This is a genomic window from Delftia sp. UME58 (genome assembly GCF_014170385.1).
GTDB classification, from domain to species: Bacteria; Pseudomonadota; Gammaproteobacteria; order Burkholderiales; family Burkholderiaceae_C; genus Comamonas; species Comamonas acidovorans.
Window position 1 is genome coordinate 1 of sequence record NZ_LZZV01000038.1, and the last position, 54,573, is coordinate 54,573.

The following is a 54,573-nucleotide window of genomic DNA, read 5'->3' on the forward strand; positions in this document are numbered from 1 at the left end:
GACGGAGGGGAAGCCTGGGGGCCTTGATCTGGCGCGGCGGAGGAGGCAGGGGTATTCAAACGGGAATCCACCATGGTCAGAAGTTGAAGCCCAGGCGCAGGTGCAGGCGCAGCTGTTTTTCCTGGGCGCCCCAGGCGATGTCGGCCTGCACGGGTCCCACGGGGCTGCGCCAGCGCAGGCCGGTGCCCACGCCCACGCGCATGTACATGGAGTCGGGCGCATCGCCCACGGTGCCGGCGTCCAGGAAGACGGCGTGCTCCCAGTCCTGCGTGTTGCCCTTGATGACGATGGGCCGCTGCCACTCGATGCTGCCCACGGCCATGTAGCGCCCGCCGATGACCTTGCCGCTGTCGGTGCGCGCACCGATGCTCTGGTAGCCGTAGCCGCGCACGGTGTTGTCGCCGCCCGTGATGAACAGCTGGGTGACGGGCAGGTCGGCATCCTTGCGTGCCAGCAAGGCACCGCCCGAGGCGCGCAGCGCAAGGCGGCTGCGGCGCTTGGTCTCGGGATCGACCTCGCCGATGGGAATCAGGCTGAGCCAGCGGCCCGAGACGCGGCCGAACGGCGTGCGCTGGGGCGTGAGCGTGGTGCCCGCGCCGACTTCCCAGGCAAAGCCGAAGCCCGAGGAGGGCGCCAGCGTGCTGTCGAAGTAGCGGCCCGTCCAGCCGTAGTTGGCCGTGACCGACGAGCTGGACGGGGGCGCGCCCTCGCCCTGGGTCTTGGCGTAGTCGTACTGCAGGTAGTAGTTGCGGTCGATGTGGTCTTCGGACTTGGTGCGGCCGGCGCGCAGCTGCAGGCTGTTGACATCGAAGTCGCCCGAGGGCGCGCGCTCGGCCTTGGCCGTGGTGAACCAGCGCCACAGGGTTTCATCGGGCAGGGCGGTCCACTGCGTGGAGATCAGCGGGTTCTTGCGGTCGAAGCGCATGCGCGTGACGGCACGCCAGCCCAGCCAGGGCAGGCGGTTGTGGATGTGGTCCACGCTCAGGCGCGGGCCGGTGTCGGTGCTCATGCCCACGCCGAAGACCCATTTCTGCATCTGGGCCTCGCGCACCTGGGCGATGACGGGCGTGGTGACCTGGGCGCCCTTGCGCTTGAGGGCCTCCTCATCCTCGGCGGCGCTTTCTCCCTGCTGGGGCACGTTGGCCAGCGTGAGGAAGACGGAGTCGTAGTAGCCGCTGCTGGCCAGGCGCAGCTGGGCATCGACCAGGGCGGTCTGGTCGTATTCCTCGCCCTCGGGCAGGCGTGCGATGCGGGCCGTGCCCACGGGGTCGTAGCGCTGGGCGCCTTCGATGCGCAGCGGGCCGAAGGTATAGGCCGGGCCGGGCGCATAGGCCACGCTGACATCGGCCTCATGCGTGTCGGCGTCGATGTCGGCCAGGCTGGAGTCGATGCGCGCCAGCGGGTAGCGGCGCGACTGCAGCGTGCGCAGGCCCTGGCTCTTGGCCTGGCTCCAGTTGGACTGGCTGAAGCGCTGGCCGGGCTGCAGCGGCCAGTCCTCTTCGATGGTGGCGCGCTGGGAGGCGCCATCGGGATCATCGGCATTGACGCCCGCAAAGCGCACCTGGCTGCGCGCAATGGTGGCGGGCTCGCCCGGGTCCACCTTGACGGTGACCTGCAGCGGGGCCTCTTCGGATTCGGGCGTTTCCTTGATCTCCACCGTGACCGTGGGGCTGAAGTAGCCCAGCGTGCCGATCAGGTCGCGCACGTTGGCGTCGGTGGCGCCCAGCAGCCGCGTGAGTTCGCGCCGCTGCAGATCGCTCTGGTAGCGGTAGCGGCGCAGTTCGAGGTGCTTTTCCAGCAGCTCGCGCACTTCCTTGGGCGCATCGACGACGAGCGAGAAGGCCGGGTCGCCGGTCGCTGCAATCAGCGAAGGGTCCGTGTCCTTGTCATCATTCTTGGACGGCAGGAGGCTGCAGCCACCGAGCATCAGGGCTGCACTCAACAGAAACAAAAACGCCGGCCCTCGGGCCGGCGCTGTCGCGGGGGGGAGCTTGGGCATCGGCCTATTTTGACAGCAGGCGCATGGCGTCTTCCAGACCTTTGAGTGTCAAAGGGTACATGCGGTTGCCAGTGAGCTGCTGGATGATGCTGATGCTCTGGCGGTACTGCCAGACGCCGGGCGGCTCGGGGTTGATCCAGGCAAAGCGCGGGAAGGCATGCGTCAGGCGCTGCAGCCATTCGGCGCCGGGCTCCTCGTTCATGTACTCCACGCTGCCGCCGGGCTGCAGGATCTCGTAGGGGCTCATGGTGGCGTCGCCCACGAAGATCAGCTTGTAGTCCTTGTTGTACTTGCGGATGATGTCCCAGGTCGGGAACTTCTCGGCGAAGCGGCGGCGGTTGTTCTTCCACATGAAGTCGTAGACGCAGTTGTGGAAGTAGTAGAACTCCAGGTGCTTGAACTCGCTCTTGACGGCGGAGAACAACTCTTCCACGCGCTGCACATGCTCGTCCATGGTGCCGCCCACATCCATGAGCAGCAGCACCTTCACGTTGTTGTGGCGCTCCGGGATCATCTTGATGTCCAGGTAGCCCGCGTTGGCGGCCGTGCTGCGGATGGTGTCGGGCAGGTCCAGCTCCAGCTCGCCGCCTTCGCGGGCGAACTTGCGCAGCCGGCGCAGCGCGACCTTGATGTTGCGCGTGCCCAGCTCCTGCGTGTCGTCGTAGTCGCGGTAGGCGCGCTGCTCCCAGACCTTGACGGCGCTCTTGTTGCGGCCCGGCCCGCCGATGCGCACGCCGGCCGGGTTGTAGCCGCCGTGGCCGAAGGGGCTGGTGCCGCCCGTGCCTATCCATTTGTTGCCGCCTTCGTGCCGCTCCTTCTGCTCTTCGAGCCGCTTCTTGAGCGTCTCCATCAGCTCGTCCCAGCCCATGGCCTCGATGGCGGCCTTTTCCTCGGGCGAGAGCTCGCGCTCCAGCAGCTTCTTCAGCCAGTCCTGGGGGATTTCGCGCGTGAGGTCGGCCACCATCTCCACGCCCTTGAAGTAGGCGGCAAAGGCGCGGTCGTACTTGTCGTAGTGCTTCTCGTCCTTGACCAGCACGGTGCGGCCCAGGTGGTAGAAGTCGTCCAGGCTCCAGGCGTCGTCGCTCCTGGGGCCGACCACGCCGGCCTGCAGCGCCTCCAGCAGGGTCAGGAACTCCTTGACCGAGACGGGCAGCTTGGCCGCGCGCATGGTGTAGAAGAAGTCGATCAGCATGGCATCTCCCGAGGGCCCGGCGTACGCGCCCTCATGTGCGCGCCACGGCCGTGTTGCCGTCCGAATGGCGCTGCAACTGGTCCAGCAACTGGGCGCGCGACTCGGGCCATTCGCCGCTGCGCAGGCTGTACATCACGGTGTCGCGGATGGAGCCGTCGCGGCGCAGCGCGTGGCCGCGGATCACGCCGTCCTTCTTGGCCCCCAGGCGCTCGATGGCGCGCTGGCTGGCGAAGTTGAAGCAGTCCGTGCGCCAGCCCACCACATGGCAGGACAGCGTGTCGAACGCATGGCCCATGAGCATGAGCTTGGCCGAGGTGTTGACATGGGTGCGCTGCACGCTGCGCGCGTACCAGGTGTAGCCGATCTCCACCCGGCGCACCTCGGGCAGGATGTCGTGGTAGCTGCTGGTGCCCAGCACCTTGCCGCTGTCGTCGTCCAGCACGGCAAAGGCGAAACGCTTGCCCAGGCTGCGCTGCTCCAGGGCGGCTTCGATATAGGCACGCACGTCAGCGGGCTCGGGCGCCGAGGTCACGCGAATGCGCCACAGCTGGCCGTCCTGCACGGCCTCGCGCAGCCCGGCTTCATGGGCGAGGGCCAGGGGCTCCAGCCGCACGCCGTTGAAGCGCATGACCACGGGTCGCACAAAGCCCTGGTGCGCCACCGCGCCGGCCACGGGAATGGTCGTCACCTGGCCGGTGAGGGCCGGCACGCCCGTGTCGTTGGTGTGTTCGGGATGGGGCATGGGCGCAGGCCTCAGCGGTTGCGCTGGTTCATGAAGACCAGCTTCTCGAACAGGCTCACATCCTGCTCGTTCTTGAGCAGGGCGCCCACCAGCGGCGGCACGGCGACCTTGCCCTCGGCGGTCTGCAGCGACTCCACGGGAATGTCCTCGGCCACCAGCAGCTTGAGCCAGTCGATCAGCTCGCTGGTGGAGGGCTTCTTCTTGAGGCCGGGCAGGTTGCGCACGTCGTAGAACACCTTCATCGCGGCGGCCAGCAGCTCGCCCTGCAGCTTGGGGAAGTGCACGGCCACGATCTGGCGCATGGTGTCGGCGTCGGGGAACTTGATGTAGTGGAAGAAGCAGCGGCGCAGGAAGGCGTCGGGCAGCTCCTTTTCGTTGTTGGAGGTGATGAACACCAGCGGCCGGTGCTTGGCGCGGATCATCTCGCGCGTCTCGTAGCAGTAGAACTCCATGCGGTCGATCTCGCGCAGCAGGTCGTTCGGGAATTCGATGTCGGCCTTGTCGATCTCGTCGATCAGCAGGGCCACGGGCCGGTCGGCCGTGAAGGCCTGCCACAGCACGCCCTTGATGATGTAGTTGTGGATGTCCTTGACGCGCTCGCCGCCGTCGATGTCGGACAGCTGCGAGTCGCGCAGGCGGCTGACGGCGTCGTATTCGTACAGGCCCTGCTGTGCCTTGGTGGTGGACTTGATGTGCCACTGCAGCAGCGGCATGTCCAGCGCGGCGGCCACTTCCTCGGCCAGCATGGTCTTGCCCGTGCCGGGCTCCCCCTTGACCAGCAGCGGGCGCTGCAAGGTGGCTGCGGCATTCACCGCGAGCATCAAATCCTGGGTGGCGACGTAGTTCTCGGAACCTTGAAATTTCATGGGCGGTATCAGCGTAAGTATTGATGGGGACGCTTGACGGTGACTGCCATAATCGTTCGCGCTACCCGCTCAGCAGTAGGCATCCGTCAGAACTCTTGAAGGATTGTGCGCGCAAAATGATAAAAACTTTGACCACGGTATTGGCGCTGACTGTCGCATCTGTGACCCCTGTGGCACAGGCCCAGCAAAGCAAAGGTGACGCAAAGGCAGGGGAGGGGAAGATCGCCATGTGCATTGGCTGCCATGGCATCCAGGGCTACCAGGCCAGCTTCCCCGAGGTGTACAAGGTCCCCAAGATTTCAGGACAGGGCGCACCCTACATCGTGGCCGCGCTGCAGGCCTACCAGAAGGGCGAGCGCAAGCATCCCACCATGCGCGGCATCGCCGATCCGCTGACCGAGCAGGACATGGCCGACGTGGCCGCCTACTATGCCGAGCATGGCGTGGCCAAGGCCGCCGACGCCAAGGTCCGCGAGCCCAGCACCCAGGTCGCCGCGCTGCTGCAAAAGGGGGCCTGCGTCTCCTGCCACGGCCAGGGTTTTTCCAAGCCCATCGACCCCAGCTACCCGAAGGTGGCGGGCCAGTATGCGGACTATCTGTACTCCGCCCTGAAGTCCTACAAGACCGAAGGCAACCCCCACATCGGCCGCAGCAACGGCGTGATGGCCGGCATTGCCAAGCAGTTCACCAACAGCGAACTCAAGGCGCTGGCCAACTACATCGGCAGCCTGGATGGCGAGCTGCAGACCCTGCCCCAGCCGCATTTCCGCCTGGGCCAGAAATCGCAGTGAATCGCGCGTTGCCCTATACCCCATAGCAAAAGCCCGCAATCGCGGGCTTTGTCTTGAGGGTGATGCACAGAGGTGCTATGCGCCGCCCGTGGCCTTGGCGCCGTCGCTGGTGGCGCGGCGCTGCACGGCGGCAATGTAGGCCTCGCCATCCGGGGGGCGGCCCGAACGCTGGCTTTCCCAGAGCATCTGCCCCAGGCATTCCATGGTGGCGTGGTGGGCGTCGTGCAGCGAGTCCAGGCGGCGGCTGAGCAGCTCCACGGCCTGGCGTATGCCGCGCGGCTGATCGATGCTGCACTGCTCGCTGATGGACAGGTGCATGGACAGGTGCAAAAACGGATTGGTCACGCCGGGCGTGGCGTCGTAGTCGCGCAGCAGGGCGGCGTCCACGTCGGCGAGGTCATCGAAATACTCGGGATGCTCGGCAATCCAGAGGCTGGCCAGCGTCTCTATGGCCTCCATCGGCGCGCCGTTCAGCATCTTGGTGCGCACGCCGCAGAAAAAGCGCCGCACATCGGCTTGGGTGGGGTTGAACATGGTGGCGCGCAGCGTAGCACGCAGCCCTTTTGGGCGGGCACGCAAGGACTTTGCCGAGGGCCCGCCCCAAGAACGGGATCAGATCACTTCAAAGACCTTGCCGGTCTGCGCCCCCTCGATGCTGCGCTGGTAGGCCAGGGCCACGCGCGCTGCGGGCACGGTCTCGAAGCCGGGGAAGAGCGACCCATAGGCCTGGGCCGATTCGGTCAGCAGCGTGGGGCTCACGGCATTGATGCGCAGGCCGCGCTGCAATTCGACCGCAGCGCCGGTGACGAAGCCGTGGAGGGCCGCATTCACCGTCGATGCATTGGCGCCGTGGCGGATGGGCTCGGTGGCGGCGACGCCGCTGGTCAGCGTGATGGAGCCGCCGTCGCGCAGCCAGCGCTGTCCCAGCAGGGCCAGCCGCACCTGGCCCAGCAGCTTGTCCTGCAGGCCGGAGTTGAACTGCTCGGCCGTCATCTCGGACAGCGGGCCGAAGTGCAGCTTGCCGGCCGTGCTGACGATGGCGTCCACCTGGCCGGCGGCTTCGAACATTTTCTGCAGCGTCTCGGGCTGCGTGAAGTCGGCGCGCAGGTCGCCGCTGTTGCGGCCCACGGTGACGATCTCATGGCGCGGGGCCAGCAGGGCGTGGACGGCGCGGCCGATGGTGCCGGTGGCACCGATGAGCAGGATCTTCATGCGGTTTCTTTCAGAAGAAGTGAACAGGCCTGCAGTGTTTTGCAAATTGCCTATGCCATAAAGTAGCCAAATCTTTTTGTACTACTAAGCATTGGTTAGCAATCCATGGACAAGCTGCGCAATATGGAGGTCTTCATGGCCGTGGTCGAGGACGGCAGCTTTGCCCAGGCCGCGCGGCGCCTGGACATCTCGGCCGTGATGGTGGGCAAGCATGTGCAGCAACTGGAAGCCCACCTGGGCGCGCGCCTGCTGCAGCGCACCACGCGGCGCCACAGCCTGACCGAGGTGGGTCGCAGCTTCTACGAGGACAGCCGCCAGGTCTTCGAGCAGTTGCGCTGGGCCGAGTCTGCCGTGGAGCGCAGCCGCAGTGCCCCGCAGGGCCTGCTGCGCATCAGCGCGCCGACCACGCTGGGCAACCATGTGATCGCGCCGCTGGTGGCCGACTACCAGCTGGCCAATCCGCTGGTGCGCGTGGACCTGCAACTGAGCGACGGCATGGCCGACCTGGTGGGCGAGAACATCGACGTGGCCGTGCGCATCGGCCCCGTGGGAGGCGAAGGCCTGGTGGCGCGGCCGCTGCAGCCCTATCGCATGGTGATCGCGGCGGCGCCCTCGTACCTGCGGCGGCGCGGGCATCCGCGTGGCGTGGACGATCTGGCGCGCCATGACTGCCTGAGCTACGCGGTCTGGCAGCGCCGCTCGGAATGGATTCTGCGCGGCGACGGCTCGGGTTCGGTGCAGTGGCCCGAAGACGCCCGCCTGCGCTGCAACAGCGGCGACGGGCTGCGCCATGCGGCGCTGCGCGGCCTGGGCCTGATCCTGCAGCCCGAGGTGCTGCTGGCCGCCGACATGGCCGCGGGCCGGCTGGTGCCCGTGCTGCAGGACTGCGTGCCACTGCCGCGCCCGGTGCACCTGGTCTATCTGCCGGACCGCCGCCAGCTGCCCAAGCTGGCGCAGTTCGTGGACCACATGGTGCGGGCGCTGGGCGCGGCCTGAGGCCCGGTTTTCAGGGGCCGGGCGGCGGCGGGGCTTCCTGCGGCGCCTGGTCCTTCTCCTGCTGCGCCTGGGCCTCCTGCCGCTCCTTGGCCATCTGCTCGACCAGTTGCTGGCGGCCCTGCTTGGCCACGGCAATGAGCTGGGCCTGGTCCTTGTGGTGAGGGTACATGCGCTCGATCAGCTCCAGGTTGTGCTCCCGAAAGCGCGTGGTGGTGCGCTGGGCCTCGGCAGGGCTGTGGCCCGCAAGTTCCAGCACGGTGCGGGCCGAGACCAGGCTGGACTCGAAGACTTCGCGCTCGACATGGTGCACGCCCAGGTCGCGCAACTGGTACCAGTGCGCCATGTCGCGCGCGCGGGCCACGATCTCCAGATGCGGAAAGCGCTTGCGCACGCGGGCGGCGATCTTCAGCGACTGCTCGGAAGAGTCCACGGCAATGACCAGCACCCGCGCCTTGTCCGCGCCGGCAATGCGCAGCAGGTCCATGCGCGTGGCATCGCCGAAGAACACGCGGTAGCCGAAGGTGTGGGCCACCTCCAGCATCTCCACGCTGTGGTCGAGGATGGTGGCCGGCACGCCCTGGGTCAGCAGCACGCGTGCCACGATCTGGCCGTAGCGGCCAAAGCCCGCAATGATGATTTGCGCGTCCTGCGGCTCCGAGATCTCATGGGGCCTGGCAGTCTGGCCCGCGCCGTCGACCTGGCAATCCTTCATGTCGGCAAAGCGCTTGAGCAGCAGCTTGTCCAGCAGCACCAGCACCAGCGGGCCGACCAGCATGGACAGCGCCACGGCGGCCACCAGCATGGACGAGATGCTGTGATGGAACACCTTGTACTGCGCCGCCGTCTGGAACACCACGAAGGCGAACTCCCCGCCCTGGGCCAGCAGCAGGGTGAACACCGGGCGCTCGCGCCAGGGCAGCTTCAGCACGCGGGCCAGGGTGTAGAGCACGGCACCCTTGAGCGCCAGAAAGCCCAGCACCATGGCCGCCATGGCCCAGGGCGCGCGCAGCAGCACGCCGAAGTCGATGCTCATGCCCACGGCCATGAAGAACAGGCCCAGCAGCAGGCCCTTGAAGGGCTCGATGTTGGTCTCCAGCTCGCTGCGGTACTCGCTGTCGGCCAGCAGCACGCCGGCCAGGAAGGCGCCCAGCGCCATGGACAGGCCCACCTGCACCATCAGCATGGCAATGCCCACCACCAGCAGCAGCGAGGTGGCCGTGAAGATCTCGGGCGTGCGGCTGCGCGCGATCCAGCGCAGCAGGGGGCGCAGCAGCAGGCGGCCGCCCACCACCACGGCGGCGATGGTGCCCACGGTCTTGAGCACCTGCAGCCACAGGTGGCTGTCGGTGTGCGTGGCATTGGCGGCCTTGACCGCGCCCAGGATGGGGATCAGCGCCAGGATGGGAATGGCGGCCACGTCCTGGAACAGCAGGATGGAGAAGCCGGCCTGGCCGCTGGGCGTGCGCATGAGGTTGCGCTCGGCCATGACCTGCAGGCAGATGGCCGTGGACGACAGGGCCAGGCCCATGCCCGCGATCAGGCTCACGCGCCAGGAAAAGCCGAAGGCCCAGGCCGCCAGGAACAGCACGCCCGTGCAGGCCAGCATCTGCGCCAGCCCCCATCCCAGGATGGGCCGGCGCAGCTCCCACAGGCGGCTGGGCTGCAGCTCCAGCCCGATCACGAAGAGCATCAGCACCACGCCGAACTCGGCAAAGTGAAGAATGTCATCCACATTGCTGACAAGCGACAGTCCCCAGGGGCCCATGGCAATACCGGCACCCAGGTAGCCAATGATGGCGCCCAGGCCCAGGGCACGCGCAATGGGCACGGCCAGCACGGCGGCGGTGAGATAGAGAAAGCCGTAGGTCAGCCAGATGGGGGCGCTGTGTTCCATGGGAGCTTGGGATCTTGGAGTTGGTGTTTACCCTGGGGTAATTGATTGTGTCACTCTCACAGCCGGGTCAGCTTCCTGACAGGGTTGAAAAATGCCCCCACGCTCCCCTTGCTGCGCAAGGTCCGCTGCCCCCCGAGGAGGCCGTTTTCATCTTGGGGCGGCCCGGCGATGAAAAATGGCCCCCACGCTCCCCTTGCTGCGCAAGGTCCGCTGGCCCCCGAGGGGGCCGTTTTCATCTTGGGGCGGCCCGGCGATGAAAAATGGCCCCCACGCTCCCCTTGCTGCGCAAGGTCCGCTGCCCCCCCGAGGGGCCGTTTCATCTTGGGGCGGCCCGGCGATGAAAAATGCCACCGAATGCTTCATCGCCCCATCCGGCTTTGCAGCGGCAGCGCGCCACATCGGCTGCGCAGTTTTAAGATGCCGGCCTGCTCCGTATTTTTAAGGTGTTTGGCATGGATTGGCATACTTGGATCGCCTACTTTGTGGCCTGCTGGATCATTGCGGTCTCCCCGGGCTCGGGCGCCGTGCTGTCCATGAGCCATGGCCTGTCGTATGGCGTGCGCAAGAGCAGCGCCACCATCTTCGGGCTGCAGCTGGGGCTGCTGACCATCTTGCTGATCGCCGGTGCGGGCGTGGGCTCGCTGCTGCTGGCCTCCGAGTGGGCGTTCAACGCCGTCAAGATCGTCGGCGCCTGCTATCTGATCTACCTGGGCATCAGCCAATGGCGCTCGGGTGCGGCTCCGCTGGCCACGCAGGAATCCATGCCCGAGCTCAGCGTGCGCCGCCGCGTGCTCACGGGCTTCCTGACCAATGCCACCAACCCCAAGGGCATCATCTTCATGGTGGCCGTGCTGCCCCAGTTCATGACCACCAGCCGCCCGCTGTGGCTGCAGTTGCTGATCCTGGCCGCCACCATGCTGGCCGTGGACACCATGGTCATGCACGGCTATGCGGCCAGCGCCAGCGCGTTGCGCGGCTTCATGCGCAGCGCGCGTGCCGTGCGCAGCCAGAACCGGGTCTTCGGCGCGCTGCTGATGGCCGTGGGCACGGGGCTGTTCTTCGTGCAGCGCGCCTCGCGCTGAGGCCCGCCCTGGGCTAACCCTAGGCTGTCGCGCGCCCGACACGGAGCGCGCGGCACCGGCCCCTACCATTTGGGGCATGAAAACCTTCCATTCCTATTCCGAAGTGCGTGCCTGCGTGGGGCAGGAAGTCGCCGTCAGCGACTGGATCACCATCACCCAGCAGCAGGTGCAGCTGTTCGCCGATGCCACGGGCGACCAGCAGTGGATCCATGTGGACCCCGAGCGTGCGTCCAAAGGCCCCTTCGGCGCGCCGATTGCGCATGGCTTTCTGACGCTGTCGCTGATTCCCCAGTTCTTTCAAAGCTGCTTTCACATCGAAGGCGCACAAATGGGCGTGAACTACGGCCTCAACCGCGTGCGCTTCACCTCCCCCGTGCCCGTGGGCAGCCGCCTGCGCGCTCGCCTGACGCTGCAGGCCGCCGAGCCCATCGAGCCCGGTGGCCTGCAGATGACCTGGCTGGTGACCGTGGAGCGCGAAGGCGCCGACAAGCCGGCCTGCGTGGCCGAGTCCGTGGCCCGCAACTATGGGGCTGCGCCCTGAATGAAAAAAGCCCGCAGGCGGCACCTGCGGGCTGGCTGCGTGGTGGCAGCGGTTGCTGGGGGATCGTCCGGCCGAGCGTATGGCTTCAGGCGCCGAAGTTCAGTTGGCCGGCGCGCTCTGCGGCGGCGGCTTCGCGGCGCACGTCATCGCGATTCACGCTGGTGGCAGCGGTGTTCTGGATGGGCAGGTAGCCTTCGGCGACGGAGGGCATGGTGCCATTGGCCTGGGCGGCCTTGAGGTCGGCAATGACCTGGGCGCGTGTCAGCGTGCCCTGGGTCTTCACTTCGGGCGGGTAGCTGCTGTTGTCGGCGTAGTCGAAGCCGGCGGCCTGGGCGGCGATGGCGGAGATGGAGAGGGCGGCCAGGACGGCAAAACGGCGGGTGTTCTTCATGATTCAAGTCCTTTGTTTTGTTTCTGGGACAGGGCGTTCTTTGCGGAAATCGCTTGGTAACGTAGAGCCCATGACTCAAATGTAGGGCGGCTTGGAATCAGGAAAAACCCTTGGATTGGCAATGCGCTTTTTCAGCCGTTGAAACAATCGGCCGGGAACTTTCTGCCCGGTCCGGCTGATCGCTCAGGCCGCGCCGGATGCTCCCTCGGACAGTGCGGCGCCGGCAAACTGCTGCTGGCGCCAGGCTTCAAACACCGTCACGGCCACGGCATTGGACAGGTTCAGGCTGCGCTGCTGCGGCAGCATGGGCAGGCGCAGGCGCTGCCGCGGCGGGAACTGCTCGCGCACTTCGGGGGGCAGGCCCTTGCTTTCGGAGCCGAACACCAGCCAGTCGCCGGGCTGGAAGCCGATGGCGTGGGCGGGGCTGCTGCTGTGCGTGGTCATGGCGAACATGCGCTGGCGGTCCGGCTGGCAGTCCTGCAGGAAGGCCTGCCAGTCGGCATGGCGGCGCACGGGCGCGTACTCGTGGTAGTCCAGCCCGGCGCGGCGCATCAGGCGGTCTTCCATGGAAAAGCCCAGCGGCTCGATCAGGTGCAGGCTGCAGCCGGTGTTGGCGGCCAGACGGATCACATTGCCGGTGTTGGGCGGAATCTCCGGCGCGACGAGAACGATATGGAACATGGCCCGTATTGTCTCGCGCCGGCATATGCCCCCGGGCCCCGAACCCCCTCGGTCAGGGCGTGCGCGCCAGCACCAGGGCGCTGACCTCGGCCGCGCCTGCACGCCGCAGGCAGGTGGCCAATGCATGCAGGCTGGCGCCCGTGGTCATCACATCGTCGATCAGCAGGACCTTGCGGCCGCGCACATGGGGCAGTTGCGCTGGCGGCACCGCAAAGACCGTGCGCAGCTGGCGCAGGCGCAGGGTGCGCGGCAGGTCATGCTGGGCCTGTGCCGTGTGGGCGCGCTGCACGGCCTGGTGCCGCAGCTTGCCTCGGGTGGACGGGGTGGACAGCGCACGGGCCAGCACCAGGGCCTGGTGAAAGCCGCGTTCGCGCAGGCGCTGGGCAGACAGGGGCATGGGCAGCAGCAGATCGCATTGCGCCAGATGTTCGCGGGCACCGGGCTGCTCCAGCAGCAGGGCGGCCAGGCTGCGTGCCAGGCCGGTGTCTCCCCGGAATTTGAAGTCGCCGATCACCGTGTGCCAGGGATAGGCGTAGTCCAGCGCGGCAAGGCAGTGCGTCAGTGGCGGGGGCTTGACCAGGCAGGCGCCGCAGACCTGCTGGCCGCCGCTGGCGTCGTGGCCCGCTGGCAGCGGCATGGCACAAAGCCCGCAGCGCGCCAGCGGCCTGGCCCAGCGCAAGCGGCAGTCCTGGCACAGGCGCTGGGCAGGCCAGCGGCGGCAGATGGCGCACTGGCTGGGCAGGCCGGCGTGCCAGTGCGAAAGCCATGACGCAGGCAGGTTGGGCATGGAGTCAATATACTCGCGCCGCGTCCGCCACCCCTTTGCTCCGGGGCCGGGCGCCTGTCTTTCGAGGAGCCCGGATTCCCCGCCCAGCCATGTCCCACGAATTGCCCCCCACCATCGATCCGGCCGCCGCATTGCGCTGGCAGCAGGCCGCGCCTGTGGCCTCGCCGTGGCTGCATGAGGAGGTGGCGCGCCGCATGCAGGAGCGGCTGGACTGGATCGTCAAGCCGCCCCGGCGCTGGTGCCACTGGCAGCCCGTGCGCGGCGGCCTGCAGGCCCATGCGCTGCTGCGCCAGCGCTATGCGCAGTCCGAATGCCTGGTCTACGAAGCCTCGCCCGCGCACGAGGCCGCGGCCCGCGAGCAGCTGGGCGCGCGCTGGTGGCAGCCCGCGCGCTGGACCGGGGGCGCAACGCAGTTTGGCGAGCCCGAGCCTGCCGGCGTGGACATGCTGTGGGCCAACATGGCCCTGCACCAGCAGGCCGACCCGCAGGCGCTGATCACGCGCTGGCACCAGGCGCTGTCCGTGGACGGCTATGTGATGTTCTCCTGCCTGGGGCCCGATACGCTACGCGAGCTGCACGCCATCTACGCCCAGCTGGGCTGGCCGCCCGCCGGCCAGGCCTTCACCGACATGCATGACTGGGGCGACATGCTGGTGCACGCAGGCTTCAGCGAGCCGGTGATGGACATGGAGCACATCACGCTGACCTTTGCCACGCCCGAGCGGCTGCTGCAGGAGCTGCGCGAGCTGGGCCGCAACTTCCATCCGCAGCGCTTTGCCGCGCTGCGCGGCCGCCGCTGGCAGCAGCGCCTGCACGATGCCCTGCGCGAGCGCCTGGCCGGCCCCGACGGGCAGCTGGCGCTGACCTTCGAGATCGTCTACGGCCATGCCTACAAGCCGCAGCCGCGCGTGCGCCTGGAGTCCAGCAGCGCCGTATCGCTGGAGGACATGCGCAGCATGCTGCGCCAGCCGCGCAACACGGGTTTGCGATAGCCCCAATGTCGCTTTCCGGTCATTGATCGAAAACAAAAACGTCTACACTTTTCCCGAGCTGACAGAGACAACAGCTTTTCCCTGGGCTCGCTTTCCCGGGCCGGGAAAAGACCAGCGGTCCGCAGGCCGAAAGGGGAGACGATTTGGTGTTTCGTTTTGCCACGGGAACGAGAACGGGCCGACCCATCCAGGAGCGGCCTGCCCACGAGTTTGATCATCACCGGCTGCAGCAGTGCCTGCTCCTCTGGGAGCGGGCACTGGTCTTTCTGTCCCTGCTATCCCCCCTTCTGCGTCGCATGCCGGGCCGCATGCTTCCCCTTTTCCAATCCGCCCCCGGTCTGCATGGCACACATGCACGGAATGGCCGGCGTGCGCGCATTCTTCCGTCCACCTTGCTGCTGTCCCCCGAATTCATGCGCCTGCAGGCGCAGGCGGGGATGGCTGCACGCCCGAATCCCGGTCCCGCGTCCGAGCTGCCGCTGATGCCGGCTGGCACGCTATTGGTGATTGCGCGCAGGCACATCTGCGGCGCTTTCATGCATGCTCGGACAGTTGAGGCCGGGAGTTGCCCTTTGGGCAGGCGTTGAACGGTCTGGCTGCGCGGCCCCCACGCCGGCGCAGCGGAGCGAGTGGATAACCCGAGGCTTAGATGTAAGTGAAAACTATGAAAAGCATTTCCACCAGGCTGGTTCTCTGGGGCTTGATGAGTGTGGCAGGGGGAGGCTCCCTTGCGCATGCGACGACAGATCTGCCAGGCGGCCCGGCCGTCAATCAGCTCAACCTTCATCCGGCGGTCACGCGCATCGCGCATGAGCAGCATTACCTGCACTGGATGATGCTGATCATCTGCACGGTGATCTTCATCGGCGTGTTCGCCGTGATGTTCTATTCGATCTGGAAGCACCGCAAATCGCGCGGCGCCAAGGCGGCGAACTTCCACGAATCGGCCACGGTCGAGGTGGTCTGGACCGTCGTGCCCTTCATCATCGTCGTGCTCATGGCGCTGCCGGCCACCAAGGTGCTGGTGGCGCAGAAGGACACCACCAACGCCGATGTCACCATCAAGGCCACGGGCTACCAGTGGAAATGGGGCTACGACTACATCAACGGCGAAGGCGAGGGCCTGAGCTTCATCTCCACGCTGGACAGCAGCCACCGCGCGCTGTCCGACAGCGGCGATGTCTCCAAGGCGCCCAACGACTACCTGCTCAAGGTGGACAACCCGCTGGTCGTGCCCGTGGACCGCAAGGTGCGCATCATCACCACGGCCAACGACGTGATCCACTCCTTCATGGTGCCGTCCTTCGGCATCAAGCAGGATGCGATCCCGGGCTTTGTGCGCGACACCTGGTTCCGTGCCGAGAAGACCGGAGACTACTACGGCCAGTGCGCCGAGTTGTGTGGCAAGGAGCATGCCTACATGCCCATCCACGTGAAGGTGCTGTCGAGCGACGGCTACAAGGCCTGGGTGGATGAGCAAAAGAAGATCGCCGCAGCCAAGAAGGACGACCCCAGCAAGGTCTGGAGCCTGCCCGACCTGATGGCACGCGGCGAGAAGGTCTATGCCGCCAACTGCGCGGCCTGCCACCAGGCCAACGGCAAGGGCGCCGGTCCCATCAAGCCGCTGGACGGCAGCCCCATCGTCCTGGGCCCCACGGCCGAGATGATGCATGTGGTGCTGGAAGGCCGTGCCAACGGCGCCATGCCCGCCTGGAAACAGCTGAGCGATACCGAGCTGGCCGCCGTGGTCACCTTTGCCAAGAACCACTGGTCCAACAAGACCGGCCAGCTGGTGCAGCCGGCCGAGTTCGTGGCCGCCCGCACCGGCAAGTTCCCTGCGCAGTGAGCACGCAAGACAGATGAGCGATTGGAGATAACAGCATGAGCGCCGTACTTCCCCCCATCCACAGCCCTGCGGGCGAGGGCCACGAACATGCGCATGAGCACGAGCATGGACACGGGCATGACGACCATCACCACCACGCCACGCCCACGGGCTGGCGGCGCTGGATGTTCGCCACCAACCACAAGGACATCGGCACGCTGTATCTGCTGTTCTCGTTCACCATGCTGATGGTGGGCGGGGTGCTGGCGCTGCTGATCCGCGCCGAGCTGTTCCAGCCCGGGCTGCAGATCGTCAACCCCGAGCTGTTCAACCAGCTGACCACCATGCACGGCCTGATCATGGTGTTCGGCGCCATCATGCCGGCCTTCGTGGGCTTTGCGAACTGGATGCTGCCGCTGCAGATCGGTGCCTCCGACATGGCCTTCGCGCGCATGAACAACTTCAGCTTCTGGCTGCTGATTCCGGCCGGCCTGATGCTGGTGGGCTCGTTCTTCATGCCAGGCGGCGCCCCCGCCGCAGGCTGGACGCTGTATGCGCCGCTGACGCTGCAGATGGGCCCGTCCATGGACACCTCCATCCTGGCCATGCACATCATGGGCGCCAGCTCCATCATGGGCGCCATCAACATCATCGTCACCGTGCTCAACATGCGCGCGCCCGGCATGACGCTGATGAAGATGCCCATGTTCGCCTGGACCTGGCTGATCACCGCCTACCTGCTGATCGCCGTCATGCCCGTGCTGGCCGGCGCCATCACCATGACGCTGACGGACCGCCATTTCGGCACCAGCTTCTTCAATCCCGCAGGCGGCGGCGACCCGGTGATGTACCAGCACATCTTCTGGTTCTTCGGCCACCCCGAGGTCTACATCATGATCTTGCCGGCCTTCGGCATCATCAGCCAGATCGTGCCGGCCTTCAGCCGCAAGAAGCTGTTCGGCTATGCATCCATGGTGTATGCGACCTCGTCCATCGCCATCCTGTCCTTCATCGTGTGGGCGCACCACATGTTCACCACCGGCATGCCCGTGACCGGCCAGCTGTTCTTCATGTACGCCACCATGCTGATCTCCGTGCCCACGGCCGTGAAGATCTTCAACTGGGTGGCCACCATGTGGCGCGGCTCCATGACCTTCGAGACGCCCATGCTGTTCTCGGTGGGCTTCATCTTCGTGTTCACCATGGGCGGCTTCACGGGCCTGATCCTGTCGATGGCGCCCATCGACATCCAGCTGCAGGACACCTATTACGTGGTGGCCCACTTCCACTACGTGCTGGTGGCCGGATCGCTGTTCTCCATGTTCGCGGCCTACTACTACTGGGCGCCCAAGTGGACCGGCGTGATGTATTCGGAGACGCGCGGCCAGATCCACTTCTGGGGCTCGCTGATCTTCTTCAACGTCACCTTCTTCCCCATGCACTTCCTGGGCCTGGCCGGCATGCCGCGCCGCTATGCCGACTACCCCATGCAGTTCGCCGACTTCAACATGGTGGCCTCGCTGGGCGCGCTGGGCTTCGGCCTGATGCAGGTGTACTTCTTCCTCTTCGTCGTCGTGCCCGCCATGCGCGGCAAGGGCGAGAAGGCGCCGCAAAAGCCCTGGGAGGCTGCAGAAGGCCTGGAGTGGGAAGTGCCCTCGCCGGCGCCGTTCCATACCTTCGAGACGCCGCCCAAGCTGGATGCGACGGCGACCCGCGTCATAGGCTGATACAGCAAGGGAAAGACACATGGACGCACAGCAACGAAAAGCCAACCTGCGGCTGGCGCTGATCCTGGTATCGGTGGCGCTGGTCTTTCTGGCCGGCTTCGTGGTCAAGATCACCGTGCTCCATTGAGGGCCGGCAACAGGAGGGACGTCCGTGAGCGTGCGCAGTGAAAACGCGAAGATGGTGGGCAAGCTGGCCGTGGTGGCGCTGGGCATGTTTGCCTTCGGCTACGTGCTGATACCCATCTACAAGCACATCTGCGAGCTCACGGGCATCAACATCCTGTCGCTGTCCGAGCGCCAGGTGCCGGGCAACGGCACGGCCGGGCGCGATGTGAAGCTGCCCGCCAACTCGCAGGTGGACAAGAGCCGCACCATTACCGTGGAGTTCGACGCCAATGCGCGCGGGCCCTGGGACTTCAAGCCGGCGCAGCGCTCCATCCAGGTCCATCCGGGCGAGCTGGCCACGGTCATGTACGAGTTCCAGAATGTGCAGGACCGCCGCATGGCGGCGCAGGCGATACCGAGCTATGCGCCACGCCAGGCGGCCGCGCATTTCAACAAGCTGGAGTGCTTTTGCTTTTCGCAGTACACGCTGGAGCCTGGAGAGAAGCGTGAATGGCCGGTGGCCTTCGTGATCGATCCGCGCATCTCCAAGGATGTGACCACGATCACGCTGTCCTATACCTTCTTCGAGGTGGGCGGCAAAACGCCGGCCGCACCCACGGGCGAGGCGCCGGTGGCGGCAGGGCCGAAGCAGGAGCCCGCCTCATGAATGCGCCGCAGCCACGGGAGCCGCGCCGCCCGCCCAGCGTGTGGCGCACGGTGCGCGCCGTGGCCTGGTCGCTCTTCGGCGTGCGCAAGGGAAGCGAGTACCAGCAGGACGGGGAGCGCATCACGCCGCTGCATGTGATTGCAGTGGGGCTGGCGGCCATCTTCGTGCTGGTGCTGGGGTTGATCGCGCTGGTCAAGCTCGTGGTCTGAGCGGCGCGGCCATCGGGGACAGAGAGTGATACACGGGAAACAGAGAACCAAGAATTTCAGGAGCTGAGCAATGAGTGCAACCACCCACGGCAAAACGCCTTACTACTACGTGCCGGCAGAGTCCAGCCACCCCGTCATGGCGGCGACGGGGCTGTTCTTCGTGATCCTGGGCGCAGGCAACTGGATCAACGGGCATGAATGGGGCATGTACAGCCTGGGCCTTGGCCTGGTCTGGTGGCTGGCCGTGCTCTTTTTCTGGTTCCGGGAAGCCGCGCATGAAAGCGAGTCGGGCAAGTACGGGCGCAAGATCGACCTGTCCTTCCGCTGGAGCATGAGCTGGTTCATCTTCTCCGAGGTGATGTTCTTCGGCGCCTTCTTCACCGCCCTGTGGTGGGCGCGCTCGCATTCGGTGCCCGCGCTGGGCAGCCTGGACAACGCCCTGCTGTGGCCCGACTTCAAGGCCGTCTGGCCCAGCATGGCGGCCGGTGCCACGGCCTCGCCGGCCAACAGCGTCGAGCCCTTCCAGACCGTGGGCCCGTTCTGGCTGCCCACCATCAACACGGCGCTGCTGCTGACCTCGGGCGTGACGCTGACCATTGCCCACCATGCGCTGCAGGCCGGCCACCGCGCCCGCACCATCGCCTTCATGTGGATGACGGTGGTCCTGGGCTTCGTCTTCCTGTGCGTGCAGGGCTACGAGTACTACCACCTGTACACCGAGCTGAACCTCAAGCTGTCCTCGGGCGTGTTCGGCTCGACCTTCTTCCTTCTCACGGGATTCCACGGCTTCCACGTCTTCGTGGGCATGCTGATGCTGTTCTTCATCACCATGCGCCTGCATGCGGGGCACTTCACGTCCGAGCGGCATTTCGGCTTCGAGGGCGCGGCCTGGTACTGGCACTTCGTGGACGTGGTCTGGCTGTTCCTCTACGTCCTTGTGTACTGGATGTGAGGGCCAGTCCGCCCCATGCAAAAAGAAGCGCCTGGGCGCTTCTTTTTGTTTGCGGGGCAGGGGGCTTGTCTATTGCCCGGCGGTCCAGCCGGTGGGATGGATGTAGCCCAGCTTGGCGGCCAGCAGCACGCACAGGAACAACGCGATGGACAGGCCCACGCGCAGCGCCAGTGCGCGGAACATGGCGCGGCTGCGGCGCCTGTCGTCGCCCGGACCCTCCTGGTCTTCGGGATTGCGGCGCATCATGAAGAACAAGGCGCTGCCCAGACTGGCGACAATGGCCAGCAGGGCGAGAACGATCACGAATTTCATGGGTGGATTATCCGGTGCGTGTTTCCAGAATGCCAGACCGCTGGCGGTTTGTACTGATCACCTTGGCCGCGCTGGTCGGCGTGGCCATCACGCTGTCCCTGGGCCGCTGGCAACTGCAGCGCGCGGCCTACAAGCAGCAATTGTTCGATGCCGTGCAGCGCCAGCAGGACCTGCCGCCGTTGGACAACGCGCAGCTGGCACCCATGCAGCCCGGTGCTGCCATGAACCCCGAGGCGGCACCCTGGCTGCACCGGCCCGTGCGACTGCAGGGCCACTGGATTGCCGGGCAGTCGCTGTACCTGGACAACCGCCAGATGCAGGGCCAGCCGGGCTTCTTCGTGCTCACGCCGCTGCGGCTGGCCGCGCCGCATGAGGATGTGGTGATTGCCGTGCAGCGCGGCTGGGTGCCGCGCAATTTCCTGGACCGCGCGGCCTTGCCCGAGGTACAGACGCCCGAAGGCCTGGTCACCGTCCAGGGGCGCATGGAGGCCGCGCCGTCCCGGCTCTACGAATTCGGCCGGGCAGGGGCAGACCCTGATGGGCAAAAGTCGCGCATCCGACAGAATGTGGACATTGCCGAATGGGCCGTGGCCTCCGGGCTGCCGCTGCGCGAATGGAGCCTGCTGCAGACCGGCGAAGCCAGCGAAGGCCTGCGGCGCGACTGGCCCGTTGTGACGGCCGGTGTCGAGAAACACCATGGCTATGCGTTCCAATGGTTTGGACTCGCGGCCCTGATCACGCTTTTGTATGTCTGGTTCCAAATCGTCCGACGCTTTGTCCGCCCGCGCCATGCCCGCTCCTGAGACTCCCCTGGAGATGACCGTCCATGGCCTGCCGCCCTTGCAGCCGGGCTTGGCTGGCGCGCAACGCACGCGCAGCGGCCGCTGGAAGATGCTGGCCGTGTTCGCGGTCTGTGCCGCGCCCGTGGTGGCCTCCTACCTCACCTACTACGTGCTGCGGCCCGGCCAGCAGCGCAGCTTTGGCGAGCTGATCGCGGCCCAGCCGGCCCTGCCTTCGGCCACGGCCACCACGCTGGACGGTGCGCCCCTGCCGCTGCAGTCGCTCAAGGGCCAGTGGCTGCTGCTCAGCGTGGCGGGCGGTGCCTGCGGCAGCGCCTGCGAAAGCCATCTCTATCTGCAGCGCCAGCTGCGCGAAACACTGGGCCGTGAAAAGGACCGGTTGGACAGGGTCTGGCTCATCTCCGACGACGCAGCCGTGCCCGCGCACCTGCGCCCCGCGCTGGCCCAGGCCACGGTGCTGCGCGTGCCCGAGGCCGTGCTGCGCGGCTGGCTGCAGCCGGCGGCCGGCCAGGCGCTGCAGGACCACCTGTATGTGGTGGACCCGCAGGGCCACTGGATGATGCGCATGCCCGCCGGCCTGGGCATGGCCGATGCCGGCAAGGCCAAGCGCGACCTGGACCGGTTGCTGCGTGCCTCGGCTTCCTGGGACACGGCAGGGCGTCCGGGCGACGGCGGGTAGGGCTGGCCAGTAGACAGGCAGGCAGGCAGGCAGGCAGGCAGGCCCCGCAGCCCCGGGGTCTTGCGGTTATGGGTTATGGTTTGCGGCTGTGCGAAAGCTCCTTCAGCGGACGCTTTCGCCTTTCCCCTTTCCAGCCCGGGCCGGCGCGCAGCCTTTGCGGCCACGCAGCCTGCGGCAACTACCTTGTTGAGGAAGCATGAACAAACGGACAGCGCTGCGCGTTCTGGGCTTGACCGCCATGGCATGGGGCGCCCTGGCGCTGAGCGGGTGCTCGCGCGAGGCAAAGACCAGTTTCCAGGGCGTCGATGTCACGGGCGCCGAATACGCCAAGGACATTCCCCTGCGCGATGTGGACGGCAGGCAGCGCAGCCTCAAGGACTTTGCGGGCAAGGTCGTCGTGGTCTTCTTCGGCTACACGCAATGCCCCGATGTCTGCCCCACCACCCTGCAGGAGCTGGTCGAGGTCAAGCAGCAGCTGGGCGCTGATGGCGACAAGCTGCAGGGCGTCTTCGTCACCCTGGACCCCGAGCGCGACACGCCCGAGGTGCTCAAGGCCTACCTGGGCAATTTCGACCCCGGCTTCGTCGGCCTGCACGGCACGCCGGACGAGACCGCCGCCGTCGCCAAGGACTTCAAGCTGTTCTACAAGAAAGTGCCCGGCAAGACCGAAGGCAGCTACACGCTGGACCATTCGGCCGGCAGCTATGTCTATGACACGGCCGGCCGCCTGCGCGTGTATGAGCGATACGGCGGCGGCCCGCAGGTGCTGGGTGCCGACGTCAAGGCCTTGCTGCAGGAAAAACGCTCCTGATCCTGCGCGCGCCGCAGCCAATGTGACCCCCGTCACATTGGCTGCGTTTAGGTGCGCTGCAGCGCACCATCCCTGATGTGCATCGCCTCAGGACTGCTTAGAGTGGGCCCCGCCTGGGGATGTCATGCCGACGCCCCGCCCATCTCCGAGAGACCTGATCCATGCGGCGAAACGTGTACGTCACCCAGCGTGAGTACCCTCTGAGCGAAGGAGAGACGCTTCTTTCCGTCACCGACCTGAAGGGGCGCATCGTCTATGCCAACGATGCCTTCATCCGCGTCAGCGGCTTCGAGGCCGCCGAGCTCTACGGCAAGGCCCACAGCATCGTGCGCCATCCCGACATGCCGGCCGCCGCCTTTGCCGACATGTGGTCCACCATCCAGCGCGGGCTGCCCTGGAGCGCCCTGGTCAAGAACCGGCGCAAGAACGGCGATCATTATTGGGTGCGTGCCAACGCCAGTCCCATACGCCATGCGGGCGCCGTGGTCGGCTACCTGTCCGTGCGCACCCGGCCCGAGCCGCGCGAGGTGCAGCAGCATGCGGCGCTCTATGAACAGATCAATGCCGGCGTGCGCTCGCTTGGCCTGCACCGGGGCTTTCCCGTGGGGCGCGGCGCCGTGGGCGCGCTGCAGCGGTGGTGGCGCTTTCGGCCACTGGCCTGGCGCGTGCAGGCCGTGGTGGCCGGCCTGTGGCTGCTGGGGTCGGCCGGGTTGTGGTCACCCGTGCTGCAGCCATCGGCCGTGCCGCTGGCCGAGGTCTGGCCGGCCTGGCTGATCTGGAGCCTGGCCTGCGTGGCGTCCGGGCAGTGGCTGCGCAGCCGTCTGCTCATGCCCCTGGCGGCACTGCGTGGCCAGGCCCAGGCCGTGGCCAGCGGGCAGCAGACCGATGCACTGTTCCTGCAGCGCACGGACGAGATCGGTGCCATCGGCAGCGCCGTGCGGCAGACCGGGCTCAACCTGGTCTCCCTGGTCGGCGACATCCAGGGCAAGAGCGACCAGGTGCGCCGCTGCGCGCTGGCCGTGCAGCAGGGCAGCACCGAACTGAGCGATCGCACCGAGGCCGCGGCCGCAAGCCTGGAGCAATCGGCCCAGGCCATGCAGGCCCTGGCCGGCGCCATCGAGCGCAGCAGCGCCCAGGCCGGCGAGGCCGCCGCCCGCGCGCGGCACGGCGTGGACATGGCAGGGCAGAGCAGCCGCATGGTCGTGCAACTGGACCAGGGCATGCGCGGCGTGGCCCAGACCAGCGACCAGGTGGGGCAGATCAGCTCGCTCATCGACGGCATTGCCTTCCAGACCAACCTGCTGGCGCTCAACGCCGCCGTGGAAGCCGCACGCGCCGGGGAACACGGCAAGGGCTTTGCCGTGGTGGCCGACGAGGTGCGCGGCCTGTCCCAGCGCAGCGCCCACGCCGCGCGCCAGATCAAGGCATTGATCGAGGCATCGCAGCAGCAGGTGGCGCAAAGCTGCGCCATGGCGCGCGAAGTGGGCGAGGCCATGCAGGCTGTGCAGGCCGATATGCGCGAGCAACTGGTGCTGGCCGAAGGCATGCAGGCCGCCAGCCAGGCCCAGGCCGGCGGCGTGCAGCAGGTGCAGGCCGCCGTGCAGCAGCTCGAACAGATGACCCAGCACAATGCCGCTCTGGCGCGCGACACCATCGGGCACGCACAGCTGCTGGCCGCACAGGCGCAGGCGCTGGAGGCTGCGGCATCGGTATTTCACGGCAGCGGGGCGTCCGCATGATGGCGCCGGGCTGGAGCATGGATGCCGGCGACTCCGCAGCTCCGGGCGAGGCGCTGGACGAAGACCTCAAGCGCGTGGCAATGGAGGCCGCGCCCGACGGCATCCTGCTCGTGGACCGCGGCGGCCGCATCCTGCTGGCCAATCCCGCCATACAGGCCATGAGCGGTTATGGCACCGCCGAATTGCTGGGCCACCCGCTGCAGATGCTGCTGCCGGCCGAGGCGCACGCGGCCCACGGGCCGCAACTGCAGTCCTACTTTGCCCAGCCCGCGCGCCGGCCCATGGGCCAGGGGCGCGATCTGTGGCTGCTGCGCAAGGACGGCAAGCGCCTGTCCGTGGACATCGCCCTGGGCCACTCGCCGCACGGCGGCGGTGTGGCCGTGGCCTTTGTGCGGGACCTGTCGCAGCTGCGCCAGATGGAGGCCTGCATGCACTACCATGCCACCCACGATACCCTGACCGGCCTGCTCAACCGCTGGCAGTTCGGGCTGCAGCTGGAGCAGGCGATCTCGCAGGCGCAGGCACAGGCGGGCTCGGGTGCCGGCCCCGCGTCCTTTGCGCTGCTGCTGCTCGACCTCGACAACTTCAAGGCCATCAACGACGGCTATGGCCATGACGTGGGCGACCAGGTACTCAAGGAGGTGGCGCGCCGCCTGCAGGCTGCGCTGGGCGGCTCGGCCACGCTGGCGCGCATGGGCGGTGACGAGTTCACCGCCCTGCTGCAGCCCTGCAACGAGCCCGATCTGCGCCAGCGCATAGACGCGCTGCTGCACGAGCTGTGCCGGCCCTGCACCATAGGCCACTACGCGCTGAACTTCGGCGCCAGCGTGGGCGCAGCCTTCTATCCGCAGGACGCGGGCGATGCGGCCACCCTCATGCGCTATGCCGACATGGCCATGTACGACGCCAAGCAGCGCGGCCGTGCCTCCTATGCGCGCTACGCCAGCGCCATGGGCGAGGCCATGGCCGAGAAAGTGCTGCTGCACGAACGCCTCAAGCGTGCCCTGGACCGGGGTCTGCTGAGCCTGCACTTCCAGCCCCAGGTACAGGTGCTGGGCGGCCAGGTCCAGGGCGTGGAAGCCCTGCTGCGCTGGAACGACGAGCAGATGGGCTGGGTCTCGCCCGAACGCTTCGTGCCCGTGGCCGAATCCACGGGCCTGATCCTGGCCCTGGGTGAGTGGGTGATCGATGCTGCCTGCCGCCAGGCCGGCGACTGGCTGCGCGCAGGCATGCCGCTGCGCGTGGCGGTCAACCTCTCGGCCCAGCAACTGCGCCAGGCCGACCTGCAGCAGCGCCTCATGGCCAGCCTGGCCCGGCATGGCGTGCCGCCGCACCTGCTGGAGCTGGAAGTCACCGAGTCCGCCGCCATGACCGACCCGCTGCAGGCGCGCGAGCTGCTGGGCAGCCTGCTGGCGGCCGGCGTCTGCGTGGTGCTGGACGACTTCGGCACCGGCTACTCCTCGCTGGCCCACCTGCGCGATCTGCCCGTCTCGCGCGTGAAGATCGACCGCACCTTCATCGGCCCCATGCTCGACAGCCCGGCCGACGCCAAGATCGTCAAGGCCGTGATCGCGCTGGCCCGCACCCTGGGCCTGCAGGTGGTCGCCGAAGGCGTGGAAACGGCCGAGCAACTGCGCCTGCTGCGCATCCTGGACTGCGACGCCTACCAGGGCTGGCTGTTCGCCCGCGCCATGCCGGCAGAGCAGATTCCAGCACTGATCCACAGGCCCGTGGCGACGCTGTTGGCGCAGCAGGCGGGGGTGGCCTAGGGTGTGAACAGACCCTGGTTCAGGCCTGCCTTTGGATGTGCCTGCGCGCAGCGCGCAACAGATGATTCACGGCGTGCAGCATGAGGTCATCCCTGTCGTCGCCGTTCACCCGCTGGAGGATTCCGACGACACGGTCCAGGTCCGAAGACATTCTGGGCAATACCACAGACTCCATGTCTGGCAGGGGCTCGCTGTCCATGTGGCCATAGGCCGTGTCGTAGTAGCTGCGCAGCAAATCGAGCGCAGCATGCACGTCCGGATACTGGCACCGCTGCGCGTGCACTTCCAGCACGGCCAGCGCCGCTTCCATATGGCACAGCGCATCGGACGCCAGGTCCTCGGCGTTGAACGCAGGCTGCGGGGGGCTGCCTGCACATGCCTGGCGGGCAGGCGCCGATATGCCATCATCCGACATGGTTTCGTTCCTCCTGAAAGGGCGCGAATCAGCAGATCCGTGTGTTTGAGCGATACGGATCTTGCAAGCGGGCTCGCCAGTGGCTGCTGTCGAGTGTGAATGAATAGTACATCAAAAGGCTAGTCTTTGATAGCCTTTTTCAATCCTTCATGGGAAATCCCGATTTCGCGAACCGTCTGGCGGACGCTCGAAGCCGCCTGCACCTGACCCAGGTCGAGCTGGCTGCAGCCAGCGACATTGCGGCGACGCAGATCAGCCGTTACGAGACCAGGAGAGCGAAGCCGCGCCCGGATGTTGCCAAGCGCCTGGCTGCCGCGCTCGCTGTGGACCTGGAGTGGTTGCTCAGCGGAACAGGGGTGCCGGAGAATGAAAAAACGCCCGGTGGGGGCGAGCCTGCGTCAAATCTGGTCTTGCGAGCCACCGCGGATACGGCAAGGCGATGGGGGGAAATCATTTCCCGAACGGGACTGGCTCCAGAGTCGCTGTTTCGCCGGATGGTGCTTGAATTCGAGGCGCAGACAGAGGCCAGGTACGGAGAGCTTCTTCACCGTATCGAGCGGTTGGAGCAGGCATTGGGCGGTGGGAAGAAAAAGGATGGAAAAGACTAGTCTTTTCTATTGTGGATCGTGATGGCCGAGGCGAAAGGCCTGCGCTGTCGTAACCGCTTGCAGCGCCCCGATCTGAAACAAGGGGGCAACAGGCCAGACAGGCTTTTGTAGAGGCTTTCGCGAGAAAGTCCGGTGTCGCGAGCGAACTGAGTCATGCCGCACCGCGCGCGCGTGCGATGTCGCCCAGAGCCGCAGCAATGTCCTGCGCCTGGCTGGACTTGTCTGCGCCGCCAAGCATCACGATCAGAACATGATCGCGTTGGAGGTAGTACATACGCTAGCCTGGCCCGAAAAAAGGAGCCTGGTATGGGTGTTCAGCCTCCCATCCTCTGGTACTCCAAATCCCTCACGCCTCCCCCACTGATCCTCAGCAACACCGCAGGCTGCAGCACGCAATGCCATCGGTCCGGCCGCTCCAGTGCGCCGAGCTGCACCAGGCGCACCAGGCTGCGCGCGATGGTCTCGCGCGTGGTGGCCAGCAGGGCGGCCAGTGCGCCCTGGCTGGGCAGGCGCACCAGCAGGCTCGACTGCAGCGACGCCAGCTGCATGAGCGTGGCGGCCAGCTGGCGCAGCACGCCGGGGATGCGCACGATGCGTGCCCATTCGGCCAGCAGGGCGTTGTTGTGGGTGTAGCTGGTGGCCAGTGCGCGCACGAAGTCGGCATCGACCAGGCCGCGGCGTGTGATGGTGGGGATGTCCACGCAGCAGATGCGGCCGGGGCCCAGCGCCTCGAAGTGCATGGCCGAGGGCTGCTGCAGCCAGCCCGGGCTGCCCAGCGCATGGCCGTTGCCGAACAGTGCCACGGGCCGTGCCACGCCGTCGGCGCCCTGGCGCATGGCCAGTACGAAGCCGATCTTGATCACCTGGAATTCATGGGCGACGCTGCCCTGCGCCTGAAGCCTGTGCCCCTTGGCCAGGCCGCGTTCCCGGATATGCGGCAGCCATTGACGGAATGCGGGCTCGGGCAATTGGCCCAGCAGGCAATGGGACGAACGCATGCATTCGCTGCAGCGAACCGCTGAAGGCGTGGAGGACGACGATGGCATGGCACGCAGGCTAGGATGCGCCGCAGCCTGGGCGGGCAGAAAGCCACCCAGGGCACCGGCAATGGACCCGGGCGGCGCGCCCCGGGAGAAGCCGTGCAGGCTAGCGGGCTATGCCGTTGAATGCAACGTGATGTAACGCGTTTCGTGCGGGATGGCGGCCATCTGCCGCTGTTCCTTGACCTGGGTCAGACGGCTGCGGTGCTGTCGGCGTTGTTGGCGCTGCTGTCACTGCTGCCGCTGCCGTCACTGCTGTCACTGCCGTGGGTGCGGGCCGCCTCGCGCATGCGTGCCAGTTCGCGTGCGGGCAGCGGGATGTCGCCGCCGGCGACCTTCATCAGCAGGCAGTGCAGCATTTCGGTGGACAGGCCGTGCAGCACCAGGCGGTGGCCGGCGCGCAGGGTGGACAGGGGCACCAGCGGGTGCTTGTTGTTGAGCATGACCAGGTGCTCGGGCGAGGCGAGGATCTTGGCCGCATAGATGGCCACGGTTTCGTCCAGCTGCAGCGAGTTGCTGGCGCGCCAGAAGTCGTTGTCGGTCAGCAGCAGCTGGTAGACGGGCGTGTAGACCTCGATGGCGCTTTGCAGGTCCAGCAGGTTCAGGCGGCCGCGCGGCATGTCCTCCAGGCGCAGGGGCGGGTTGCGCAGCATGGCGAAGTCGGGCTCGGCCACGGGCTGCAGTTCCTGGCCTGCGGCGCGCAGGGCGTTGTTCAGGCGGATGACGAAGTTGAACAGGTTCAGGTCGTGCCTGAGGAACAGGTCGTCCTTGATGTCGTCGATGCCGCCCGGCTCCAGCGGCGTGGTGGCCACGGGCGTGGGCGCGTTGGCCGCGACAAAGGCCAGGATCTGCGAGCCCAGGTGGAAATGGCGCAGGATGAGCCAGTTGGCCTCGGGCGAGACGAAGCGGTTCATGCTGAAGGCCAGCAGCCGGTGCAGCAGCCTGGAGTGCGCCCAGTTGCGCGGCAGCAGCACCTTGAGGACCTGGATGAGCACGATGCTGGTGCGTGCCAGCGGGCGCAGGAAGGGCAGCAGGTACTGGCGCGAGCCGCTGCTGCAGTCACGCAGCCAGGCGGCCTTGACGTCGTCGGGCAGCGGCGTGCTCTGGTCCAGGTACAGCGCGCGCCAGGGGCTGGGGTCGCGCTCGTCGTGGGGCGGTTCGATGAAGTCTGGGGGTTGCATCAGTGCTCCTCGGGCAGGACATGCTCGAACTGCATCAGGTACAGCCCCGCCGTGTGGCGCGCGGTACGCACGATGGCCTGCGCCGCCGTGCCGCCGTTACCGCCTGTGTCGTCCAGCGCCATCACCATCTGCACGGCCATGAGCCAGCGCTCCAGGTGGTGTTCGTCGTTGGCGCCGTGGTATTCCAGGAAGCGGAAGGCATCGGGCGGCAGCGGCAGGCTGGCGCGCAGCAGCGGCAGCAGTCTGGGCACGATGCGCTGGCCCGTGCCTTCGATGATGTAGATGGCGCCCAGCAGGCCGACCGGATTGGGCGTGGCGGCCAGGCCGTGCAGGTAGGCGTTGAGCGCCTCGCCGCCGGGGTTGCGGCGCAGGCGTGTGAGGTCGGTCTCGGTGCCGCCGGCCTTGAGGTAGTCCTCGTGCAGGATGCGGAAGTCGTTCTGCTCCTCGCCCGCATGCACGTCGATCAGTGCGGCCAGCGCCGCGTGTTCGCCGGTCAGCGAGGCCGCGCCCTCGCGCATCCACAGGCTGCCCTCGCGCACCTGGGGAACCCAGTGGCTCATCCAGCGCACGTAGTCGGCGGTCTGCAGCCTGCCTGTGCGTATGCGCTGCAGCAGCGGCGTGCGCCACACGCGCGAGCGATAGTCCTGCCAGAGGCTGGCCAGCTCGGTCAGCAGCGGCGCCAGCGCGGCCGGCGCCTGGTCCGGGTCATGGGGCGGGGCGATGGTGGAGGCATCGGGCAGCAGGTCCGGAGCAGCGGGAGCTTCGGCGGTGGCACTGCGTGCTGCGGCCGTGGCCCGGGTGGCGGTGGGAGCCTGGGCCGCATCCTCCACTTCCAGCAGCATGTAGCCGGCCGTGAAGCGGCCCGATTCGGGAATGAAGCACAGCACGGTGTCGCCGTGCTTCAGGCGCGCCGATTGCGTGCGCAGGAACTCGGACAGCATCACGAAGATGGAGGCCGCGCCCGTGTTGCCGCGCCAGGCCAGGTTGCTCCACCAGCGCTCGCGCGGGATGCCGAGCTGGGCCTTGCCCAGCAACTCATCGACCACGGGGATGAAGCGCTCGGACGAGTAGTGGCACAGGAAATGGTCGATGCCGCGCCCGGGCACCCAGCCCGTGTGGGCCAGGTGGGCGTATTCGTGGATGCAGACATCGAACAGGTGCGGCAGCAGGCGGATGTCCTGGCGCAGCGACAGCGCGCCTGCGGCCTCGGCATCGCCCCAGGCGGCAAAGTCCAGGTGGCTGGTGGCACGGTCGGGCGTCAGGCCCAGCTGCATGCAGACCGGGTAGTCGCCGGCAAAGCTGCGCAGGTGCGTCCAGCGCAGCTTCAGGCGCAGGCCGGGTGCATGGGGCAGGGCCTGCGGGCCGCCCAGCAGCACGGCGCCTGCGCCATCGGACAGCATCCAGCGCAGGAAGTGGGCGTCGAAATCCGTGTCGTATCCCTGGGCCGCGAAGCGCGAGCGCTTGAACAGGCGCGAGGGCATTTCGCTGGCCACGGCCAGGGCCAGCGAGTCGGGCGCGCGGTCCACGGCCTGGGCCGCTGCCTGCAGCGCGCCCACGCTGGCGGCGCAGACGCCGTGCACGGACAGGGTCTCCATGGGCGGCGCGGCCATCTCTCCCTGGATCATGTTGGCAAAGCCGGGCATGAGGGCATCGCCGCCCGAGGAGCCGCTGGCCAGGAAGCCGACATCGCCCAGCGCACGCCCGGCCTGTACCAGACAGTCATGGATGGCCTGGGCGGCCATGGCCGTGTTGCTGTGGACGGTGCGGCCTTCGGCGTCTATGGCGTAGTGGCGCTGGACAATGCCGTTCTCGGCCAGGATGCGGCGCTTGAGGCGCTCGGACAGGCGGTTGAGCGGCGCCACGTAGGCATCCATGCCTGCGTTGTCCACGGGTTCACCGGGCAGGAACATGCCTGCGGCATGCAGATAGACATTGGAATAGGCGACGGGCATGGGTTCAGGGTCGTATCAGTCGTATGTTCCGGAAGGCATTTGCGCACGCGTGCGCGCCGGCGGCCAGACCGTGCCGAGCACGAAGACGCGGGCCATGTAGGGTAGCAGTCCGCCTTCGTTGAGCGCAGGGGCCACGCGCTGGCGGTAGTGTTCGCTGTGCAGGCGCGTGAGCTCGGACCAGTGGGCCTGGGGCCGCTCGTGGTGGGCCGTGTGCAGGCCGATGTTGAACAGCAGCGGATTGACCCAGCCCTCGAAGTTGCGCGCGTAGTTCAGTGGCGTGGCGCTGTCCATCCGCTGGCCGCGCGTCAGCGGCCGGCCATCGGCATGGGCGTGCTGCAGATAGTTGGTGGCCAGCAGCCAGTGCAGGCCATGCAGCTGGGGAACGATCACCAGCAGCAAGGCCTTTTGCCAATCCAGCGACAGCAGCAGCGCCCAGCTGCCCAGCCACAGCAGATACTGGCCCATGCAGTAGCGGAAGGCGCCGGGCCAGTGCCGGCGCAGTTGTCCCAGCCAGCGCAGGAACAGCGGGTACAGCACCCAGCCGGCCTGCAGCGGGTGGAGCAGGTAGCCCAGCAGATGGTTGTGGTCGCCGCCGAAGCGGTAGGTGCGTGCCATGTCGCGCGGGCCATGGCGGAAGCGGTGGTGGTTGGCCACATGGGCGGGCCAGAACACAAAGGTCGGGTGGCCCTGCAGCAGGGTCAGCCAGTAGTCCGTGAAGCGATTGGTCCAGCGCCCGCGCCACATGCGCAAATGCGTGTGGTTGTGGTGGATGACGCCCACGCCCAGCGTGAGGAACAGTTCGATCCCGTAGAGCCACAGGTTCCAGCCATGCCGCCACTGCCACCACACGATCAGCGGCAGCGCCACCAGATAGGCCAGCGACTGCAGGTCGCGCCAGTGGCGCAGCCGGGGCAGCCGTGGCTGGATGTGGCGGGCGGTCGGTCGGCTCATTCAGTCCTGGGCCGGGCCGTGGGGGGCAGTGCCACGCGCGTGCGCATCAGCCGGTCCATGAAGGCCAGCGCAAAGCCGTAGTTGCCATTGGGCCGGGCATGGTGCAGATGGTGGCGCCGGCTGGCGGCCAGCGCATGCGTGTCGGACACCCCGGGGAAGAAGTCGTAGTTGGAGTGGCCTATGACGTTGAGCAGCAGGCTGAGTACCGGCACCGAGGCCAGCGACCAGAAACTGAAGTCATGCACCACCATGGGCAGCAGGATGACGTTGCCCAGCATCAGCGCCTCGACGGGATGAAAGCTGTAGGTGGACCACGGCGTGGTGACGATGGAGCGGTGGTGGTCACCATGAAAGCGCCCCAGCAGCCGCGTGTGCAGCAGGCGGTGGTTGATCCAGAAATGCACATCGTTCCAGATCAGCAGCACCACGATTTCGATGGCGATGCGCCAGGGGCCTGCATCGGGCTCCAGCCGCGCCCAGCCCAGTTGCAGAAGGCCCCAGGGCACGATCATGCCGATGCCGAAGATCAGCACCGAATGCAGCGACTGGCGCCATTCGCGGCGCAACTGGTCGGGCTTGAGCGGGCGCGTGTCCAGCACGCGGCCCGTGCCGCGCCGCTGCAGCCAGCGCGTGAGCGCCGTCATGCCCCAGCCGCCGGCCGTGTACAGCACGCCGAAGAAGAGCAGGCCCCAGGCCATGACCTGCCAGGCGTTGAGTTCGGTGAAGGCTTGGGCAGCGGTCATGGCAGTGTGATCGAGCACGTCATTGCGCGTGGATTCCCTGTTCGCGGATGATGCGGCCCAGTGCCGTCACGTCCTGGCGTATGCGCAGGGCCAGGCCCTCGGGCGAGCTGCCGACAGCCTGCCAGCCCTGGGCGGCCAGGCGTGCACGCATCTCGGGCGAGCGCACGATCTCGCCCACCGCCTCGGCCAGCTTTTGTACATGGGCCGCAGGCATGGCCTTGGGCGCGGCCACGGCGTTCCAGATCTCCAGATCGAAATCCCCCACGCCCAGCTCCTTGAGGCTGGGCAGTCCCGGCGCCAGCGGGCTGCGCGCGGCCGAGGTCACGGCCACGCCGCGCAGCTTGCCGGCCTGCACCTGGGCCATGGCCAGTGCGGGCGGCAGCATGGACAGCTGCAGGTCGCCCCCCTGGATGGCGTTGAACACCTGCGGATAGCCGGGGTAGGGGATGTGTTCGGGCCTGAGCGCGGAGCGGCTCTTGAGCAGCTCCATGCCCAGGTGGCCCACCGTGCCCACGCCTGGGGAACCGTAGCTCCAGCGGCTGCCAGCCTGGGCAGCGGCCTCCAGGAAGGCGCGGCCCTCGGGCGCGCCGGCCGGAGCCACCAGCACCAGGGGCGCCACGCCGATCAGGCTGACGGGCTGCAGATCCTTCACAGGGTCGTAGCGCACAGCGGGGTTGAGCAGGCGGGCAATCGTCAGGTTGCCGTTGATCATCACGCTGAAGGTATGGCCGTCGCGCGCACGGGCCACCTGCTCGCCCGCGATGTTGCCGCCTGCGCCCACCCTGTTCTCGACGATGACGGGCTGGCCCAGGCGCTTTTCCAGCGGCTCGGCCAGGGCGCGCGCCGTGAGGTCGGGGGAGGAGCCGGCGGGAAAGCCGACGATCAGGTGCAGCGGCTTGCTGGGCCAGTCGTCGCCCGCCACGGCAGCGCAAGGCAGCAGGGCCGAGGCCAGGGCTGTGGCCAAGGCATTGGCGAAGAGGCGGCGTAATGGCGAGATGGCGCTGGCGGGCATGGGGGCGTGTGGGCCGCAAAGGCTGCGGGCAATAAAAAACCCGGAGATTATCCGGGTTTGTCTTGAAGCGGCTTGTCAGCCCAGGCCGTCAGGCCATCAGGCGAATTCGGCCAGGGCCTTCTTCATCTTCTTCATGGCAGCCACCTCGATCTGGCGGATGCGCTCGGCGCTCACGCCGTAGACGGCGGCCAGCTCATGCAGCGTCATGCCGCCCGAGCCGTCGTCGTTGACCTTGAGCCAGCGCTCCTCGACGATGCGGCGGCTGCGGTCATCCAGCGACTCCAGCGCCATGGCAATGCCGTCGGTGGCCAGATGGTCACGCTGGCGCGACTCGATCATGGCCGTGGGTTCGTGTGCGCCATCGGCCAGGTAGGCGATGGGGCCGAAGGCCTGTTCGCCATCGTCGCCGGGCGAGGGATCCAGCAGCACGTCGCCACCGGCCAGGCGCGTTTCCATCTCCATGACTTCTTCGCGCTTGACGTTGAGCTTCTCGGCCACGGCGTCGATCTCGCCCGAGGTCAGCGTATCGCGCAGCATGGCGCCGTCCTCGGCCATGGCGGCGTCGGACTTCAGGCCCTGCTTCATGGAGCGCAGGTTGAAGAACAGCTTGCGCTGGGCCTTGGTCGTGGCGACCTTGACCATGCGCCAGTTCTTGAGGATGTACTCGTGGATCTCGGCCTTGATCCAGTGCATGGCGTAGCTCACCAGGCGCACGTTCTGATCGGGGTCGAAGCGCTTGACAGCCTTCATCAGGCCCACGTTGCCTTCCTGGATCAGGTCGCCGTGCGGCAGGCCGTAACCCAGGTACTGGCGCGAGATGGAAACCACCAGGCGCAGATGGGACATCACCAGACGCCCTGCGGCGTCCAGATCGCTGTGTTCTTTGAGCTTGCGGGCATAGTCCTGCTCTTCCTCGAGGGTGAGCATGGGCAGGCGGTTGACCGCGGAAATGTAGGCATCCAGATTGCCCAGAGGCGGCACCAGGGCCCAGGGGTTAGCGGGTGCCAAGGTGGTCGCAATGGAGCCGGAGGCGTTTGTCATTGCAGAGTTCCTTTCTTCCATTCCTTCATATTAGCACTCGTTATGACCGAGTGCTAAAGCCAAAGTTCCGTGGGTTTTTCAGACGGTTGCACTCATTTTTGGAGTGCCAAAAGTCGTTTGTGCCTAGTCTGAGCGATTTTTGGAAACCCTGCTTGCCAGCGGTGGGCGCATATTGCCGGGAGAGCATTACAGTTTTTCCAGCAGGCTTTCAATCTGCCGGCCCAGTTGCAGCAGGCCGGCTGCAGCTTCGCCGCTGGATACCACCGTGCCGGGCTTGCCGCAACCGTAATCCACCAGGCCCTGCGGGCCGCGCCCGGCAACTGTTCTCCAGCATCTGGGATGCTTGAGCGGCCGAGCTGCCTCGCGGGTCTCGCGGCCTGACGGCGCTGCATCGCCTGTGGCTTGCCGCCCGGCCTTCAGCAGGCCTGTGACAGCTGCTCCAGGATCGCCGGGTTCTCCAGGGTGGAGGTGTCCTGCACGATGGGCTCGCCGCGTGCAATGCTGCGCAGCAATCGCCGCATGATCTTGCCGCTGCGGGTCTTGGGCAGGTTGTCCCCGAACCGGATGTCCCTGGGCTTGGCGATCGGCCCGATCTCCTTGGCCACCCACTCCCGCAGCAGCCTGGCGATGTCGGCCGCCTCGGCGCCGCTGGGCCGCGAACGCTTGAGGACGACGAAGGCGCATATGGCCTCTCCCGTCGTGTCGTCGGGCCGGCCCACGACGGCGGCCTCCGCCACCAGGTCGGTCATGGCCACCAGGGCGGACTCGATCTCCATCGTGCCCATGCGGTGGCCGCTGACGTTCAGCACATCGTCGATGCGGCCGGTGATGGTGAAGTAGCCGGTGCGCGCATCGCGGACCGCGCCGTCTCCCGCCAGGTAGTAGCGGCCCTTGAACTCTTCGGGAAAGTAGCTGGCGACAAACCGCTCGGGATGGCCCCAGATGTTCCTGATCATGGAGGGCCAGGGGCGCTTGATCACCAGGATGCCGCTGTCGCCCCAGGGCAGCTCGTTGCCGGCCTCGTCCACCACGGCGGCGGCAATGCCCGGGAAGGGCAGCGTGCAGGAGCCCGGCACCAGTTCCGTGGCGCCGGGCAGCGGCGTGATCATGTGCCCGCCCGTCTCCGTCTGCCAGAACGTATCGACGATGGGGCAGCGGCCCCCGCCCACCTGCTCGTGGTACCAGTGCCAGGCGGCGGGATTGATCGGCTCGCCCACGGACCCCAGGATGCGCAGGCTGCCCAGGTCGTAGCGCGCGGGATGCACCTGCGCATCGGCGTCGGCGGCCTTGATCAGCGAGCGAATGGCCGTGGGCGCCGTGTAGAAGACCGTCACCCCGTGGGCCTCGATCATTTTCCAGAAGCGTCCCGCGTCCGGGTAGGTGGGCACGCCCTCGAACACCACCTGGGTGGCGCCCAGCGCCAGCGGGCCGTAGGCGATATAGGTATGGCCGGTCACCCATCCGATGTCCGCCGTACACCAGAAGACATCGGAGGGCTGGAGGTCGAAGGTCCAGGCGCAGGTCACGGCGGCATGCAGCAGATAGCCTCCCGTGGCGTGCTGGACGCCCTTGGGGGTTCCGGTGGAGCCCGAGGTGTAGAGCAGGAACAGCGGATGCTCGGCCTGCACCCATTCCGGTTCGCAGACATCGCTCCGGGCTGCGGTGATTTCGTCGAGCCACAGGTCCCGGGGCTGGTGCATGGCGATGGCGCCGCCCGTGCGCCGTGCCACCAGCACGTGGCGGACCTGCTCGCAGCCGGGCTGGGCCAGGGCCTCGTCCACGATGCTCTTGAGGGGCAATTGCCGTCCTCCCCGCACTTGCTGGTCTGCCGTGATGACGGCGCAGGCCCCCGTGTCCGCGATGCGGTCGCGCAGCGCCGTGGCGGAGAAGCCGCCGAACACCACGCAGTGAATGGCGCCTATGCGTGCGCAGGCCTGCATGGCGGCCACGCCGTCGATCGACATGGCCATGTAGATGACGACGCGGTCGCCCTTGCCGACACCCAGGCTGCGCAGGGCGTTGGCCAGGCGATTGACCCGCACAAGAAGCTGCGCATAGGTCACCTGCGTCACCGCGCCGTCATCGGCTTCGAAGATGAGGGCCGTGCGCTCGCCAAGCCCCCGCTGGATGTTGCGCTCCAGGCAGTTCCAGCTGGCGTTGAGCGTGCCGTCATTGAACCATTCGTAGAACGGGGCGCGGCTTTCATCGAGCACGCGTGTGAACGGGCGCTTCCACGCGACGAACTCGCGTGCGAGCCGGCCCCAGAACGCCTGCGGGTCGGCGTCCGCCTCCGCGACGAGCCGGTCGTAGGCGGCGCGCCCGCTCACGCGCGCATTGCGGGCCAGCTCTGCAGATGGGGGATAGGAAGGTGCAAGGGACGGTGCAAGGTCTTGGCTCATGGTGGTTGTCTCCTGGGTCTAGAAATCAAGGGGGTCACGAAACCGGCGCAGAGCCTCAGTCGCAAAGGCTCCGGCGCAAAGGCTCCGGCGCAAAGGCTCAGGCGCAAGGCCCCGGGGCGTCAGTCCCCGCAGTGCCGGCCTATCCAGCCGGCAATGGCTGCCGCGCTGCGGAAGTCGTCGCAGGAGCGGGCCGGAATGTCCGGATGGCGCTGGTTCCACAGGCGTGCCAGCGCCTGGCCGGGGCCGATTTCCAGCACGCACCGCACCTGGCGCGCGGCAATGCTGTCCATGCAGTCGTCCCAGTGCACCGTGCCCGCTATCTGCTCGGACAGGGCCGTGCGGGCGCCTGCGGCGTCACGCACGCGCCGGGCCGTGTTGCTGAACAGCGCCACGGCGGGCGCGTGCACGGCCGCCTGGTCCAGGTCCTGTGCGAAGGCCTGGGCGGCCTGGCGCATCCACGGGGTGTGGGAAGCCACCTGCACGCGCAGACGGGTGGCATGCGCGCCCTGGCGGGCCGCCAGCGCCAGCGCCTGCTCCAGCGCCGCATGGGGGCCGCCCAGGATGAGGTTCTCGGGGCCGTTGCGTATGGCCACGGCCAGCCCGGTCTTCTCCAGCAGGGCGGCCATGCGTGCGGGCGGCAGGCCGCTGACGGCCAGCAGCCCGCCGCCGGGCATTTGCTGGGCGCAGCGGTCCATGGCAGCCGCGCGGCGCGCGGCCAGGGCAACGATGTCGCAGGCATCCAGCGCGCTCGCGGCACCGAATGCGGGCAGTTCCCCCACGCTGTAGCCCGCCACGGCCGAAGGCGCGGGCAGTTGCGGGGACAGCTGCATCCACGCGGCCATGGCCAGGCCCGCCAGCAGGGGCTGGGCCACGGCGTTGGACTCGGCCCACGGCGCATCCGCCAACCTGTCGCGCCAGTGCGAAACCTGCAGCTGTTCGCAGACTGCCTGTGTCCATGCATCGTCCGCCAGCCAGGGAAGCATGGCGGGATGCTGCGTACCCTGGCCCGAAAACAGCAGTGCAAAGCTCATGGCCGCTCGCAGATACGCAGCACCCAGCAGGCCGCCGCCAGGGTATCGGCCGCGCCGCCCGGCGAAAGGCGGCGCGCCACGAAATCGTCGCAAATGGCCTGCGCCCTGGACAGGCCGTCGGGATGCGCGCAGCCGCCTGCCTGGAGAAAGCGCCGCGCGGCATCCTGGCCATGGCGCAGCCCCTGCATGCCCGCGCGGTGGGCGAGGTTGCAGTCGTCCAGCACCGCCATGATGTGGAACAGGGCCTCCAGCCGCGCCAAGGGAGCGGGCAGCCCGCTGGCATGCGCTCTGGCCAGCGCCGGCACGGCGGTGTCGAACAGGACGGGAAAACCCAGGGCAGCCTCCTGCGAGGCGCCCCGCAGGCCGTGGCGGCGCGCGGCGATGCCGCCGGGCAGGGCGGAGGTCCGCAGGCTGCGCTGCTGCAGCGCATCCCCCCAGTGGCGGCACAGGGCCTCGCGCAGCCACGCGGGGCCGGGAATGCAGGCCTGCTCGGCCAGCACCGCGCCGCCGGCCGCGCACAGCAGGCCCAGCATGAAGACGGCGCCACGGTGGGTGTTGATGCCGCCGGTGGCGGCCAGCATGCGCTGCTCCGCCTCGATGCCCAGGCGCTCCAGCACGGGAAACGATGCGCCCTGGCTGCCCGCCTGGGCCATTTTGGGGAAGTAGCTGCGCAGCGCGAACAGGCTGCGCATGAAGCTGTGGGCATCCATGTCGTCATGGCTGCCGCGGTCCACCAGGGTCACCAGGCCGGGCTTGGGTGTCAGCGACAGTTCGTCGTAGAGGGCCAGCGTGGCCGCGCGGCCGATATGCCCGGTCGATGGCAAGGCCCGGGCCGGGTGGAGAAGGGCAGGTTTCATGCAGGAACTCCAGGCGCCGCAGCCGACGCACACCATTCATGGTCTTCACGCAGTGCCACCCCGTGCAGGCCCTTGACCAGGGCCGATCGCACCCTGCCTGCACGCCAGGCGGCCCATTCGCGCCAGGCCACGGCCCAGCCGCCGGGAAACACCAGCTCGGCATCCACGCGCGGGCCTTCCTGCGGCATGGCCTGCAGCAGGGCGGCCAGCCGATCGCCCTGTTCGGCACCATCGACCGGCACCCAGAGGTCGATGTCCGAGCCGGGCCGCAGATAGGGCAGGCCCGTGAGGCACTGCCACCCGTGGCTGCCGAAGACAAAGCCCGTCGCCCCGGCCGTGTGCAATCGCTGCTGCAAGGAGTCCAGCGCCTGCCGCAGGGCGTCGGACACCGCCAGGGGCGAGGCCATCAGCTCGTCCAGCGAGGGAAATTCGCGGGTGCCGATGGCCGCGCCGCGCGCCACATCGAAGCCCATGCGCCGCCGCTGCCAGCGCCCGGGCGCAGGCAGGCCCAGCGCCATCCGGCCGGCGCCGGCGTGGTCGGCCGACTGCCGCGCGACCACCAGCGGCAGTGCATGGTCGCGCCAGTGCGTGAGGATCTCGCGCGCCTGCGCATCCCAGGGGCGTTCCAGCAGGTCCGCCCAGGCCTGCGGGCCCAGGTCCACCAGCTGGTGGCGGTGCAGGGTGTCCAGCATGCTGCGGCCTGCCTTCATCCAGCGGCCAGAACCCGCTGCACCACCTCGGCGGCCAGCTTGCGGCCGCCGCGCTCGGCGCCGTCCAGTGCGCGCATGTCCTCGCGCGGGCTGTGGGCCAGGGCGTCGCGCAGCGCCGCCTGCAGATCGCCTTGCCACAGGCCGCGCACGCCGCCCATGGCCACGTAGTTGCTCACGCCGGGCGCGAACACCGGGTTGGACTCGGACAGGGCATTGAGCAGGGACTCGGGCAGCTTGGTGATGCGCGACATGGCGGGGATGCGCATCACGCGGATCTCGGCCTCGGGCAGGGCGTAGCAGGCATCGGCGATCAGGCCCGAGGTGATGAAGCCGCCCGACAGCGCCTGGTCATAGACCAGGCCGATGACGCGGTGGCCCCGGCGCCGTGCCAGGTCGATGCAGGTGCCCAGGTGGGCCATGGCGCGGTTGATGCCCAGCAGCTCGTCATGGCGGCGCAGTTGCTGGCCCTGCGTGTCGATCAGCAGCACGATGGGGCGGCCAGGGTGCGCGCCGACCGTCTCCAGCACCACCCGGGCCTGGGCCAGGGCCAGCCGCACGCCGATGGGCGCGTGGCCCGTGGTGCCGACGATGGCGAGGGTCTGGCCATCGAACACGGCGTGGCCTTCGAGGAAATCGCCGTTGGCCTGAATCTGGTGGCCCGGGCCGAACAGGTGCTCGGCAAGTGTGTTCCATTGCATGGCGGCTACTCCTGTGAAATGCCCGTGGCGGGCGTGGTGCGCAAGGCACGCACGGCGGCGGCGTCCAGGTCGGGCACGCGCCAGGCGTCGGGCACGCCCAGGGCCTGCCACAGGCGCATGGCCTCGTCCTGCGGGCCGATGGCGCTGCCCGCCTTGAGGGCGTCCAGGGTGTCCAGCCGCGCGCGCAGCAGCGCATGCTCCTGCAGCAGCCCTTCAAGACTCACCGGACGGGAGTGGTCCAGCGCGGCGATGGCGGCGGCGCGGAAGGCCTCGACATCGTCGGCCACCAGCGCATCGCAGTCGCCGCACAGCCAGCGGTGCTTGCCGCCCGTGGTGCGCCAGACCAGGGCGCGGTCGCGCGCATCGAATTCATCGACGCCGTGCGAGGCCTCGATCACCTCCGGTCCCGACATGGCCAGGCGGCCGATGTCGCTCATCACCACCTGGTCGGCGCAGCGCGCCACGATGCCCATGCCGCCGAAGCAGCCGTTGGCCCCGCCGATGAGGACCACCACAGGGATGCCCGAGGCGCGCACGTCCAGCAGGGCGCGCATGACCTCCGACACCGCGATCAGCCCGGCATTGGCCTCATGCAGCCGAACGCCGCCCGACTCTGCCAGCAGCAGCACGGCCGCGGGCCGCTCCAGCAGGGCGCGGCGCAGCAGGCCCACGAGCTTGGCGCCATGCACCTCGCCCACGCCGCCGCCCATGAATTCGCCCTCCTGCGCGGCCACGAACACCGTGCGCCCGCCCAGCAGGCCCCGGCCGATGGCCACGCCGTCGTCAAAGGCGCTGGGCACGCCCAGTTGTGCCAGATGCGGGCTGGTCAGACGCTCGGAGGGCGGCAGCCATTCATGGAAGCTGCCGGCATCCAGCAGCTTCGCCAGGCGCTCGCGCGCCGTGCATTCCGCGTAGCTGATCATGGCCGGCCTTCCTGCAGTTCGGCCAGGGCCTGGTCCAGCCGCAGGCTGACCACGGCCGGCGTGGCCCCCATGTCGTTGATGGACACGCGCACGCCGCCCACGGGGTGGCGCTCGCGGAAATCCTCCACCACGGCCTGCCAGATGGCGCCGAAGCCGTGTGCCGAGGTCTGCACCTGCACCTGGCAGCCATCGCTGCCCGTGCTCTCCAGCATCACCTCCAGATTGCCCGAGCCGACCACGCCGACCAGGACGGGGGCGAAGGCGCCGGCCGGCCGGCCACCTGCGAAGCAATAGCTCAGGGACTCCAGCCCTGCGGGTATCTCGCTCATATCGTCTCTCCTACCAGTTCCTGAATCGGCGGGGAGGCTGGTACAGCCCGCCCGAGGCCTGGGCCAGATCGCGCATGCTGCGCGCGGCCAGCAGATTGCGCGTGGCCTGGCGCGGGTCGATGCCCAGGTCCTGCGGACGGCGGATCACCCCGCGGTCGCGCAGGTTCTCCACCATGCGACGGTCGCGCGCCAGGCCCACGGCCGTGTAGCCGGCCACGCCGCGGATGGCCTGCTCGCGCTCTTCGTCGCTGCGGCACAGCAGCAGGTTGGCGATGCCTTCCTCCGTCAGGATGTGGGTCACGTCCTCGCCGTAGATCATGATGGGCGGCAGGTCCATGCCGGCCTGCTCCTGCAGCGTCCAGGCATCGAGCCGCTCCACGAAGGCGGGCTGCATGTGCTCGCGGAAGGTCTCCACCATCTGCACCACCAGCTTTTGCCCGCGCGGCGTGCCTGCCGCGCCGCTGCGGCCCGCGCGCGCCTCGCGCCCGGCCTTGAGCCAGGCGGCGCTGGCATGGCGCCGGCCGCGAGCGTCCGCGCCCATGTTGGGGGCGCCGCCGAAGCCGGCAATGCGCCCCAGCGTCGCGGTGGAGCTGTTGCCGTCCAGGTCGATCTGCAGCGTCGAGCCGATGAACAGGTCGCAGGCATAGTGGCCCGCCGCCTGGCAGAAGGCGCGGTTGCTGCGCAGGCTGCCGTCGGCGCCGGTGAAGAACACGTCCGAGCGCGCCCGGATGTAGTCCTCCATGCCCAGCTCGGAGCCGAACGAATGGATGGACTCCACCCAGCCGGCCTCGATGGCCGGTATCAGCGCCGGATGCGGGTTCAGCGCCCAGTGCCGCGCAATGCGGCCCTTCAGCCCCAGCGCTTCGCCGTAGGTCGGCAGCAGCAGCTCGATGGCCGCCGTGTCGAAGCCGATGCCATGGTTCAGGCGCTGGACCTCGTACTCGGCGTAGATGCCCTTGATGGCCATCATGGCCATCAGCACCTGGATTTCGCTGATCTGGGCCGGGTCGCGCGTGAACAGCGGCTCGATGACGTTGGGCCGGGGCGCCTGCACGACGAAATGCACCCAGTCCGAGGGAATGTCCACGCGCGGCAGCGCCGTGGTGGTGCCATCCACCATCTCGTTGACCTGGGCGATGACGATGCCGCCCGAAAAGGCCGTGGCCTCGACGATGGCCGGCGTGTCCTCGGTGTTGGGGCCTGTGTACAGGTTGCCCTGGGCATCGGCCGCGTGGGCCGCCACCAGGGCCACCTTGGGCGTCAGGTCCACGAAGTAGCGCGCGAACAGCTCCAGGTAGGTGTGGATGGCCCCGATCTCCAGCTGCCGGGCCGAGACCAGCTTGGCCAGCCGCGCCCCTTGCGGGCCGGAGAAGCTGAAGTCCAGCCGCCGCGCGATGCCGTTCTCAAACACATCCAGGTGCTCCGGCAGCGCCAGCACCGACTGCACCATGTGCAGGTCGTGCACCTGCTGCGGATCGAGCTGGACCAGGGCGCGGGCCAGGAAGTCGGCCTGCTTCTGGTTGTTGCCTTCGAGGCAGACGCGGTCGCCGGGCGCCAGCACGGCGTGCAGCAGCTCGGTGATGGCGCCGGCATCGACGCGCTTGCCGGCCAGGCGCGGCCCGAGGGCGGCCTGGGCGCGCGCCAGCCTGGCGGCGCGCTCCCCGGCTTTGAGGTTCCAGGAGGGGTCAGTCATGGGATATCAGGGGTTGGCGTGACATGGAGGTGGCAGGGGGCGGGCGTCCCGGTCGAAGTGCCTGGCTAGAGGACCACGAACAGCAGCCACACGAGCAGCGGCGCCACCAGGGTGACAAGGCCGCCGTAGACCATCAGCTGGCGGAAGAAGCGGTCGCGGTCCACGCCCTTGGCATTGGCCAGGACGAGGGCGCCGTTGGTCGAGAAGGGGCTGACATCCACGATGGTCGAGGACACGGCCATGGCCGCGATGAAGCCGACGGCGCTCACATCGGAGCCGCCCTGCAGGAAGGGCACGGCCAGCGGAATCAGCGAGCCCAGCACCGCCGTCGAGGAGGCGAAGGCCGACACCACGGCGCCCACGAAGCACAGCAGCAAGGCCGCCACCAGGGGCGAGGTCAGCTGCGCCACGCTGTGGCCGACGAAGTCGATGGTGCCCATCTTGTCCATCACGCCCACATAGGTGCTGACACCCACGATGAGCATGATCTCGGGCCAGGACACCTGGCCCAGCGCGCGCTTTTGCAGGTTGGGCGCCATCAGCGTCAGCACCAGGCCGATGGTGATGGAGACAAAGCCGATGTCCTGCTTGAAGAACAGGGTGAGGACCGCGAGCGCCAGCAGGCCGACCACGGTGGCCACCTGGTAGCTGCGCGATTGCGGGGCGGCGTCCTGTTCAGGGGCGGCGCGCATCAGCGAGTCGCTGGAGCGTGCAGCCGTGTTGCGCTCCTCGGACAGGGCCTCGCCTTCGGCGTCGCCATACACCTGGGCGCCGCCCTGGGCATGCGAGACGCGCGGCGTGGCGGGCACGCTGCCATCGGCATCGGCCTTCATGCGCATCAGCCGGGCGCCGCCCATCAGGAAGAACAGCAGCACGGCCACGGCCAGGTTGACCCCCATGCTGGCCAGCATGGTCGCCATCTCGTTGAGCGGCAGGCCCGCCTTGGCCACGATCTTGTTGGTGATGCCGCCGTAGATGCTGATGGGCGAGAAGCCGCCGCCCTGCGCGCCATGGATCACCAGCAGACCCATCATCAGCGGATTGATGCCGTACCTGGCGGCAAAGCCCAGGGCAATGGGCGCGATGATGGCCACGGCCGCAGGGCTGACGGCGCCCACCGCCGTCAGCAGGGCCGCAATGAAGAACATGATCCACGGTATGGCGGCGATGCGCCCGCGCACGGCGCGCACCGCCATGCGGACCAGCCAGTCGATGGTTCCGTTGTTCTGCGCCAGCGCGAACAGGTAGGTGATGCCCGCCAGCGTCAGAAACAGGTCGGCGGGAAAACCGCCAATGATGGCCTTGGTCCCCATGCCGGCCACCAGGGTGCCGACCAGGAAGGCCCCGACAAAGGCCAGCAGGCCCATGTTGATGGGCAATGCCGTCGCCAGGACGAACATGCCTATCAACGCGCCAATCGATATCCAATGGGAATTCATGCGATGTCTCCGGTTTTTTATGCGCCTGCAATACGTGTGCATGCTGGTATGCACGGTACGCGGCAGCCCGGAGCGCATCAATAAAGCGCGAGCGCCAACAATTACGCAGAGAGAAACAATGAAGGGTTAACCCGGCGAAGCGGGGCTGTCGCCCCCGGCATGGCGGGTCAGCCGAGCTGCCCGTCCGCGAGGCGGCACACGCTGAGCAGGGCCAGCAGGTTGGGGTCGCGTTCGCGGGAGCGCAAAAAGGTCAGCACGATGGTCTGGCGCATCAGGTACCTGGCCTGCAGCGGTATCAGCTGCACCTTCTGCGGCATCACGCCGCGCACCCGCCCGGGCAGCAGCGTGTAGCCGACGCCGCCGCTGACCAGGTTCATCAGCGAGAAGATGTCATCCGTCTTCATCACCACGTTGGGCGTGAAGCCGGCCACCCGGAAGGACTCGATGAAGCCGCCATAGGTCGCAAAGCCTTCGCCCAGGCTCACGAAGTTCTCGCGCGCCATGGCGCCCAGATCGACCTCGGCCAGATGCGCATAGGGCGAGCCCACGGGCGCGGCAAAGAAAATGTCGTCCTCGAACAGCAGCTGCGTCTGCATGTCGGCGGCGTTGTCCGGCATGGCCATCAGCGCCGCGTCCAGCGTTCCGTTGCGCAGCCGCTCCAGCAGGCCGGCGTTCGAGCCCAGCACCAGTTCGGTCTGCAGATCGGGGCGGCGCAGCTTCAGCGCCATCACCAGCGCCGGCACGGTGCGGTTGGTCAGGGAGTACAGCGAGCCGATGCGGATGCGGTCCGCCGAGTAGCCTGCCACCTCGCGCGTGGCGCGTATGCCCTCGGACATGGTGGCCAGCACTTCCCTGGCGACATCGGCCAGGGTCTGCGCTGCCTCGGTGGGCTTGAGGTTGCGCCCCTCGTGCCGGAACAGGGCGCAGCGCATGCCGGCCTCCAGCGCATGCAGGGCGCGGTGCACGCTGACCGAGCTGGTCTCCAGCCGTTCCGCCGTCTTGGCGAGGTTGCCTGTCTCAAGAAAGGCGAGCAGCACCTCGAGTCTGCGGAAGGTTATTTCGTCATCGATTCTCAGGCTCATGGCAACGTCACGCTCTCATCGTGGGGGACGGGCGGATTGTGGCGTTGATCGCGCTGCGTGCACAGACACCGGTCTGTCCGGGGGCGCGGCCCCGGGCGGCTCACGATGCGGATTGGCTGCGCCGGATGCTGCGGATGTCGAAGGCGCCGCCGGTCTGGGCCTGGTCGCTGGTGGTGACGGCCCGCTTGCCGAGCAGGGGGAAGACCAGCTCGGCAAAGCGGATGGATTCCTCCAGGTGCGGGTAGCCCGAGAGCACGAAGCTGTCCGCGCCCAGCGCGGCGTACTCGTGCAGGCGCTCGGCCACGGTGGCCGCGTCGCCGACCAGGGCCGTGCCGGCGCCGCCGCGCACCAGGCCCACGCCGGCCCAGAGGTTGGGCGCCACCTCCAGCCGGTCGCGCCGCCCGCCGTGCAGCGCGGCCATGCGCGACTGGCCCACGGAGTCCATGCGCGCATAGCCGGCCTGGGCGCGGGCGATGTCCTCGTCGGTGAGCTTGCTGATCAGGCGCTCGGCATCGGCCCAGGCCTCTTCGTTGGTCTCGCGCACGATGACGTGCAGCCGCACGCCCAGGCGGACCTGGCGGCCCTGCTGTGCGGCGCGGCGGCGGACGTCGGCGAACTTTTCGGCCACGGCGGCGGGGGGCTCGCCCCAGGTGAGGTAGGCGTCCACCTGGCGCGCGGCCAGGTCGTGGGCGGCGTCCGAGGAGCCGCCGAAGTACAGCGGCGGATGCGGCTTTTGCACCGGGGGAAAGAAGTTGCGGCCCTGCTTGACCTTGAAGTATTTGCCATCGAAATCCACGGCCTCGCCGGCCAGCAGGCGGCGCCAGATGGTCAGGAACTCATCGGCGTAGGCATAGCGTTCGTCGTGGGCCAGGAAGATGCCGTCGGCCTCCAGCTCGGTGGCATCGCCCCCGGGCACCACGTTGAGCAGCAGGCGCCCGCCCAGGGCCTGGTCCAGCGTGGCGGCCTGGCGCGCGCTGGACACGGGCGCGCCCAGCGAGGTGCGCAGGGCCACCAGCAGCTTGATGCGCTGCGTGACGGGCACCAGGCTGGAGGCGACCACCCAGGGGTCCAGGCAGGAGCTGCCGGTGGGGATCAGCAGGCCGTCGTAGCCCAGCTCCTCGGCCGTGACGGCGATCTGGCGCATATAGGCGTTGGTGGGGGCGCGGCCGAAGTCGGAGGTGCCGAGGTAGCGCGTGTCGCCCGAGGTGGGCAGGAACCAGAAGATGTCTGGCGATGTGTGGGGGTCTTGGCTCATGGGATCTCCGGGGACGATGGAAAAGACGGTGGCGCGGCCTCGCCCGGCACCTGGCCCAGGCGCTGCAGCCGCGCGCGCACCACGCTGCGGCTGATGCCCAGCTGGCGCGCGGTCTGCACCTGGTTGCCGCGGTTGCGCTGCCAGGCCTTGAGCAGCAGGGCGCCCAGCACGTGCTGCTCCAGGCCTTCGGCATGCACGTCGCACAGGCTGTCCAGCGCTTCGCCCAGGGCCAGTTCGGCGGCGGCGGCCTGGGCACCGTGTTCGGCCTCGCGTGTGGGGGCGGGATCGGGCTCGCCCTGGCTGCCGGCGATGTGCAGGTCGCCCGCGCCGATGTGCATGCCCTGGGTCAGCAGCAGGCTGCGGTGGATGACGTTCTCCAGCTCGCGGCTGTTGCCGGGCCAGTCGTGCTCCAGCAGCTTGCGCTGCGCGTCCTGGCTGAGTGCCATGGGCGCGTAGCGCATGCGCTGGCAGTAGCTCGCGATGAAGTGGCGCGCCAGCGGCAGGATGTCGGCCGGGCGCTGGCGCAGCGGCAGCACGGTGAGGGTGACGACATCGAGCAGGTAGTACAGGTCTTCGCGAAAGCGCCGCGCCGCCACCTTGGTGTGCAGCGGCGCGCTGCTGGCCGCGAGCACGCGCACGTTGGCCGGCGTGCGCTGGCTGGCGCCGATGCGGGTGACCGCCTTGTCCTGCAGCACGCGCACCAGCTTGCTCTGGATGTGCAGGGGCAGGTCGTCGATCTCGTCCAGCAGCAGGGTGCCGCCGTGGGCGTCCTCGAAGCGGCCGGGCAGGTTGCCGAAGGCACCCGTCAGCGCACCGCTTTCGTGGCCGAAGAGCTCGGCGTTGATCAGGGCCTCGGACAGCGCGCCGCAGTTGACGGCGACAAAGGGGCCGTGGCGGCGCGGGCTCAGGCGGTGGATGTGGCGGGCCACCATTTCCTTGTCGGCGCCGCTGTCGCCCAGGATGAGGACGCCGGCCTCGCTGGCGGCCACCTGTCCCATGGTCTTGAGCAGGGCCTGCGAGGCCGGGTCTTGCAGTATCCACGGCGCGGGCGCGGCGCCGTCATCGTGCGCGGCAGAGGCTGCGGGCGCGGGCGCAGGTACGGGCGCAGGTACGGGCGCAGGTGTTGCCGAGGACTTGCCGGGCGGCCAGGTGGGCAGACGGGTGTTCATGGCGCGGCGTCACGAGTAGAAGCTGGGCTGCGGATGGGTTCCGTTGAGCACCCAGTCGCCCAGCTCCTGCAGCTTGTAGTGCAGCGGGTCGTGCAGCGTCTGCGTGCGCAGGTTGCGCCAGAAGCGGTCAAAGCGCAGGGCCGCGTGCGTGGCGCGCGCGCCCGTGGCCTCGAAGATGCGGCTGGACAGGTCCAGCCCCGAGCGCGTGGTGGCAATCTTGGCGGCCGTCACGGCCACGGCGACTTCGCCGCGCTCGTGGGCGGTCAGCGCAGCTCCCCGGCGCCAGGCGGCGTCAAAGCGCTGCGCGGCCTGCAGGGTCAGTAGGCGCGCGCCTTCCAGCGCGGCCCACAGCTCGCCATACAGCGCCTGGATGTGGGGGTCTGCGCTGGCCGCATCGGCAGGGGACTTGAACCAGGGCCGCGCCTCGTTCAGCGTGTAGCCGCGCGCCTGCTCCAGCGCGCCCTGGGCAATGCCCAGGAACAGATGGGCCAGGATGAGCTGGGCCAGCAGCGGGCGCAGCGCGGCATGCGGCGTGGACAGCGGGCCGGGGTCCAGCAGCAGCTCGGCCGCCTCCACGCGCACGCGCTCGAACAGGGCCGAGCCGCTGTCGGTCTGGCGCTGGCCCATGTTGTCCCAGTCGCGCAGCAAGGTGATGCCCGTGCGCTCCGTGGGCACCACGCCGATCAGCAGCTGGCCGCTGTCGGCATCGATGGCCGAGGCCACCAGCATCTGCGAGTCCAGCGCGCCCGAGGTGAAGCTCTTCTTGCCCGAAAACTCCCAGTGGCCGGGCTGGCGCGTGGCCGTGGTGCGGCGGTCCAGCGGATTCAGCGTATTGCCCCAGAACCAGCGGTGGCGCGCCGTCTGCAGCAGCCAGGGCTGCCACTGGGCGGGCTGGCCGAACAGCTGCACGGTGGCCAGGTGCAGGTGCTGGAAGCCGTAGACATGGGCCAGCGAGCCGTCTGCCGTGGCCAGGATGCGCACCGTCTCCAGCGTCTGCACCCAGTCCGCGCCCAGGCCGCCCAGCTCGCGCGGAATGCTCAGTGCCAGCAGGCCGCTGGCGCGCAGCGCATCGCGCTCGGCCTTGGGCGTGCCGCCTGCGGCATCGCGCAGCGCCGCCGTGGCGGCAAGGCGCTGCGCCAGATCCTGCGCAGTGGCTATCGGGTCCGCAGGGACGGCCTGTGCCTGGCTCACGCGGGCTGCCCGGCCAGGGCCAGGTCGGCGGCTTCGGGAACGGGCGGCTGTGCCTCGGCCTGGGTTTGGGCCTGCACCAGCTGCTGCAGCGCACCGCGCAGCACCGGGGCCGACAGCTGCACGGTCAGCTCGATGCGCTGGCGCAGCGATTCGCTGTGCACCTGGCCGTCCTGGATGTCCTCGGGCGTGGAGTACACGCCAATGGGCAGGGTGAGGGCCGAGAAAAAGCCGAACAGCGGGCGCAGCTGGTGGTCCAGGATGAGGGCGTGGCGCGGGCTGCCGCCGGTGGCGGCCAGCAGCACGGGCGTGCCCTGCAGCGCGTCCAGGTCGATGAGGTCGAACAGGTGCTTGAGCAGGCCAGGCAGGCTGGCGCGGAAGACCGGCGCGCCGACGATCAGGAAGTCGGCCTGCTCGATGGCTTCGATGGCCTGCAGCGTGGCCGGCGGCAGGTCGTTCTTGGACAGGGCCGCGCCCAGGTGGGGCTGCAGGTCCAGCAGGTCGATGACCTGTGCCTGCAGCGGCAGCTCCTGGCCCAGGCGGGCATGCAGGGCGTCCAGCAGGACACGGGTGCGGGAGGGGCGGCTCAGGCTGCCATTGACGATGACAGTCTTCAGCGATCGGCTCATGGAAACTCCTTGGCGTGGGTTCCAGGAGGCAGCGCGGCATGCGGTTTGCGAAGACTGCCAGCCCGGACGAGGTGGGATGGATGCCTTCATTACAGGGCCGAACGCCGGTATGGCGAAAGAAACTTAACGCATTTGCTTATCGGTTTGGATGCCTTGGCAAGTGCTTGTTTCTGAAAGGAATTTTGTGGCGCATGGCATGTGCTAATGCGTTCTGGCGATATGCGCACGGCCGCTGCGCCCGTCCCTGCGCAGCGCGGCCGCGCAAGGGCCTTCAGCCCGCCACGCCCGTCACGCCCGTCACGCCCGTCACGCCCGTCACGCCCACGTGCCAGTAGTAGATGGGGTCGGCGCCGTTGAGCAGGATGTCGCCCGCCGAGCGGGCCTTGTACAGCACGGGGTTGTGCGAGGCCAGGGTGCGCGCATTGCGCCAGTGGCGGTCCAGTGCCAGGTCTTCGGACAGGGCGCTGGAGCCGCCCACCTCGAACAGCCGCGCGGCCGCCTGCAGCACGGGATCGACCACGGCCACCTGGGCCTGGGCCGTGCGCAGCTCCAGGGCATGCAGCTGCTGCAGCGGCACCTCGCGCCCGGCCTCGCGCTCGCGCGCGATGCGGCCCAGTTCGGCGGCCACGTCGGCCACGGCCAGGCCCGCGATGTAGGCCGTGCCGGCCAGCTGGCCGACGATGTGCTGCACCAGCGGATCGTCCTTGGGCAGGGTGGCGCTGCCGTGGCTGAACACGCGGCGGCGCGCCTGCACATAGGCGATGGCATCGCGCTGCAAGGCCCGCGCGATGCCGGCCAGGGTGGCCAGGTGTGCCAGCTGGAAATAGGCCACCAGGGGCGTGGGCTGGGCGCGCGGGAAGCGGATCACGGCATCGTCGGGCACGCGCACCTGGCTGAGCACGGTGGTGCCCGAGCCGGTCAGGCGCTGGCCAAAGCCGCGCCAGTCATCGAAGCGCTGCACGCCCGCCTCCGAGGTGGGCACGACGGCGTGCACGGTCTGGTCTTCCTTGCCCGGCTCCACCGCGCGCGCCACCACGGTCACCCAGTCGGCATACAGCGTGCCCGTGCTGTAGAACTTGCGTCCGTCCAGCCGCCACCAGCCGGGCTGCGCATCGGGCACCAGGGTGGTCTGCAGCGTGCCCAGGGTGCCCGTGCCTACCTCGGTGGTGGCATTGCCGAACACGGCGCCGCGCGCGGCCAGCGGCAGCCAGCGGGCCTGGGTGGCGGCATCGCGGTCGATGAGCACGCGGTCCAGAAAGCCGAAGTGCGGGCGCAGGATCTGGGCGACGTTGGAGTCGGCCTCGGCCAGTTCGGTCCACAACGCAAACAGCTGCTCCACGCTGGCGCCGGCCCCGCCAAGGCGGCGCGGCACGCGCAGCGCGGTGAAGCCGCTGTCACGCAGCCAGGCGATGGGTTCATGGGCCAGGCTGCGCGTGCGTTCGCGCTCGGCCGCACCCTGGGCGATGCGGTCGAACACGGGGCGAAAGCGCGCCTGCAGGGATGGCAGCGAGGGCGCGTCTGGATCGGTCGGGCCGTCTGTGGTTGGGCCGGGCGCCGCGTAGGCCGCAGGCTCGGTGGCGCAGGGGAGGGTGGTGGTCATGGCTTTGCAAATTCAAAGGCCCGCCAACCCGGCCTGCCTGCAAGGCAGGGCCGGGCCACGGGCCGGTGGGGGAGGGTGGCTAAGGACTTCAACGCCGCCAGCGCGCGGCGGCGTGGCTGGCGGGCAGGCGGTCGCCCTGGCCGAACAGGCGCTGGCGCAGCGTGGCGTCCTCGCCGTAGCTGGTGCGGTAGCGGCCCCGGTTCTGCAGCTCGGGCACGACCAGGCGGGCGAAGTCTTCCCAGGTCTCGGGCGCGACGATGCGCGTCAGGTTGAAACCGTCGATCTCGCCCACGTCGATCCAGCGCTCCAGCTCGTCGGCCACCTGGGACGGGTCGCCCACGATGGTGGCGTAGCGGCTGCCCAGCGTGAACTGCTCCAGCAGCTTGCGCCGCGTGGTCCAGCCCTGCTTCTGGGCGGCCTGGGCCGCCGACTGGATGGCGTTGGTGTTGCCGAAGGAGATGGGGTCGTCCAGCCCGTACTGCGCAAAGTCCACGCCGGTGCTGGCGGCAAAGTGGGCCAGCCCGCTTTCCGCGCTGGCGTGGGCCAGGTAGTCGGCGTATTTCTCGCGGGCCTCGGCCTCGGTGCGGCCGGGCACCACGGCCACGCCGGCGTAGATCTTGATGTCCTCGGGACGACGGCCCGCGTCCACGGCGGCCTGGCGCAGCTGGCGCGAGGCCTCGCGCGCGGCCTCGGGCGTGCGCGCGCCGATGAAGATGCCCTCGGCATGCCGGCCCGCAAAGCGCAGCCCGCGCGGCGAGGTGCCGGCCTGGAACAGCACGGGCGTGCGCTGGGGCGAGGGCGCGCTCATGTGGATGGCGTTGGCGCGGTAGAACGGCCCCTCGTGCACCACAGGGTGCACCTTGCCCGGCAGGGCGTGGATGCGCCGCGCCTTGTCGGCGATCACGGCACCCTCTTCCCAGCTGCCTTCCCAGAGCTTGTAGGAAAGCTCCAGGAAGTCGTCGGCGCGGTCGTAGCGGCTGTCGTGCTCGGCCAGGCCGTCCTGGCCCAGGCCGCGCGCGCCGCTGTCCACATAGCCGGTGACGATGTTCCAGCCGATGCGGCCGTTGGTCAGCTGGTCCAGCGTGGTCACGTCGCGCGCAAAGGTATAGGGCTGGTGCGCGCCCACGGTGGCCGTGAGGCCGAAGCCGATGTGCCGCGTCACCGCCGCCATGGCCGAGACCAGCAGCCAGGGGTTGTTGACGGGCAGCTGTATGCCTTCGCGCAGGGTCAGGTCCACGCCGCCCTGGTAGACGTCGTAGTAGCCGACCACGTCGGCGATGAAGATGCCGTCGAACAGGCCTTCCTCCAGCACCCTGGCGATGTGGGTCCAGTAGGCCAGCGTGCCGTACTCGGTGGAGCGGTCGCGCGGATGGGTCCACAGGCCGTGGTGTATGTGGCCCACGCAGTTCATGTTGAAGGCGTTGACATGGATGTGGCGCTTGGCTTGCGTCATGGGGCGGGTCCTGCAGTCCGTTGCGTCAGTTCTTCAACCAGGCCAGGCGGTAGAGCTTCTGGTCGTTCAGGTAGAAGGCGTGGATGGTCTTGCGCACCACGTCGGAGTTTTTGTAGATGTCCAGGAAGCGGGCGATGCGCGGGTCGGCCGCGCGGTCGCTGCGGGCCACGAACTGGATGGCCCAGGAGTCGTCCTCGTAGCTGGTGTAGGCCAGGCCCTTGCTGGCATCGAAGGCCTTGGAGGCGATGATGAAATACGGAAAGCCCTGGGCCAGGTCCACGTCGGGCGTGGTGCGCGCCAGCTGCGGGCCCTCGATCTCCACGAACTGCAGCTTCCTGGGGTTGGAGACGATGTCCGCCTGGGTGCCCAGCAGCCCGGTGTCGGGGCGCAGGGTGATCAGGCCTGCGTGCTGCAGCAGGCGCAGGCCGCGGCCCACGTTGACGGGGTCGCTGGCAATGGCCACCTTGGCGCCCGTGGGCAGGTCGGCCAGGGATTTGTGGCGCGTGGAGTACAGGCCCAGGTAGGACAGGATGCCCGCCTGCACGCTGGTGAACTTGAAGCCCTTGCTGCGCGCTGCATTGGCCAGGTAGTTGCTGTTCTGGTAGTAGTTGAGGTCGATGTCGCCCGCGTCCAGCGCCACGTTGGGCGTGGCCCAGTCGGTGAATTCCACCACCTGCACGTCCAGGCCCTGCTTCCTGGCCTCCTTCGCGGCAGCTTCCACCGAGTCCGCGAAGATGCCCGGCACCACGCCGATCTTCAGGGGCGCGGCCAGGGCGCTGCCCGCGAGCAGGGCAGCGCCCAGGAAGGCGGCCAGCCGGGGCCAGAGGGTGGGGGAGGTCGTTGTCATCATTGCATTCCTGTGTTGTTGATAAAGGTCAGAGCGCGCCATGGCGCGGCGGGCGTATGCCGTTGAGCACGTAGTTGCCCACGGCGTGGTATTTCCAGCGCACGGGGTCGTGCAGGGTGTGGGTGCGCGCGTTGCGCCAGAAGCGGTCCAGGCCCTGTCCCGCCAGGGTGGAGGCCGTGCCCGCCAGCTCGAACAGCTTGCTGCCGGCCAGCAGGCTGGCGCTGGTGCTCAGCGCCTTGGCCTGGGCCACGGCCACCGAGGCGGCGGCCACGCTGTCGTCCGTGGGCGCGCGCTGGGCGGCGTCCACGGCCAGGGCCGCGCGGGCCACCAGGGCATTGGCGGCGCGCAGGCGCACGTGGACATTGCCCAGTTGCTGCAGCAGCAGCGGGTCCTGCGTGGCGCTGGCCACGCCCGCGTCCACCCAGGGCCGTGCGTGCTCGCGGATGAAGGGCAGGGCGGCCTGCAGCGCGCCGTGGCCAATGCCCGCGTCCAGGGCGGCATGGATGATCTGGGCGAAGGGGCCGATGGTGGTGGGCCGCTCGAAGGAACTGGTGAAGGGCACCACCC

Annotated in this window: 54 protein-coding genes and 1 pseudogene (1 of these 55 only partly in view); 17 read left to right on the forward strand and 38 right to left on the reverse strand. The window is 68.4% G+C overall.

All coding sequences use genetic code 11. The features are described from left to right. Positions 1–76: 76 nt before the first annotated feature. The 4 genes from A9976_RS11370 to A9976_RS11385 form a co-directional block, all read right to left on the reverse strand. Positions 77–1,927, reverse strand: coding sequence for an autotransporter assembly complex family protein (locus tag A9976_RS11370; protein ID WP_043824435.1), 1,851 nt, complete (start codon positions 1,925–1,927; stop codon positions 77–79). Positions 1,928–2,003: 76 nt separating this feature from the next. Continuing rightward, positions 2,004–3,191 (reverse strand): VWA domain-containing protein, encoded by a 1,188-nt coding sequence (locus A9976_RS11375; RefSeq protein WP_183019092.1) that lies wholly within the window; start codon positions 3,189–3,191, stop codon positions 2,004–2,006. Between the two features lie 31 nt (positions 3,192–3,222). After that, positions 3,223–3,933 carry a GNAT family N-acetyltransferase gene (locus A9976_RS11380; RefSeq protein WP_183019093.1) on the reverse strand — a complete coding sequence of 237 codons (711 nt, stop codon included), beginning with the start codon at positions 3,931–3,933 and terminating at the stop codon, positions 3,223–3,225. 11 nt (positions 3,934–3,944) lie between these two features. Then, the gene (locus tag A9976_RS11385) at positions 3,945–4,799 is read right to left on the reverse strand and encodes a MoxR family ATPase (RefSeq protein ID WP_183019094.1); all 855 of its coding nucleotides are present in this window, start codon (positions 4,797–4,799) and stop codon (positions 3,945–3,947) included. 116 nt (positions 4,800–4,915) lie between these two features. Here A9976_RS11385 and A9976_RS11390 point away from each other — a divergent pair, with 116 nt between their 5' ends. Further along, positions 4,916–5,590, forward strand: coding sequence for a cytochrome c (locus A9976_RS11390; protein WP_012203590.1), 675 nt, complete (start codon positions 4,916–4,918; stop codon positions 5,588–5,590). Positions 5,591–5,665: 75 nt separating this feature from the next. Here the strand turns inward: A9976_RS11390 and A9976_RS11395 are convergent, their stop codons facing one another. Both A9976_RS11395 and A9976_RS11400 read right to left on the reverse strand, forming a co-directional pair. Beyond that, positions 5,666–6,124 (reverse strand): DUF1841 family protein, encoded by a 459-nt coding sequence (locus A9976_RS11395; protein ID WP_012203591.1) that lies wholly within the window; start codon positions 6,122–6,124, stop codon positions 5,666–5,668. A gap of 78 nt (positions 6,125–6,202) precedes the next feature. Continuing rightward, positions 6,203–6,802 carry a short chain dehydrogenase gene (locus A9976_RS11400; RefSeq protein WP_183019095.1) on the reverse strand — a complete coding sequence of 200 codons (600 nt, stop codon included), beginning with the start codon at positions 6,800–6,802 and terminating at the stop codon, positions 6,203–6,205. Between the two features lie 105 nt (positions 6,803–6,907). Between A9976_RS11400 and A9976_RS11405 the strand changes: the two genes are divergently transcribed. Beyond that, positions 6,908–7,798, forward strand: a complete 891-nt coding sequence (locus tag A9976_RS11405; protein WP_183019096.1) for a LysR family transcriptional regulator — start codon at positions 6,908–6,910, stop codon at positions 7,796–7,798. A gap of 10 nt (positions 7,799–7,808) precedes the next feature. Here the strand turns inward: A9976_RS11405 and kefC are convergent, their stop codons facing one another. Next, complete coding sequence (gene kefC / locus A9976_RS11410; protein ID WP_183019097.1) at positions 7,809–9,692, reverse strand: glutathione-regulated potassium-efflux system protein KefC; 1,884 nt, start codon at positions 9,690–9,692, stop codon at positions 7,809–7,811. A gap of 452 nt (positions 9,693–10,144) precedes the next feature. Between kefC and A9976_RS11415 the strand changes: the two genes are divergently transcribed. Both A9976_RS11415 and A9976_RS11420 read left to right on the forward strand, forming a co-directional pair. Next, entirely contained in the window at positions 10,145–10,774 is a 630-nt protein-coding gene (locus A9976_RS11415) for a LysE family transporter (RefSeq protein WP_012203595.1), read from the forward strand. A 76-nt stretch (positions 10,775–10,850) separates the two neighbouring features. After that, a complete protein-coding gene (locus tag A9976_RS11420; RefSeq protein WP_183019098.1) occupies positions 10,851–11,315 on the forward strand; it encodes a MaoC family dehydratase in 465 nt (154 codons plus the stop codon). Positions 11,316–11,400: 85 nt separating this feature from the next. Here A9976_RS11420 and A9976_RS11425 read toward each other — a convergent pair whose 3' ends face one another. The 3 genes from A9976_RS11425 to A9976_RS11435 all read right to left on the reverse strand — a co-directional run bounded on the left by A9976_RS11425 (position 11,401) and on the right by A9976_RS11435 (position 13,174). Further along, positions 11,401–11,706 carry a DUF4148 domain-containing protein gene (locus A9976_RS11425; protein ID WP_183019099.1) on the reverse strand — a complete coding sequence of 102 codons (306 nt, stop codon included), beginning with the start codon at positions 11,704–11,706 and terminating at the stop codon, positions 11,401–11,403. 183 nt (positions 11,707–11,889) lie between these two features. Further along, entirely contained in the window at positions 11,890–12,387 is a 498-nt protein-coding gene (locus A9976_RS11430) for a tRNA (cytidine(34)-2'-O)-methyltransferase (RefSeq protein WP_183019100.1), read from the reverse strand. Between the two features lie 52 nt (positions 12,388–12,439). Continuing rightward, positions 12,440–13,174, reverse strand: coding sequence for a phosphoribosyltransferase family protein (locus A9976_RS11435; protein ID WP_183019101.1), 735 nt, complete (start codon positions 13,172–13,174; stop codon positions 12,440–12,442). A gap of 89 nt (positions 13,175–13,263) precedes the next feature. Here A9976_RS11435 and A9976_RS11440 point away from each other — a divergent pair, with 89 nt between their 5' ends. The 7 genes from A9976_RS11440 to A9976_RS11465 all read left to right on the forward strand — a co-directional run bounded on the left by A9976_RS11440 (position 13,264) and on the right by A9976_RS11465 (position 19,651). After that, positions 13,264–14,166: a trans-aconitate 2-methyltransferase gene (locus A9976_RS11440; RefSeq protein WP_183019102.1), complete on the forward strand. Its 903-nt coding sequence runs from the start codon at positions 13,264–13,266 to the stop codon at positions 14,164–14,166. A gap of 664 nt (positions 14,167–14,830) precedes the next feature. Then, positions 14,831–16,012 (forward strand): cytochrome c oxidase subunit II, encoded by a 1,182-nt coding sequence (gene coxB / locus A9976_RS11445; protein WP_183019103.1) that lies wholly within the window; start codon positions 14,831–14,833, stop codon positions 16,010–16,012. A 35-nt stretch (positions 16,013–16,047) separates the two neighbouring features. Next, complete coding sequence (gene ctaD, locus A9976_RS11450) at positions 16,048–17,718, forward strand: cytochrome c oxidase subunit I (protein WP_160851933.1); 1,671 nt, start codon at positions 16,048–16,050, stop codon at positions 17,716–17,718. 19 nt (positions 17,719–17,737) lie between these two features. Further along, a complete protein-coding gene (locus A9976_RS31180; protein ID WP_220808608.1) occupies positions 17,738–17,845 on the forward strand; it encodes a cytochrome oxidase small assembly protein in 108 nt (35 codons plus the stop codon). Positions 17,846–17,869: 24 nt separating this feature from the next. Then, complete coding sequence (locus tag A9976_RS11455) at positions 17,870–18,490, forward strand: cytochrome c oxidase assembly protein (protein ID WP_183019104.1); 621 nt, start codon at positions 17,870–17,872, stop codon at positions 18,488–18,490. Then, on the forward strand, positions 18,487–18,699 hold the full coding sequence (locus tag A9976_RS11460) for a DUF2970 domain-containing protein (protein WP_183019105.1): 213 nt from the start codon (positions 18,487–18,489) through the stop codon (positions 18,697–18,699). Before A9976_RS11455 ends, A9976_RS11460 begins: the two co-directional genes overlap by 4 nt. 70 nt (positions 18,700–18,769) lie before the next feature. Then, a complete protein-coding gene (locus A9976_RS11465) occupies positions 18,770–19,651 on the forward strand; it encodes a cytochrome c oxidase subunit 3 (RefSeq protein ID WP_183019106.1) in 882 nt (293 codons plus the stop codon). 69 nt (positions 19,652–19,720) lie between these two features. Here A9976_RS11465 and A9976_RS11470 read toward each other — a convergent pair whose 3' ends face one another. Beyond that, positions 19,721–19,963 carry a twin transmembrane helix small protein gene (locus A9976_RS11470; RefSeq protein ID WP_034390667.1) on the reverse strand — a complete coding sequence of 81 codons (243 nt, stop codon included), beginning with the start codon at positions 19,961–19,963 and terminating at the stop codon, positions 19,721–19,723. Positions 19,964–19,992: 29 nt separating this feature from the next. Here A9976_RS11470 and A9976_RS11475 point away from each other — a divergent pair, with 29 nt between their 5' ends. From A9976_RS11475 to A9976_RS11495, 5 genes are all read left to right on the forward strand, one after another. Next, positions 19,993–20,766 (forward strand): SURF1 family protein, encoded by a 774-nt coding sequence (locus tag A9976_RS11475; protein WP_183019107.1) that lies wholly within the window; start codon positions 19,993–19,995, stop codon positions 20,764–20,766. After that, positions 20,753–21,442 carry a hypothetical protein gene (locus A9976_RS11480; protein WP_183019108.1) on the forward strand — a complete coding sequence of 230 codons (690 nt, stop codon included), beginning with the start codon at positions 20,753–20,755 and terminating at the stop codon, positions 21,440–21,442. Before A9976_RS11475 ends, A9976_RS11480 begins: the two co-directional genes overlap by 14 nt. Positions 21,443–21,638: 196 nt before the next feature. Next, positions 21,639–22,253 (forward strand): SCO family protein, encoded by a 615-nt coding sequence (locus A9976_RS11485; protein WP_183019109.1) that lies wholly within the window; start codon positions 21,639–21,641, stop codon positions 22,251–22,253. A gap of 161 nt (positions 22,254–22,414) precedes the next feature. Beyond that, positions 22,415–23,992 carry a PAS domain-containing methyl-accepting chemotaxis protein gene (locus tag A9976_RS11490; protein ID WP_183019110.1) on the forward strand — a complete coding sequence of 526 codons (1,578 nt, stop codon included), beginning with the start codon at positions 22,415–22,417 and terminating at the stop codon, positions 23,990–23,992. Beyond that, the gene (locus A9976_RS11495; protein ID WP_183019111.1) at positions 23,989–25,761 is read left to right on the forward strand and encodes a bifunctional diguanylate cyclase/phosphodiesterase; all 1,773 of its coding nucleotides are present in this window, start codon (positions 23,989–23,991) and stop codon (positions 25,759–25,761) included. The genes A9976_RS11490 and A9976_RS11495 overlap by 4 nt, the downstream gene beginning before the upstream one ends. 19 nt (positions 25,762–25,780) lie before the next feature. On the opposite strand, the gene A9976_RS11500 is transcribed toward A9976_RS11495, so the two are convergent. Then, positions 25,781–26,176: a hypothetical protein gene (locus A9976_RS11500; protein ID WP_183019112.1), complete on the reverse strand. Its 396-nt coding sequence runs from the start codon at positions 26,174–26,176 to the stop codon at positions 25,781–25,783. A gap of 149 nt (positions 26,177–26,325) precedes the next feature. Between A9976_RS11500 and A9976_RS11505 the strand changes: the two genes are divergently transcribed. After that, a complete protein-coding gene (locus A9976_RS11505) occupies positions 26,326–26,784 on the forward strand; it encodes a helix-turn-helix domain-containing protein (RefSeq protein ID WP_183019113.1) in 459 nt (152 codons plus the stop codon). On the opposite strand, the pseudogene A9976_RS31390 reads toward A9976_RS11505, so the two are convergent. The 26 genes and pseudogenes from A9976_RS31390 to A9976_RS11630 all read right to left on the reverse strand — a co-directional run. Then, positions 26,781–26,992: pseudogene (locus A9976_RS31390) on the reverse strand (DNA-binding protein); the annotation flags it as partial. The gene A9976_RS11505 and the pseudogene A9976_RS31390 sit on opposite strands and share 4 nt — an antisense overlap. A gap of 106 nt (positions 26,993–27,098) precedes the next feature. Next, the gene (locus tag A9976_RS11510; RefSeq protein WP_183019114.1) at positions 27,099–27,782 is read right to left on the reverse strand and encodes a Crp/Fnr family transcriptional regulator; all 684 of its coding nucleotides are present in this window, start codon (positions 27,780–27,782) and stop codon (positions 27,099–27,101) included. Positions 27,783–28,015: 233 nt separating this feature from the next. Continuing rightward, positions 28,016–29,005 carry a DUF6999 family protein gene (locus tag A9976_RS11515; RefSeq protein ID WP_183019115.1) on the reverse strand — a complete coding sequence of 330 codons (990 nt, stop codon included), beginning with the start codon at positions 29,003–29,005 and terminating at the stop codon, positions 28,016–28,018. After that, a complete protein-coding gene (locus A9976_RS11520) occupies positions 29,005–30,957 on the reverse strand; it encodes a 3-oxoacyl-[acyl-carrier-protein] synthase III C-terminal domain-containing protein (protein WP_183019116.1) in 1,953 nt (650 codons plus the stop codon). Before A9976_RS11520 ends, A9976_RS11515 begins: the two co-directional genes overlap by 1 nt. A 15-nt stretch (positions 30,958–30,972) precedes the next feature. Then, positions 30,973–31,908 (reverse strand): fatty acid desaturase, encoded by a 936-nt coding sequence (locus A9976_RS11525; RefSeq protein ID WP_183019117.1) that lies wholly within the window; start codon positions 31,906–31,908, stop codon positions 30,973–30,975. Further along, complete coding sequence (locus A9976_RS11530) at positions 31,905–32,651, reverse strand: sterol desaturase family protein (RefSeq protein WP_183019118.1); 747 nt, start codon at positions 32,649–32,651, stop codon at positions 31,905–31,907. Before A9976_RS11530 ends, A9976_RS11525 begins: the two co-directional genes overlap by 4 nt. Positions 32,652–32,670: 19 nt before the next feature. Next, positions 32,671–33,663 carry a tripartite tricarboxylate transporter substrate binding protein gene (locus tag A9976_RS11535; protein ID WP_183019119.1) on the reverse strand — a complete coding sequence of 331 codons (993 nt, stop codon included), beginning with the start codon at positions 33,661–33,663 and terminating at the stop codon, positions 32,671–32,673. 96 nt (positions 33,664–33,759) lie between these two features. Beyond that, complete coding sequence (gene rpoH / locus A9976_RS11540) at positions 33,760–34,704, reverse strand: RNA polymerase sigma factor RpoH (protein ID WP_183019120.1); 945 nt, start codon at positions 34,702–34,704, stop codon at positions 33,760–33,762. A 416-nt stretch (positions 34,705–35,120) separates the two neighbouring features. Beyond that, the gene (acs, locus tag A9976_RS11545) at positions 35,121–37,103 is read right to left on the reverse strand and encodes an acetate--CoA ligase (protein WP_183019121.1); all 1,983 of its coding nucleotides are present in this window, start codon (positions 37,101–37,103) and stop codon (positions 35,121–35,123) included. A gap of 119 nt (positions 37,104–37,222) precedes the next feature. Continuing rightward, positions 37,223–38,134, reverse strand: a complete 912-nt coding sequence (locus A9976_RS11550) for an acyltransferase domain-containing protein (protein WP_183019122.1) — start codon at positions 38,132–38,134, stop codon at positions 37,223–37,225. Next, positions 38,131–38,991 carry a triphosphoribosyl-dephospho-CoA synthase MdcB gene (gene mdcB, locus A9976_RS11555; RefSeq protein ID WP_183019123.1) on the reverse strand — a complete coding sequence of 287 codons (861 nt, stop codon included), beginning with the start codon at positions 38,989–38,991 and terminating at the stop codon, positions 38,131–38,133. Before mdcB ends, A9976_RS11550 begins: the two co-directional genes overlap by 4 nt. Continuing rightward, entirely contained in the window at positions 38,988–39,683 is a 696-nt protein-coding gene (gene mdcG, locus A9976_RS11560; protein ID WP_259649184.1) for a malonate decarboxylase holo-[acyl-carrier-protein] synthase, read from the reverse strand. The genes mdcB and mdcG overlap by 4 nt, the downstream gene beginning before the upstream one ends. Positions 39,684–39,697: 14 nt before the next feature. Beyond that, positions 39,698–40,399, reverse strand: coding sequence for a biotin-independent malonate decarboxylase subunit gamma (locus tag A9976_RS11565; RefSeq protein WP_183019125.1), 702 nt, complete (start codon positions 40,397–40,399; stop codon positions 39,698–39,700). Between the two features lie 5 nt (positions 40,400–40,404). Then, entirely contained in the window at positions 40,405–41,322 is a 918-nt protein-coding gene (locus A9976_RS11570; RefSeq protein ID WP_063327115.1) for a biotin-independent malonate decarboxylase subunit beta, read from the reverse strand. Further along, the gene (mdcC, locus tag A9976_RS11575) at positions 41,319–41,651 is read right to left on the reverse strand and encodes a malonate decarboxylase acyl carrier protein (protein ID WP_183019126.1); all 333 of its coding nucleotides are present in this window, start codon (positions 41,649–41,651) and stop codon (positions 41,319–41,321) included. Before mdcC ends, A9976_RS11570 begins: the two co-directional genes overlap by 4 nt. 10 nt (positions 41,652–41,661) lie before the next feature. Continuing rightward, entirely contained in the window at positions 41,662–43,344 is a 1,683-nt protein-coding gene (mdcA, locus tag A9976_RS11580; RefSeq protein WP_183019127.1) for a malonate decarboxylase subunit alpha, read from the reverse strand. 65 nt (positions 43,345–43,409) lie between these two features. Then, positions 43,410–44,783 (reverse strand): SLC13 family permease, encoded by a 1,374-nt coding sequence (locus A9976_RS11585; RefSeq protein WP_183019128.1) that lies wholly within the window; start codon positions 44,781–44,783, stop codon positions 43,410–43,412. Positions 44,784–44,950: 167 nt separating this feature from the next. Further along, entirely contained in the window at positions 44,951–45,865 is a 915-nt protein-coding gene (locus tag A9976_RS11590) for a LysR family transcriptional regulator (protein WP_012203697.1), read from the reverse strand. A gap of 100 nt (positions 45,866–45,965) precedes the next feature. Beyond that, on the reverse strand, positions 45,966–47,120 hold the full coding sequence (ssuD, locus tag A9976_RS11595; RefSeq protein WP_183019129.1) for an FMNH2-dependent alkanesulfonate monooxygenase: 1,155 nt from the start codon (positions 47,118–47,120) through the stop codon (positions 45,966–45,968). After that, on the reverse strand, positions 47,117–48,289 hold the full coding sequence (locus tag A9976_RS11600) for a sigma 54-interacting transcriptional regulator (protein ID WP_183019130.1): 1,173 nt from the start codon (positions 48,287–48,289) through the stop codon (positions 47,117–47,119). The genes ssuD and A9976_RS11600 overlap by 4 nt, the downstream gene beginning before the upstream one ends. 9 nt (positions 48,290–48,298) lie before the next feature. After that, positions 48,299–49,480, reverse strand: coding sequence for an acyl-CoA dehydrogenase family protein (locus A9976_RS11605; RefSeq protein WP_183019131.1), 1,182 nt, complete (start codon positions 49,478–49,480; stop codon positions 48,299–48,301). Continuing rightward, positions 49,477–50,106 (reverse strand): FMN reductase, encoded by a 630-nt coding sequence (gene msuE, locus A9976_RS11610; protein ID WP_183019132.1) that lies wholly within the window; start codon positions 50,104–50,106, stop codon positions 49,477–49,479. Before msuE ends, A9976_RS11605 begins: the two co-directional genes overlap by 4 nt. Before the next feature lie 271 nt (positions 50,107–50,377). After that, positions 50,378–51,706, reverse strand: a complete 1,329-nt coding sequence (locus A9976_RS11615) for an acyl-CoA dehydrogenase family protein (protein WP_183019133.1) — start codon at positions 51,704–51,706, stop codon at positions 50,378–50,380. Positions 51,707–51,794: 88 nt separating this feature from the next. Next, positions 51,795–53,159 (reverse strand): LLM class flavin-dependent oxidoreductase, encoded by a 1,365-nt coding sequence (locus A9976_RS11620; protein ID WP_013803957.1) that lies wholly within the window; start codon positions 53,157–53,159, stop codon positions 51,795–51,797. Between the two features lie 25 nt (positions 53,160–53,184). Beyond that, positions 53,185–54,009: a MetQ/NlpA family ABC transporter substrate-binding protein gene (locus tag A9976_RS11625; RefSeq protein ID WP_183019134.1), complete on the reverse strand. Its 825-nt coding sequence runs from the start codon at positions 54,007–54,009 to the stop codon at positions 53,185–53,187. A 25-nt stretch (positions 54,010–54,034) separates the two neighbouring features. Further along, positions 54,035–54,573, reverse strand: the 3' portion of a protein-coding gene (locus A9976_RS11630; protein WP_183019135.1) for an SfnB family sulfur acquisition oxidoreductase. The gene runs 739 nt beyond the window's last position; the window shows 539 of its 1,278 coding nt (coding positions 740–1,278); its start codon lies beyond the right edge, outside the window; it ends in the stop codon at positions 54,035–54,037.

What these genes read in the sequence shown, in the direction of transcription:
- A9976_RS11510 (WP_183019114.1), bottom strand. Translation starts at nt 27,782, where the DNA reads ATGCGTTCGTCCCATTGCCTGCTGGGCCAATTGCCCGAGCCCGCATTC.
- A9976_RS11395 (WP_012203591.1), bottom strand. Translation starts at nt 6,124, where the DNA reads ATGTTCAACCCCACCCAAGCCGATGTGCGGCGCTTTTTCTGCGGCGTG.
- A9976_RS11475 (WP_183019107.1), top strand. Translation starts at nt 19,993, where the DNA reads ATGCCAGACCGCTGGCGGTTTGTACTGATCACCTTGGCCGCGCTGGTC.
- A9976_RS11385 (WP_183019094.1), bottom strand. Translation starts at nt 4,799, where the DNA reads ATGAAATTTCAAGGTTCCGAGAACTACGTCGCCACCCAGGATTTGATG.
- A9976_RS11495 (WP_183019111.1), top strand. Translation starts at nt 23,989, where the DNA reads ATGATGGCGCCGGGCTGGAGCATGGATGCCGGCGACTCCGCAGCTCCG.
- acs (WP_183019121.1), bottom strand. Translation starts at nt 37,103, where the DNA reads ATGAGCCAAGACCTTGCACCGTCCCTTGCACCTTCCTATCCCCCATCT.
- mdcC (WP_183019126.1), bottom strand. Translation starts at nt 41,651, where the DNA reads ATGAGCGAGATACCCGCAGGGCTGGAGTCCCTGAGCTATTGCTTCGCA.
- A9976_RS11405 (WP_183019096.1), top strand. Translation starts at nt 6,908, where the DNA reads ATGGACAAGCTGCGCAATATGGAGGTCTTCATGGCCGTGGTCGAGGAC.
- A9976_RS11620 (WP_013803957.1), bottom strand. Translation starts at nt 53,159, where the DNA reads ATGACGCAAGCCAAGCGCCACATCCATGTCAACGCCTTCAACATGAAC.
- A9976_RS11570 (WP_063327115.1), bottom strand. Translation starts at nt 41,322, where the DNA reads ATGATCAGCTACGCGGAATGCACGGCGCGCGAGCGCCTGGCGAAGCTG.
- mdcB (WP_183019123.1), bottom strand. Translation starts at nt 38,991, where the DNA reads ATGAAACCTGCCCTTCTCCACCCGGCCCGGGCCTTGCCATCGACCGGG.
- A9976_RS11515 (WP_183019115.1), bottom strand. Translation starts at nt 29,005, where the DNA reads ATGCAACCCCCAGACTTCATCGAACCGCCCCACGACGAGCGCGACCCC.
- A9976_RS31180 (WP_220808608.1), top strand. Translation starts at nt 17,738, where the DNA reads ATGGACGCACAGCAACGAAAAGCCAACCTGCGGCTGGCGCTGATCCTG.
- A9976_RS11525 (WP_183019117.1), bottom strand. Translation starts at nt 31,908, where the DNA reads ATGAGCCGACCGACCGCCCGCCACATCCAGCCACGGCTGCCCCGGCTG.
- A9976_RS11590 (WP_012203697.1), bottom strand. Translation starts at nt 45,865, where the DNA reads ATGAGCCTGAGAATCGATGACGAAATAACCTTCCGCAGACTCGAGGTG.
- A9976_RS11440 (WP_183019102.1), top strand. Translation starts at nt 13,264, where the DNA reads ATGTCCCACGAATTGCCCCCCACCATCGATCCGGCCGCCGCATTGCGC.
- A9976_RS11465 (WP_183019106.1), top strand. Translation starts at nt 18,770, where the DNA reads ATGAGTGCAACCACCCACGGCAAAACGCCTTACTACTACGTGCCGGCA.
- A9976_RS11460 (WP_183019105.1), top strand. Translation starts at nt 18,487, where the DNA reads ATGAATGCGCCGCAGCCACGGGAGCCGCGCCGCCCGCCCAGCGTGTGG.
- A9976_RS11550 (WP_183019122.1), bottom strand. Translation starts at nt 38,134, where the DNA reads ATGAGCTTTGCACTGCTGTTTTCGGGCCAGGGTACGCAGCATCCCGCC.
- A9976_RS11425 (WP_183019099.1), bottom strand. Translation starts at nt 11,706, where the DNA reads ATGAAGAACACCCGCCGTTTTGCCGTCCTGGCCGCCCTCTCCATCTCC.
- A9976_RS11520 (WP_183019116.1), bottom strand. Translation starts at nt 30,957, where the DNA reads ATGCCCGTCGCCTATTCCAATGTCTATCTGCATGCCGCAGGCATGTTC.
- msuE (WP_183019132.1), bottom strand. Translation starts at nt 50,106, where the DNA reads ATGAGCCGATCGCTGAAGACTGTCATCGTCAATGGCAGCCTGAGCCGC.
- ssuD (WP_183019129.1), bottom strand. Translation starts at nt 47,120, where the DNA reads ATGAGCCAAGACCCCCACACATCGCCAGACATCTTCTGGTTCCTGCCC.
- rpoH (WP_183019120.1), bottom strand. Translation starts at nt 34,704, where the DNA reads ATGACAAACGCCTCCGGCTCCATTGCGACCACCTTGGCACCCGCTAAC.
- A9976_RS11380 (WP_183019093.1), bottom strand. Translation starts at nt 3,933, where the DNA reads ATGCCCCATCCCGAACACACCAACGACACGGGCGTGCCGGCCCTCACC.
- A9976_RS11370 (WP_043824435.1), bottom strand. Translation starts at nt 1,927, where the DNA reads ATGCTCGGTGGCTGCAGCCTCCTGCCGTCCAAGAATGATGACAAGGAC.
- A9976_RS11420 (WP_183019098.1), top strand. Translation starts at nt 10,851, where the DNA reads ATGAAAACCTTCCATTCCTATTCCGAAGTGCGTGCCTGCGTGGGGCAG.
- A9976_RS11375 (WP_183019092.1), bottom strand. Translation starts at nt 3,191, where the DNA reads ATGCTGATCGACTTCTTCTACACCATGCGCGCGGCCAAGCTGCCCGTC.
- A9976_RS11430 (WP_183019100.1), bottom strand. Translation starts at nt 12,387, where the DNA reads ATGTTCCATATCGTTCTCGTCGCGCCGGAGATTCCGCCCAACACCGGC.
- mdcA (WP_183019127.1), bottom strand. Translation starts at nt 43,344, where the DNA reads ATGACTGACCCCTCCTGGAACCTCAAAGCCGGGGAGCGCGCCGCCAGG.
- A9976_RS11415 (WP_012203595.1), top strand. Translation starts at nt 10,145, where the DNA reads ATGGATTGGCATACTTGGATCGCCTACTTTGTGGCCTGCTGGATCATT.
- A9976_RS11400 (WP_183019095.1), bottom strand. Translation starts at nt 6,802, where the DNA reads ATGAAGATCCTGCTCATCGGTGCCACCGGCACCATCGGCCGCGCCGTC.
- A9976_RS11565 (WP_183019125.1), bottom strand. Translation starts at nt 40,399, where the DNA reads ATGCAATGGAACACACTTGCCGAGCACCTGTTCGGCCCGGGCCACCAG.
- A9976_RS11585 (WP_183019128.1), bottom strand. Translation starts at nt 44,783, where the DNA reads ATGAATTCCCATTGGATATCGATTGGCGCGTTGATAGGCATGTTCGTC.
- A9976_RS11390 (WP_012203590.1), top strand. Translation starts at nt 4,916, where the DNA reads ATGATAAAAACTTTGACCACGGTATTGGCGCTGACTGTCGCATCTGTG.
- A9976_RS11530 (WP_183019118.1), bottom strand. Translation starts at nt 32,651, where the DNA reads ATGACCGCTGCCCAAGCCTTCACCGAACTCAACGCCTGGCAGGTCATG.
- A9976_RS11615 (WP_183019133.1), bottom strand. Translation starts at nt 51,706, where the DNA reads ATGACCACCACCCTCCCCTGCGCCACCGAGCCTGCGGCCTACGCGGCG.
- A9976_RS11625 (WP_183019134.1), bottom strand. Translation starts at nt 54,009, where the DNA reads ATGATGACAACGACCTCCCCCACCCTCTGGCCCCGGCTGGCCGCCTTC.
- A9976_RS11535 (WP_183019119.1), bottom strand. Translation starts at nt 33,663, where the DNA reads ATGCCCGCCAGCGCCATCTCGCCATTACGCCGCCTCTTCGCCAATGCC.
- A9976_RS11600 (WP_183019130.1), bottom strand. Translation starts at nt 48,289, where the DNA reads ATGAACACCCGTCTGCCCACCTGGCCGCCCGGCAAGTCCTCGGCAACA.
- mdcG (WP_259649184.1), bottom strand. Translation starts at nt 39,683, where the DNA reads ATGCTGGACACCCTGCACCGCCACCAGCTGGTGGACCTGGGCCCGCAG.
- A9976_RS11470 (WP_034390667.1), bottom strand. Translation starts at nt 19,963, where the DNA reads ATGAAATTCGTGATCGTTCTCGCCCTGCTGGCCATTGTCGCCAGTCTG.
- A9976_RS11505 (WP_183019113.1), top strand. Translation starts at nt 26,326, where the DNA reads ATGGGAAATCCCGATTTCGCGAACCGTCTGGCGGACGCTCGAAGCCGC.
- A9976_RS11500 (WP_183019112.1), bottom strand. Translation starts at nt 26,176, where the DNA reads ATGTCGGATGATGGCATATCGGCGCCTGCCCGCCAGGCATGTGCAGGC.
- A9976_RS11480 (WP_183019108.1), top strand. Translation starts at nt 20,753, where the DNA reads ATGCCCGCTCCTGAGACTCCCCTGGAGATGACCGTCCATGGCCTGCCG.
- A9976_RS11435 (WP_183019101.1), bottom strand. Translation starts at nt 13,174, where the DNA reads ATGCCCAACCTGCCTGCGTCATGGCTTTCGCACTGGCACGCCGGCCTG.
- coxB (WP_183019103.1), top strand. Translation starts at nt 14,831, where the DNA reads ATGAAAAGCATTTCCACCAGGCTGGTTCTCTGGGGCTTGATGAGTGTG.
- A9976_RS11485 (WP_183019109.1), top strand. Translation starts at nt 21,639, where the DNA reads ATGAACAAACGGACAGCGCTGCGCGTTCTGGGCTTGACCGCCATGGCA.
- kefC (WP_183019097.1), bottom strand. Translation starts at nt 9,692, where the DNA reads ATGGAACACAGCGCCCCCATCTGGCTGACCTACGGCTTTCTCTATCTC.
- ctaD (WP_160851933.1), top strand. Translation starts at nt 16,048, where the DNA reads ATGAGCGCCGTACTTCCCCCCATCCACAGCCCTGCGGGCGAGGGCCAC.
- A9976_RS11490 (WP_183019110.1), top strand. Translation starts at nt 22,415, where the DNA reads ATGCGGCGAAACGTGTACGTCACCCAGCGTGAGTACCCTCTGAGCGAA.